General features: G+C 53.3%; 58 protein-coding genes and 2 pseudogenes (2 of these 60 cut by a window edge). 26 read left to right on the top strand and 34 right to left on the bottom strand.

The genetic code is table 11. The features are described 5' to 3' along the window. The 7 genes from ACSV5M_RS10965 to ACSV5M_RS10935 all read right to left on the bottom strand — a co-directional run. On the bottom strand, positions 1-352 hold the 5' portion of the coding sequence (locus tag ACSV5M_RS10965) for a glutathione S-transferase N-terminal domain-containing protein (RefSeq protein ID WP_439176234.1). 287 nt of this gene lie to the left of the window's left edge; the window shows 352 of its 639 coding nt (coding positions 1-352); the start codon lies at positions 350-352; its stop codon lies beyond the left edge, outside the window. 84 nt (positions 353-436) lie between these two features. Next, positions 437-2,488: a ubiquinol-cytochrome c reductase gene (locus ACSV5M_RS10960; protein ID WP_439176233.1), complete on the bottom strand. Its 2,052-nt coding sequence runs from the start codon at positions 2,486-2,488 to the stop codon at positions 437-439. A gap of 2 nt (positions 2,489-2,490) precedes the next feature. Next, a complete protein-coding gene (gene petA / locus ACSV5M_RS10955) occupies positions 2,491-3,084 on the bottom strand; it encodes a ubiquinol-cytochrome c reductase iron-sulfur subunit (RefSeq protein WP_439176232.1) in 594 nt (197 codons plus the stop codon). Positions 3,085-3,322: 238 nt separating this feature from the next. Then, complete coding sequence (gene rpsI, locus ACSV5M_RS10950; protein WP_439176231.1) at positions 3,323-3,715, bottom strand: 30S ribosomal protein S9; 393 nt, start codon at positions 3,713-3,715, stop codon at positions 3,323-3,325. 10 nt (positions 3,716-3,725) lie between these two features. Next, positions 3,726-4,154 (bottom strand): 50S ribosomal protein L13, encoded by a 429-nt coding sequence (gene rplM, locus ACSV5M_RS10945; protein WP_439176230.1) that lies wholly within the window; start codon positions 4,152-4,154, stop codon positions 3,726-3,728. Between the two features lie 120 nt (positions 4,155-4,274). Then, entirely contained in the window at positions 4,275-5,390 is a 1,116-nt protein-coding gene (gene zapE, locus ACSV5M_RS10940) for a cell division protein ZapE (RefSeq protein ID WP_439176229.1), read from the bottom strand. Positions 5,391-5,469: 79 nt separating this feature from the next. After that, on the bottom strand, positions 5,470-6,129 hold the full coding sequence (locus ACSV5M_RS10935; protein WP_439176228.1) for an alpha/beta hydrolase: 660 nt from the start codon (positions 6,127-6,129) through the stop codon (positions 5,470-5,472). Positions 6,130-6,305: 176 nt separating this feature from the next. Here ACSV5M_RS10935 and ACSV5M_RS10930 point away from each other — a divergent pair, with 176 nt between their 5' ends. Then, complete coding sequence (locus ACSV5M_RS10930; protein ID WP_439176227.1) at positions 6,306-6,806, top strand: YhcB family protein; 501 nt, start codon at positions 6,306-6,308, stop codon at positions 6,804-6,806. Positions 6,807-6,886: 80 nt separating this feature from the next. After that, positions 6,887-8,026 (top strand): S1C family serine protease, encoded by a 1,140-nt coding sequence (locus tag ACSV5M_RS10925; protein WP_439176226.1) that lies wholly within the window; start codon positions 6,887-6,889, stop codon positions 8,024-8,026. A 38-nt stretch (positions 8,027-8,064) separates the two neighbouring features. Here the strand turns inward: ACSV5M_RS10925 and hisD are convergent, their stop codons facing one another. The 5 genes from hisD to ACSV5M_RS10900 form a co-directional block, all read right to left on the bottom strand. After that, positions 8,065-9,372 carry a histidinol dehydrogenase gene (gene hisD / locus ACSV5M_RS10920; protein ID WP_439176225.1) on the bottom strand — a complete coding sequence of 436 codons (1,308 nt, stop codon included), beginning with the start codon at positions 9,370-9,372 and terminating at the stop codon, positions 8,065-8,067. Between the two features lie 34 nt (positions 9,373-9,406). Beyond that, positions 9,407-10,039, bottom strand: a complete 633-nt coding sequence (gene hisG, locus ACSV5M_RS10915; RefSeq protein WP_439176224.1) for an ATP phosphoribosyltransferase — start codon at positions 10,037-10,039, stop codon at positions 9,407-9,409. 18 nt (positions 10,040-10,057) lie between these two features. Continuing rightward, positions 10,058-11,323: a UDP-N-acetylglucosamine 1-carboxyvinyltransferase gene (gene murA, locus ACSV5M_RS10910; protein WP_439176223.1), complete on the bottom strand. Its 1,266-nt coding sequence runs from the start codon at positions 11,321-11,323 to the stop codon at positions 10,058-10,060. A 43-nt stretch (positions 11,324-11,366) separates the two neighbouring features. Beyond that, a complete protein-coding gene (locus ACSV5M_RS10905) occupies positions 11,367-11,615 on the bottom strand; it encodes a BolA family protein (RefSeq protein WP_439176222.1) in 249 nt (82 codons plus the stop codon). A gap of 143 nt (positions 11,616-11,758) precedes the next feature. Then, positions 11,759-12,388, bottom strand: coding sequence for an MlaC/ttg2D family ABC transporter substrate-binding protein (locus ACSV5M_RS10900; RefSeq protein WP_439176221.1), 630 nt, complete (start codon positions 12,386-12,388; stop codon positions 11,759-11,761). Between the two features lie 269 nt (positions 12,389-12,657). Between ACSV5M_RS10900 and ACSV5M_RS10895 the strand changes: the two genes are divergently transcribed. From ACSV5M_RS10895 to yjgA, 11 genes are all read left to right on the top strand, one after another. Continuing rightward, complete coding sequence (locus ACSV5M_RS10895) at positions 12,658-13,629, top strand: KpsF/GutQ family sugar-phosphate isomerase (RefSeq protein WP_439176220.1); 972 nt, start codon at positions 12,658-12,660, stop codon at positions 13,627-13,629. A gap of 54 nt (positions 13,630-13,683) precedes the next feature. Continuing rightward, positions 13,684-14,217: a KdsC family phosphatase gene (locus ACSV5M_RS10890; protein WP_439176219.1), complete on the top strand. Its 534-nt coding sequence runs from the start codon at positions 13,684-13,686 to the stop codon at positions 14,215-14,217. A gap of 11 nt (positions 14,218-14,228) precedes the next feature. After that, on the top strand, positions 14,229-14,813 hold the full coding sequence (lptC, locus tag ACSV5M_RS10885) for an LPS export ABC transporter periplasmic protein LptC (RefSeq protein WP_439176218.1): 585 nt from the start codon (positions 14,229-14,231) through the stop codon (positions 14,811-14,813). Then, the gene (lptA, locus tag ACSV5M_RS10880) at positions 14,800-15,360 is read left to right on the top strand and encodes a lipopolysaccharide transport periplasmic protein LptA (protein WP_439176217.1); all 561 of its coding nucleotides are present in this window, start codon (positions 14,800-14,802) and stop codon (positions 15,358-15,360) included. The genes lptC and lptA overlap by 14 nt, the downstream gene beginning before the upstream one ends. A 7-nt stretch (positions 15,361-15,367) precedes the next feature. Next, the gene (gene lptB / locus ACSV5M_RS10875; protein WP_439176334.1) at positions 15,368-16,093 is read left to right on the top strand and encodes an LPS export ABC transporter ATP-binding protein; all 726 of its coding nucleotides are present in this window, start codon (positions 15,368-15,370) and stop codon (positions 16,091-16,093) included. A gap of 148 nt (positions 16,094-16,241) precedes the next feature. Continuing rightward, positions 16,242-17,852 (top strand): RNA polymerase factor sigma-54, encoded by a 1,611-nt coding sequence (locus ACSV5M_RS10870; RefSeq protein ID WP_439176216.1) that lies wholly within the window; start codon positions 16,242-16,244, stop codon positions 17,850-17,852. A 127-nt stretch (positions 17,853-17,979) separates the two neighbouring features. After that, positions 17,980-18,270, top strand: coding sequence for a ribosome hibernation-promoting factor, HPF/YfiA family (gene hpf, locus ACSV5M_RS10865; RefSeq protein WP_439176215.1), 291 nt, complete (start codon positions 17,980-17,982; stop codon positions 18,268-18,270). Positions 18,271-18,276: 6 nt separating this feature from the next. Further along, positions 18,277-18,729, top strand: a complete 453-nt coding sequence (gene ptsN / locus ACSV5M_RS10860) for a PTS IIA-like nitrogen regulatory protein PtsN (protein ID WP_439176214.1) — start codon at positions 18,277-18,279, stop codon at positions 18,727-18,729. 73 nt (positions 18,730-18,802) lie between these two features. Beyond that, positions 18,803-19,672 (top strand): RNase adapter RapZ, encoded by an 870-nt coding sequence (gene rapZ, locus ACSV5M_RS10855; protein ID WP_439176213.1) that lies wholly within the window; start codon positions 18,803-18,805, stop codon positions 19,670-19,672. A gap of 9 nt (positions 19,673-19,681) precedes the next feature. Continuing rightward, the gene (locus tag ACSV5M_RS10850; RefSeq protein ID WP_439176212.1) at positions 19,682-19,966 is read left to right on the top strand and encodes an HPr family phosphocarrier protein; all 285 of its coding nucleotides are present in this window, start codon (positions 19,682-19,684) and stop codon (positions 19,964-19,966) included. A gap of 81 nt (positions 19,967-20,047) precedes the next feature. Next, positions 20,048-20,569, top strand: coding sequence for a ribosome biogenesis factor YjgA (yjgA, locus tag ACSV5M_RS10845; RefSeq protein ID WP_439176211.1), 522 nt, complete (start codon positions 20,048-20,050; stop codon positions 20,567-20,569). Positions 20,570-20,599: 30 nt separating this feature from the next. Here the strand turns inward: yjgA and ACSV5M_RS10840 are convergent, their stop codons facing one another. The 7 genes from ACSV5M_RS10840 to ACSV5M_RS10810 form a co-directional block, all read right to left on the bottom strand. Beyond that, on the bottom strand, positions 20,600-21,103 hold the full coding sequence (locus ACSV5M_RS10840; protein WP_439176210.1) for a GNAT family N-acetyltransferase: 504 nt from the start codon (positions 21,101-21,103) through the stop codon (positions 20,600-20,602). Positions 21,104-21,162: 59 nt separating this feature from the next. Further along, positions 21,163-25,461, bottom strand: coding sequence for a YhdP family phospholipid transporter (locus tag ACSV5M_RS10835; protein ID WP_439176209.1), 4,299 nt, complete (start codon positions 25,459-25,461; stop codon positions 21,163-21,165). Between the two features lie 101 nt (positions 25,462-25,562). Next, entirely contained in the window at positions 25,563-27,032 is a 1,470-nt protein-coding gene (gene rng, locus ACSV5M_RS10830; RefSeq protein WP_439176208.1) for a ribonuclease G, read from the bottom strand. Beyond that, complete coding sequence (locus tag ACSV5M_RS10825; RefSeq protein WP_439176207.1) at positions 27,025-27,645, bottom strand: Maf family protein; 621 nt, start codon at positions 27,643-27,645, stop codon at positions 27,025-27,027. Before ACSV5M_RS10825 ends, rng begins: the two co-directional genes overlap by 8 nt. A gap of 94 nt (positions 27,646-27,739) precedes the next feature. Then, the gene (gene mreD / locus ACSV5M_RS10820; RefSeq protein ID WP_439176206.1) at positions 27,740-28,228 is read right to left on the bottom strand and encodes a rod shape-determining protein MreD; all 489 of its coding nucleotides are present in this window, start codon (positions 28,226-28,228) and stop codon (positions 27,740-27,742) included. Beyond that, positions 28,228-29,052 carry a rod shape-determining protein MreC gene (gene mreC, locus ACSV5M_RS10815; RefSeq protein ID WP_439176333.1) on the bottom strand — a complete coding sequence of 275 codons (825 nt, stop codon included), beginning with the start codon at positions 29,050-29,052 and terminating at the stop codon, positions 28,228-28,230. Before mreC ends, mreD begins: the two co-directional genes overlap by 1 nt. Before the next feature lie 133 nt (positions 29,053-29,185). After that, complete coding sequence (locus ACSV5M_RS10810; RefSeq protein WP_087468540.1) at positions 29,186-30,217, bottom strand: rod shape-determining protein; 1,032 nt, start codon at positions 30,215-30,217, stop codon at positions 29,186-29,188. A gap of 423 nt (positions 30,218-30,640) precedes the next feature. On the opposite strand from ACSV5M_RS10810, the pseudogene gatC reads away from it, so the two are divergent. The 7 genes and pseudogenes from gatC to cysZ all read left to right on the top strand — a co-directional run. Next, positions 30,641-30,913, top strand: a pseudogene (gene gatC, locus ACSV5M_RS10805) (Asp-tRNA(Asn)/Glu-tRNA(Gln) amidotransferase subunit GatC); the annotation flags it as partial. After that, positions 30,877-30,972, top strand: a pseudogene (locus tag ACSV5M_RS10800) (hypothetical protein); the annotation flags it as partial. The pseudogenes gatC and ACSV5M_RS10800, both read left to right, overlap by 37 nt. Before the next feature lie 19 nt (positions 30,973-30,991). Next, on the top strand, positions 30,992-32,446 hold the full coding sequence (gatA, locus tag ACSV5M_RS10795) for an Asp-tRNA(Asn)/Glu-tRNA(Gln) amidotransferase subunit GatA (RefSeq protein ID WP_439176205.1): 1,455 nt from the start codon (positions 30,992-30,994) through the stop codon (positions 32,444-32,446). Between the two features lie 57 nt (positions 32,447-32,503). Beyond that, positions 32,504-33,949 carry an Asp-tRNA(Asn)/Glu-tRNA(Gln) amidotransferase subunit GatB gene (gene gatB, locus ACSV5M_RS10790; RefSeq protein WP_439176204.1) on the top strand — a complete coding sequence of 482 codons (1,446 nt, stop codon included), beginning with the start codon at positions 32,504-32,506 and terminating at the stop codon, positions 33,947-33,949. 140 nt (positions 33,950-34,089) lie between these two features. Next, entirely contained in the window at positions 34,090-34,386 is a 297-nt protein-coding gene (locus ACSV5M_RS10785) for a PA4642 family protein (RefSeq protein ID WP_439176203.1), read from the top strand. A gap of 59 nt (positions 34,387-34,445) precedes the next feature. Next, positions 34,446-35,045 (top strand): rhombosortase, encoded by a 600-nt coding sequence (rrtA, locus tag ACSV5M_RS10780; RefSeq protein WP_439176202.1) that lies wholly within the window; start codon positions 34,446-34,448, stop codon positions 35,043-35,045. Between the two features lie 15 nt (positions 35,046-35,060). Further along, the gene (gene cysZ / locus ACSV5M_RS10775; RefSeq protein WP_439176201.1) at positions 35,061-35,819 is read left to right on the top strand and encodes a sulfate transporter CysZ; all 759 of its coding nucleotides are present in this window, start codon (positions 35,061-35,063) and stop codon (positions 35,817-35,819) included. On the opposite strand, the gene ACSV5M_RS10770 is transcribed toward cysZ, so the two are convergent. The 3 genes from ACSV5M_RS10770 to rhlB form a co-directional block, all read right to left on the bottom strand. Further along, positions 35,816-37,078, bottom strand: a complete 1,263-nt coding sequence (locus tag ACSV5M_RS10770; protein ID WP_439176200.1) for a response regulator — start codon at positions 37,076-37,078, stop codon at positions 35,816-35,818. The genes cysZ and ACSV5M_RS10770 overlap by 4 nt on opposite strands. A 59-nt stretch (positions 37,079-37,137) precedes the next feature. Next, on the bottom strand, positions 37,138-38,010 hold the full coding sequence (locus ACSV5M_RS10765; RefSeq protein ID WP_439176199.1) for a DMT family transporter: 873 nt from the start codon (positions 38,008-38,010) through the stop codon (positions 37,138-37,140). A gap of 151 nt (positions 38,011-38,161) precedes the next feature. After that, on the bottom strand, positions 38,162-39,754 hold the full coding sequence (gene rhlB, locus ACSV5M_RS10760; protein WP_439176198.1) for an ATP-dependent RNA helicase RhlB: 1,593 nt from the start codon (positions 39,752-39,754) through the stop codon (positions 38,162-38,164). 122 nt (positions 39,755-39,876) lie between these two features. Here rhlB and ACSV5M_RS10755 point away from each other — a divergent pair, with 122 nt between their 5' ends. Then, positions 39,877-40,563, top strand: coding sequence for a type 1 glutamine amidotransferase (locus tag ACSV5M_RS10755; protein ID WP_439176197.1), 687 nt, complete (start codon positions 39,877-39,879; stop codon positions 40,561-40,563). Here the strand turns inward: ACSV5M_RS10755 and ACSV5M_RS10750 are convergent, their stop codons facing one another. From ACSV5M_RS10750 to ACSV5M_RS10730, 5 genes are all read right to left on the bottom strand, one after another. Then, on the bottom strand, positions 40,564-41,250 hold the full coding sequence (locus tag ACSV5M_RS10750; RefSeq protein WP_439176196.1) for a VIT1/CCC1 transporter family protein: 687 nt from the start codon (positions 41,248-41,250) through the stop codon (positions 40,564-40,566). Positions 41,251-41,507: 257 nt separating this feature from the next. Further along, positions 41,508-42,071 carry a CBS domain-containing protein gene (locus tag ACSV5M_RS10745; protein ID WP_439176195.1) on the bottom strand — a complete coding sequence of 188 codons (564 nt, stop codon included), beginning with the start codon at positions 42,069-42,071 and terminating at the stop codon, positions 41,508-41,510. A gap of 156 nt (positions 42,072-42,227) precedes the next feature. After that, a complete protein-coding gene (locus ACSV5M_RS10740) occupies positions 42,228-42,530 on the bottom strand; it encodes a hypothetical protein (protein WP_439176194.1) in 303 nt (100 codons plus the stop codon). 251 nt (positions 42,531-42,781) lie between these two features. Continuing rightward, positions 42,782-42,916, bottom strand: a complete 135-nt coding sequence (locus ACSV5M_RS10735; protein WP_439176192.1) for a hypothetical protein — start codon at positions 42,914-42,916, stop codon at positions 42,782-42,784. 65 nt (positions 42,917-42,981) lie between these two features. After that, positions 42,982-43,905, bottom strand: coding sequence for a DUF4382 domain-containing protein (locus tag ACSV5M_RS10730; RefSeq protein WP_439176190.1), 924 nt, complete (start codon positions 43,903-43,905; stop codon positions 42,982-42,984). 147 nt (positions 43,906-44,052) lie between these two features. Between ACSV5M_RS10730 and ACSV5M_RS10725 the strand changes: the two genes are divergently transcribed. Then, complete coding sequence (locus ACSV5M_RS10725; RefSeq protein WP_439176188.1) at positions 44,053-44,892, top strand: DUF6502 family protein; 840 nt, start codon at positions 44,053-44,055, stop codon at positions 44,890-44,892. Next, the gene (locus ACSV5M_RS10720) at positions 44,889-46,337 is read left to right on the top strand and encodes a DUF5666 domain-containing protein (RefSeq protein WP_439176186.1); all 1,449 of its coding nucleotides are present in this window, start codon (positions 44,889-44,891) and stop codon (positions 46,335-46,337) included. The genes ACSV5M_RS10725 and ACSV5M_RS10720 overlap by 4 nt, the downstream gene beginning before the upstream one ends. Positions 46,338-46,373: 36 nt before the next feature. Here the strand turns inward: ACSV5M_RS10720 and ACSV5M_RS10715 are convergent, their stop codons facing one another. Both ACSV5M_RS10715 and fmdA read right to left on the bottom strand, forming a co-directional pair. Then, entirely contained in the window at positions 46,374-46,742 is a 369-nt protein-coding gene (locus ACSV5M_RS10715; RefSeq protein WP_087468525.1) for an FmdB family zinc ribbon protein, read from the bottom strand. Positions 46,743-46,935: 193 nt separating this feature from the next. After that, positions 46,936-48,165: a formamidase gene (gene fmdA / locus ACSV5M_RS10710; RefSeq protein WP_439176184.1), complete on the bottom strand. Its 1,230-nt coding sequence runs from the start codon at positions 48,163-48,165 to the stop codon at positions 46,936-46,938. Between the two features lie 276 nt (positions 48,166-48,441). On the opposite strand from fmdA, the gene ACSV5M_RS10705 reads away from it, so the two are divergent. After that, a complete protein-coding gene (locus ACSV5M_RS10705) occupies positions 48,442-48,666 on the top strand; it encodes a DksA/TraR family C4-type zinc finger protein (RefSeq protein WP_439176182.1) in 225 nt (74 codons plus the stop codon). Positions 48,667-48,735: 69 nt separating this feature from the next. Next, positions 48,736-48,975, top strand: coding sequence for a DUF2195 family protein (locus ACSV5M_RS10700; protein ID WP_439176180.1), 240 nt, complete (start codon positions 48,736-48,738; stop codon positions 48,973-48,975). Between the two features lie 146 nt (positions 48,976-49,121). On the opposite strand, the gene pbpG is transcribed toward ACSV5M_RS10700, so the two are convergent. Beyond that, on the bottom strand, positions 49,122-50,033 hold the full coding sequence (gene pbpG / locus ACSV5M_RS10695; RefSeq protein WP_439176178.1) for a D-alanyl-D-alanine endopeptidase: 912 nt from the start codon (positions 50,031-50,033) through the stop codon (positions 49,122-49,124). Positions 50,034-50,134: 101 nt separating this feature from the next. On the opposite strand from pbpG, the gene ACSV5M_RS10690 reads away from it, so the two are divergent. Continuing rightward, positions 50,135-53,260, top strand: coding sequence for a transglycosylase domain-containing protein (locus tag ACSV5M_RS10690; RefSeq protein WP_439176176.1), 3,126 nt, complete (start codon positions 50,135-50,137; stop codon positions 53,258-53,260). Between the two features lie 117 nt (positions 53,261-53,377). Here ACSV5M_RS10690 and fusA read toward each other — a convergent pair whose 3' ends face one another. From fusA to urtC, 4 genes are all read right to left on the bottom strand, one after another. Continuing rightward, on the bottom strand, positions 53,378-55,468 hold the full coding sequence (fusA, locus tag ACSV5M_RS10685; RefSeq protein WP_439176174.1) for an elongation factor G: 2,091 nt from the start codon (positions 55,466-55,468) through the stop codon (positions 53,378-53,380). Positions 55,469-55,631: 163 nt separating this feature from the next. Further along, entirely contained in the window at positions 55,632-56,321 is a 690-nt protein-coding gene (gene urtE, locus ACSV5M_RS10680) for an urea ABC transporter ATP-binding subunit UrtE (protein WP_439176172.1), read from the bottom strand. Between the two features lie 12 nt (positions 56,322-56,333). Then, a complete protein-coding gene (gene urtD, locus ACSV5M_RS10675; protein WP_439176170.1) occupies positions 56,334-57,083 on the bottom strand; it encodes an urea ABC transporter ATP-binding protein UrtD in 750 nt (249 codons plus the stop codon). Further along, positions 57,070-57,425 carry the final stretch of an urea ABC transporter permease subunit UrtC gene (urtC, locus tag ACSV5M_RS10670; RefSeq protein ID WP_439176168.1) on the bottom strand. It continues 808 nt past the right edge of the window, so the window shows 356 of its 1,164 coding nt (coding positions 809-1,164); the start codon falls outside the window, past its right edge; its stop codon occupies positions 57,070-57,072. The genes urtD and urtC overlap by 14 nt, the downstream gene beginning before the upstream one ends.

Genomic DNA, 57,425 nt, shown 5'->3' with positions numbered 1-57,425 from the left:
GAATGGTATCAACCAAAGGCGACCAGTCACGCTCCAAACGGTACATCCACAGACGACTTTTTGCTCGCGCTACGGGGTAAACCGGTAGCAACGGGGGATGGGGAAAACGCTCATCAATGTATTCCATGATCACTTTGGATTCATAGAGCGATAAATCATCCCGATCAACCAATGTTGGCAAGGTATTATAGGGATTTAGATCAGCCAACTCCTCGGGCTTGTGTTTTGGATCAACATCCACCACTTCTACAGTGACGCCTTTTTCCGCCAATACGATCCGTACGCGATGACTGTAATGATCCCGCGCATCGGAAAACAACGTCATGACTGAGCGTTTACTGACCACTCCCATGGATTGCACCTCAATAACCTCAACCTTAAAACGAAAACGGGCGGTAAGAGTACCGCCCGCAGCAACGCGCTACCTGACCAAACCTTAGTGAATACCTTTCCAGTACTCACGATTCAGTAAGTAGGTGAAGACAAACAGAACGGCCAGGAACAAGAGTACGAACACGCCCATACGTTCACGCTGCATGGCAGCCGGCTCACCCAGATACTCCAGGAAATTCACCAGATCGTAGGTGGCGCGATCAAACTCCTCTCCCGTCATAGTACCTTTTATCAAACCTTCTGTAAGCGCTCCGCAATGCTCATCCATTTCAGGATTGCCAAGATTATCACGCAACACACCACCACCGGCTGCTAATTTGGGGCCCGGGCCACATTCAAGTAAACCTTGAGCACCGATCATCACATGCGGCATACCCACGTTAGGGAACACGCGGTTATTTACGCCCCAGGGACGGGTATCGTCTTTATAGAAGTTACGGAGGTAGGTGTATAGCCATTCGGGTGAGCGGGCACGGGCAACCAGAGAAAGGTCTGGCGGCACAACACCAAACCAGGTTTTAGCCTGAGCCGGACGCATAGCGATATTCATTAATTCGCCGATGCGTTGATCGGTAAAAATCATGTTATCCACCATAAGCTCATGGGGGATACCCAGATCATCCGCTACTCGTTCGTAGCGGGAGAATTTGGCCGCATGGCACCCCATGCAATAGTTTACGAAATACTTCGCACCACGTTGCAGGGACTCTTTATTGGATAAATCCGGCTCCATCACATCACATTCGATGGTGCCGCATTTGAATTCACTCTCTGCTCCCACCGCCTTGATCGGCACAATCACCAACACAACAAAAAGCGCTAAACCACCCAAGACCATAGACAGCGGCAAGCCTTTGCTTTGCACGCGGGTCGGCTCGGGCAAGGTTTTCTCGCGCCGGGTCCAGAATGGCATACCGATAAAATAGGCAAAGTAGAGAATGGTACAAACCTGCGCCAGGAAGGTACGACCGGGCGTCGGCGACTTCACACCCAAGTAACCCAGGATCACGAAAGAAGCAGCAAAGACCAGGAGAGCAATGCGGCTAAAAGTTCCTTTATAGCGAATGGACTTGACCGGGCTCTTATCCAACCAGGGCAGCACAAACAGGATGGCAATCGCCGCACCCATCGCCACAAGTCCGAGGAACTTGGAATCCAGCGGGCCAATGTCAAAGGTCACGGCGCGCAGGATGGCGTAGAAGGGGGTGAAATACCAGACCGGTGCAATGTGTGGAGGCGTCTTGAGATTGTTAGCTTCTTCAAAGTTGGCGTACTCCAGGAAGAACCCGCCCATCTCTGGCATAAAGAAGAGAACAAAACAGAAAACAAACAGGAAAACCGTGATACCAACCAGGTCGTGAACTGTATAGAACGGGTGGAAGGGAACACCATCGCGCGGAATACCGTTCTCATCTTTGTTTTTCTTGATTTCAACCCCGTCAGGGTTGTTGGAACCCACTTCGTGAAGTGCCAGCAAGTGCAACACCACCAAGGCAAGCAATACGATCGGCATGGCGACAACGTGAAGCGCGAAGAAACGGTTCAGCGTAATACCGGAAATCAGATAATCACCGCGAATCCACTCCACCAGGTCATTACCCACTACAGGAATCGCGCCGAATAAGGAGACGATTACCTGGGCACCCCAATAAGACATTTGCCCCCAAGGCAAGACGTAACCCATGAAAGCTTCAGCCATGAGCACCAGATAGATGGTCATACCGAAGATCCATACCAGCTCACGTGGCGCCTTATAGGAGCCGTACATCAAGCCGCGGAACATGTGCAGATAAACCACAACGAAGAAAGCCGACGCGCCGGTGGAATGCATGTAGCGCAGTAGCCAGCCGTAATCGACATCGCGCATGATGTATTCAACAGAAGCAAAAGCACCTTCAGCGGTAGGGGTATAACTCATGGTGAGCCAGATGCCGGTCACCAACTGATTGACCAATACCAACAGCGACAATACGCCAAAGAAATACCAGAAATTAAAGTTTTTAGGGGCATAGTATTTGCCCATGTGGGTGTCCCATGCACGCTGCACAGGTAAGCGCTTATCAACCCACTGCCACAATCCAGTCAACCAATTCATTCTTATGCCTCCTGATCCACACCGATGACGACCACGTTATCGCTCTCATACGAGTGCGGAGGTATTTCCAGGTTAATCGGCGCGGGGACGCCTTGGTACACACGACCCGCCAGATCAAATTTGGAACCATGGCATGGACAGAAGAAGCCACCCTGCCATTCATCACCGCCAAGATCCTGCGCGCCGACGTCCGGACGGTACATAGGGGCACAACCCAGGTGCGTACATAAACCTAATAGAATTAAATATTCTTCTTTAATAGAGCGGTGATGGTTTTTAGCGTACTCCGGCTGTTGCGGTGTCTCAGAGTTTGGATCACGCACCAGATCATCAGTCTTTTCCAGTCCTGCAAGCGCTTCAGGTGTTCGACGCACGATATAAATTGGCTTACCACGCCATTCAACCGTGATCATCTGACCGGGCTCAATCTTGCCGATATTGGCTTTAACTGGAGCACCGGCAGCCCTTGCCTTGGCACTGGGATTCCAGGAGCCTACGAAAGGAACAGCTACACCTATCACACCTACCGCACCCACAACGGATGTAGCGGCAGTGAGAACGCGGCGACGCGTTTTATTTACTACGTCATTGGTCATGACGAATTCTCCCCTAACAGCTTCCAACGGCCTGTAAATCACTAAAATTCAATGATTTAGAATTATTTTTGAGATACGCAAAAAATGGCCAATCTTAATGAAATTAAGCGCCGCTTACAAGAATAACCACATGAAAGCAGCGGATTATAAACAGAAGGCATAAAAAAACGCCCAAGCCGCTGACGGCCTGGGCGTTTGCGAAGAACTGTCGCTCGCCGGAAAGACCAGCCAGCAAAAATTAACGCTTGGAGTATTGTGGTCTCTTACGCGCTTTGCGCAGACCCACTTTCTTACGCTCCACTTCACGCGAGTCGCGGGTAACAAACCCGGCTTTACGTAAGGTTGAACGCAGTGACTCGTCGTACTCCATCAGTGCGCGGGTCAAACCGTGACGGATAGCACCTGCCTGACCAAAGCTGCCGCCACCGCTAACGGTGACGTTTACATCAAATTTTTCTGTCAGACCCACATTTTCCAGTGGTTGACGAACGATCATGCGCGATACCGGACGACCGAAGTACTCATCCAGAGGGCGATCATTCACAGTGATAGTACCGCTGCCAGCGGTGATAAATACACGAGCGGTAGACGTCTTGCGACGACCTGTACCGTAATATTGAGTTGCAGCCATGTCAGCCCCCTTAGATATTCAGTTCTTGAGGTTGCTGAGCAGCATGCGGATGCTCATTACCTGCGTACACTTTCAACTTCTTGAACATTGCACGACCCAGCGGACCTTTCGGCAACATGCCTTTAACCGCGATCTGGATAGTGCGCTCAGGAGCCTTTTCGATCAACTTTTCGAAGCTGATAGCCTTGATACCGCCGATGTGGTTGGTGTGATGATAATAAATTTTATCAGTCAACTTTTTACCGGTAACACGCACTTTTTCAGCGTTGATTACGACAATGTAATCACCGGTATCCACGTGGGGAGTGTATTCAGGTTTGTGCTTGCCACGCAGACGCGAGGCAATTTCCGCCGCCATACGACCGAGGGTTTTCCCCGCCGCATCGACGATGAACCAGTCGCGAACGACGGATTCTGCTTTGGCACTATATGTCTTCATGTTATTCCTGCCTGTTAATGTGGTGTGACCCACCCAAAAAGAGCGCGAATACTACACAACTGAATTCGCCTTTTCAAGGGGATTTTCCACCTGCGGGTGGCCCCGGCCGGTGGATGCAGCTCAGGGACGGTGCGGCTTGGCGAGATAATCGCGGCTCTGCATCTCCAGCAAGCGACTCACTGTTCGCTGAAATTCGAAACTCAGTTTACCCTCCCCATACAGCTCAACCAGGGGCCGGGCTGCGGAGATGACCAATTTCACGTGGCGATCATAAAACTCGTCGACCAAATTGATGAACCGGCGCGCCTGATCATCATTATCACGCCCCATACCCGGTACGTTACTAATAACCACTGAATGGTATTCACGAGCCAACTCGATATAGTCGTTCTGCGAGCGAGGCCCCTCACAAATTGCACCAAAATCAAACCACACCACATCTTCTGCCACATAACGCACGGCAATCGAACGGCCTTCTATCTCAATTTGAAGATCGGATTCAATCTCGTCATTACAAGGTACGAGTGCTTTGAAACACCCCATCAAATTCTGTTCTGCTGCCTCACCTAAAGGTGAGTAATAGAGTTCAGCCTGCTCCAGTGCACGCAATCGATAATCCACGCCACCATCTATATTGACCACTTGGGTGTGCGCTTTAAGCAGGGCAATAGCGGGCAAAAAACGGGCGCGCTGCAAGCCATCCTTATATAAGCCATCCGGCTCAATGTTGGAGGTCGCCACCAGCGTCACACCTCGCTTGAACAAGGCCTCCATTAACGTCCCGAGAATCATGGCATCGGTGATGTCAGAGACAAAAAATTCATCAAAACAAATTACCCGCACCTCCGCACTGATGGTCTCCGCCACTTTTTGCAGCGGGTCTTTATGGCCGCTGAGCTGTTTCAGCTCTCCGTGCACGCGCCGCATAAATCGGTGAAAATGCACGCGCATCTTTTGCTCGAATGGCAGGCTTTCATAGAAATTGTCCATCAGGTAGGTCTTGCCCCGACCGACGCCACCCCAGAAGTACAATCCCTTAATAGGTTCTGACTCCTGCTTTGCAAAATATTGACTTAACCGGGACAGTAATCCGCGCGACTCTTGCTTCGCATGATGTGCAATCAAGGTTTCATACAGTTTTTGCAGCAAGTCTACTGCCATGGCTTGGGCTGGGTCGCGATGAAAGTCCGGTCGCTCCAGATCGCGCTGATAACGTTCGAGGGGGGAAGGATTCATAGGCTACTGGTTAACTCAATAACAGCAATTCGGCGAGCGCCACTCTAACCGCGTTGATCAAGGGAGGCAATCAGAGCTATCAGCTCAATTGTCGGAAAAGTAACGGCGATAAATCCTGTTTAAGGCGAGTCAGGTAGCCGTGAAAAAAATGGCCAGCTTCGTCGTAGCGGATCAATTCTGCCGGAGATGTTAATCCCTCCATCCATGCGTAGACCCCAGCTGCGTTGACACGCTCGTCGCGATCCCCCTGGATGACAATAACCGGACAAGGGAAACGCTTATCCTGGTCATAGGGATATCGCTCAACGGGTGGCGCCACCAGGAGTAGATGACGAATACCTGTCACGCGATAACCAGCTTGGGCAGCAATAGATGAGCCGAATGAAAACCCGGCCAACAACAAGCCAGCGTTCGGATATTCATGTTTGACCCACTCGATGACCGCCAGCAGATCATCCACCTCGCCCACCGCATGATCAAAAGTACCCTCACTCTTCCCCACTCCACGGAAGTTAAAGCTCACTGCGGTCACGCCGAGATCCCGATAGGTTCTCACCAAGGTCGTTACCACCTTGTTATCCATGGTTCCACCATGGACCGGGTGAGGATGGCAAATCACTACCACCAGTTGCCGGGGCGCTAACGAGCCCTGCTCATCCGGCGCCGTCAGCCGCGCTTCAATGACGCCCGATGGGCCGGGCAATAAAAGTTGAGAATCATTCGGTCCTGAGACAGTCATAAACACCCGCTTCGTTAGGAGATCCAACCAACATTGGTTGGGTGACTACAAATAATGGCGATTCAATCCACACTAAAGACCGTATAATACATTCGTGTATATAATGTGCACGCCTGACCCCTGCCCGGCCGCTACCCGCCATGGGCAGATATTTTATGCAGTTTAAGGAGAGTTTTGTGTTTTCACTCAGTACCCTTGTCTTGACCAGCCTGATCAGTCTGCTCGCAGGCGCCGGGCTCGGTGCGTTTTTGCTCTACCTGTTTCGTGCCCAGGTTTATAGTCGCGAGTTGGAGCAGCGCCTGCATGAGGCGGAAAACACCCTACAGAGTTATCAGCGCGATGTGGCCGAGCATTTTGCCCAAACCTCCCAACTGGTTAACAACCTGACTCAATCCTATCGCGATGTACATGAGCATTTGGCCAACAGCGCATTGAAGCTGGCAACACCAGCCATCAGCCGCCAAATCCTGGAAGCGGCAAACGCCAATTTATTGAGTACTGAGAAAACCTACATCAGCGAACAGAATTTTGAACCGCCTCGCGACTGGGCTCCCAAGGCAACCGGTTCCAAAGGCGCGTTGAGTGAAGATTTTGGACTCCACGAAGACCACGACCACAAGACGCCCACTGAGTCAGCCGATGATTATGACTTCGATGACACACCTAAAAAGCATTAAGGAAGTCAGTCACCAGCCACAGGATTTCATCGACCTTGTACTGGCCCCCACCACCGACATGACGATGATCGGAGCCTAGCATGCCAGTCCAGCGTTTATTCAGCTTCCTCGGATGGCCCGTCACAGCGGGCTTGTTGGTTGCGGTGCTATTGCTATTGCTGTTCCCCGGCCTGCGCCAGAACAGCGATAGCGCGCCATCCTCACCCGCTCCCGCAGCTTCAGGCAACTGGGGGCCGGTGTCCTATTCGGACGCAGTAAACAAGGCGGCACCCTCGGTCGTTAACATCTACACCACCAAATTGGTCAAGCGCCGCTATCGCTACTCTGACCATCCGCTTTATCGCCACTTATTCAATAACGCCAACACGCCACAGCAAGTCCGCATGCAATCCACACTCGGCTCCGGGGTTATCGTCAGCAAGGATGGCCACATCCTGACCAATAACCACGTTATCAGCGGTGCCGACGAAATTATTGTTCTGCTGCACGACGGACGGGAAACGGCCGCGACCTTGGTCGGTACCGACCCGGATAATGATATTGCGGTGCTCAAGATTGAGTTGGAAAACTTAACCGCGATTACAATGGGGGAACCGGTCAAGGCACAGGTTGGCGATGTTGTCCTTGCTATTGGCAATCCATTCGGCGTCGGCCAAAGTGTAAGCCTGGGCATTATCAGTGCTACCGGTCGCTATGGTTTGCGCACCAATAATGAATACGAAAACTACATCCAGACCGACGCCGCTATAAATCCCGGCAACTCGGGAGGTGCCTTAATAGACGCGCGCGGCAATTTACTGGGTATCAGCACCGCCGTATTGGACGAGACTGATTCGTCTGCCGGCATCAGCTTCGCTATACCGGCAGATTCCGCCATGAAATCCCTTGAGCAAATTGTGCAGCACGGTAGTGTCGTGCGTGGCTGGCTGGGGCTGGATGCTAACCAACTCTCCCCCGAGGGCATGAAACGCTATGGGACGGCAGGTATCATTGTGATGGCCGTTCTCGAGGGCAGCCCTGCTGATCGGGCGAATCTGAAACCCGGCGATATCATCACCCACATCAATAATCAATCGGTTGCGGATGCGCGTCAGGGCCTTTTCCTGGTGGCCGATATCACACCCGGCAGCGAAGTGAACCTGCGGGTTGTGCGCGAAGGAGAGACACTGGAATTGGTGGCGATTGCGGGGGTAAGACCCAGTGCGCGCACCCGAACATAAAAAAGCCGGCTTCCGCCGGCTTTTTTACACGCTTATCGTTAATCAGTGATGCGGTATTCTGCCGAACGTGCATGAGCCTCAAGATCCTCGCTTCGCGCTAATACTGAAGCTGTGCGCGACAATGTTGAAGCACCCCTGGCGGAGCACATGATGATCGAACTGCGCTTCTGGAAATCATAGACCCCCAAAGGCGAAGAAAAACGTGCAGTCCCCGAGGTCGGCAGAACGTGATTCGGACCAGCACAATAATCCCCCAAGGCTTCCGGCGTGTAACGCCCCATAAAAATGGCACCGGCGTGGCGAATCTGCGGCAACAGCGCTTCGGGATCCTCTACTGACAACTCCAGATGCTCTGGCGCAATCCGATTACTCACCTCGAGCGCCTGGGCGATATCGCGCACTTTTATCAAAGCACCCCGCGTACGAACAGAGACACCGGCAATCGCACTACGCGACAAGGTCGGCAGCAACTTTTGCATGGCTGCCTCAACCTTCTCAAGATAAGCGGCATCAGGGCACAAGAGAATCGACTGAGCTTGTTCGTCATGCTCCGCCTGACTAAACAGATCCATTGCGATCCAATCCGGATCTGTCTTGCCATCACAGATCACCAAAATTTCAGAAGGGCCAGCAATCATGTCGATAGCGACCTGGCCAAACACTGCGCGCTTGGCCGTTGCCACATAGATGTTGCCCGGCCCGACTATTTTATCGACCTTGGCAATCGTCTCTGTGCCATACGCGAGCGCCGCTACTGCCTGGGCGCCGCCAATGGTAACAACCTGGTCAACACCGGCGATGGCCGCTGCCGCCAGCACCATCGGATTAAGCACGCCCTCCGGAGCCGGCACCACCATAATCAACTGTGCGACACCTGCCACCTTGGCTGGGATGGCATTCATCAATACAGAAGATGGATAAGAGGCTTTACCACCGGGGACATACAGCCCCACTCGCTCCATTGCCGTAATTTGCTGTCCGAGGACGGTGCCATCGGCTTCGGTATAACGCCAGGATTCCTGGCGTTGATGTTCGTGATACTGACGAATACGAGTTGCAGCCAATTCCAGCGCCTGACGCTGTTCCGGGCTAATCATTTCCAGCGCAGCGTGCAATTGCGTGCTGGAAACCAGCAACTCAGACATCGCCGTCGCGCTACGGCGATCAAACCGATTGGTATATTCAATCACTGCAGCATCGCCGCGCGCACGAACCTGTTGCAGGATGTCATCCACCACGGCAGCGACTCGCGCATCGGATACCGATTCCCACGCAAGCAACCTACCCAGTGCCTCGGCAAAATCCGCTTGTTCAGCATCCAGACGATTAATAAAGGGTTCAGACATGATGTTGCTCTAGCAGATAAACATTAATAAAAAATCACTTGGCCACAGCTTTGGCGATGTCATCAATAACCCGCTGAATCTTGATGTGCTTCATCTTCATGGATGCTTTATTGACGATCAGGCGCGAGCTGATATCGGCGATAAAATCGCGCGGCTCAAGGCCGTTAGCACGCAAGGTGTTACCCGTATCCACAATATCCACAATTTCATCAGCCAATTGCATAATGGGGGCAAGCTCCATGGCGCCGTACAACTTGATGATGTCCACCTGGCGGCCTTGAGATGCGTAATATTGCTTGGCGATATTGACATATTTGGTCGCGACGCGAATACGACCGGGCCGGGTAGGTACATCTTTAATAGCCGCCGTCATTAATTTGCAGCGGGCGATATTGAGATCCAGCGGCTCATAGAGCCCATCCGCACCATTTTCCATCAGGGTATCCTTGCCGGATACACCCATATCTGCTGCGCCGAACTGCACGTAGGTGGGCACATCCGCACCCCGCAGCACCAGCAGACGCACGTTGTCCTGGTTCGTATCAAAAACCAGTTTGCGACTCCTGGCAATATCTTCCAGAGGTTCTATACCCGCCGCCGCCAGCAGCGGTAAAGTCTCATCCATAATGCGCCCTTTGGTCAGGGCGATGGTTAATGTCTGGTTCATAGCAGTCCAACAATAAATTTAACGGCCCGGCACCCGGCGAATATTGGCACCCAGCGCCTGGAGCTTTTCCTCGATACATTCATAACCACGATCAATATGGTAAATCCGATCCACGAGCGTCGTCCCTTCCGCTACTAAACCGGCAATCACCAGGCTCGCGGAAGCGCGTAGATCGCTGGCCATTACCGGCGCACCCTTCAGGCGCTCCACACCTTTGACGATTGCCGTGTTGCCCTCGAGGGTAATGTTGGCCCCCATGCGATTCAATTCGTGGACTTGAATCAAGCGATTTTCAAAGATCGTCTCGGTAACTGTGCCTGTTCCTTCCGCCACGGCGTTCATGGCGGTGAATTGGGACTGCATATCGGTCGGGAATGCCGGATAAGGCGCGGTACGCAGATTCACCGACCTGGGGCGATTGCCTTTCATATCCAGCTCAATCCAGTCCTTGCCGGTGCTGATATGGGCCCCAGCCTCCTCAAGCTTCAATAACACCCCTTCGAGAATCGCTTCACTGGTGTCCTTGACTTTGATACGCCCGCGGGTAGTAGCGGCCGCAACCAGGTAGGTTCCGGTCTCAATACGATCCGGCATCACCGAATAGTGACAACCCTGCAAACGGTTTACGCCGTGCACCACCAATGTCGCCGTGCCTATACCTTCAATCTGTGCCCCCATGGCGACCAGCAAATTGGCAAGATCCACAATCTCCGGCTCGCGGGCTGCGTTTTCCAGAACAGTGGTCCCTTCGGCCAGCGCTGCGGCCATCAACAGGTTCTCGGTCCCGCCTACAGTGACCACATCCATCAGAATATGCGCACCCTTGAGGCGCCCGTTACTTTTAGCGCGGATATAACCTTCATCGATATCAATAATCGCACCCATGGCTTCGAGGCCGCGCAGGTGGATGTCGACAGGGCGGCTACCAATGGCACAGCCGCCTGGAAAAGACACGTTGGCCACACCGAACCGGGCCAACATGGGCCCCAGCACCAGGATAGAGGCGCGCATCGTTTTGACAAGTTCGTAGGGCGCCGTGAAATCATTGATGCTGGTGGGGTCGATCTCCACGCCCATACGTTCATCAATCGTCACCCCCACCCCCATACAACGCAACAGGGCGAGCATGGTGGTGATGTCATTCAGGTGGGGCATGTTGCGCAGCAATATCGGGCTGTCTGCCAATAAGGTGGCGGCGAGAATCGGCAGAGCGGCATTCTTTGAGCCGGAGATGCGAATCTCGCCGCTGAGCGGACCACCGCTCTTGATCATTAATTTATCCATTGGATACCTGGGCTAGGAGATAGGGCGTCGAATCGCTGGGCGATTATTGTTGCTGTTGCTGCTGCCATTCTTCCGGCGTAAATGTTTTCATATAATCCACTGCATGAACGCGGCCATCAGCAAACAATCCTGCCAAAGCGGCATAGACCAGTTGTTGCTTTTTAACGGTAGAAAGGCCAGTGAAGGCCGAACTGATAACAACCAGATTGATGTGATCTCCTTGTACACCAACCTGGACCTGACTGTCAGGGATACTGGCTTCGATCAGCGCTTTGATGTCTTCAGACTGCATAAATATATTTCTCAGGGCTCCTGGCCCGGTGACGTGAATCAAGGATAAGCAAGGGAGGGAATCTTACCGGAATGCGCCGGGCGGCGCATCCCGCATGTGCGAAGCCGGTCGCAATGACCGGCGAGACGCGAATTAAAACAGGATCAGGCTTCAGATAACCAATTGCTGATCACTTTATCGATGTCACCATCTTGCTTGGCGATAGCCTGGCTGAACTGGCTACGGAAAGATTGACCCAGGTTAACACCATTGAGCGTTACGTTGATCAACTTCCATTCATTGGTCTTCTTGTTCAGGCGCATGCTGTAAGCCAAATGATGGACATTACCTTTGTCCGTTACCTCTTGCTTGACAGTGACTGCCGTGGGCCTGTTTGGATTGACGCTGACCGGCAGGATCTTGATATTACTGTCCGCATAGGCTGCGATACCTTTGGCATAAGATCTAACCAAGCCACTCTTAAACACTTCCGCAAATTGTTGCTTTTGTTCCTCAGTGGCTTTCTTGCCACTCTCACCCATCACGACGTAAGCGATAAAAGGAAAATCCACTACGCGCTCAAGAATGGCTTCCACCTCATTGAAATACGCTTCCGAGCTGGCTTTTTCGCCCGGGTTGGCCTTGGCTACGGCAAATAATTCTTGCGCGACTTCTTCAACCAATTCACGAGGATCTTTGACCTCCTTCTCTGCAGCGACCGCCTGGAAACTCAATACGAAACAGGCAGCAATTAACAACAAAGCGCCGGTTACCTTGTGCGATAAATAAGTCATCTGAATTCCTAACCTCATGTTGTCATACGGGAAATTGCCGGTAGGTAAGACTGCCATCAGCGCGATAAGTGCCCTGCACCTGTCGTCAGGATGAACAACGTTAATCCCCCGGCTGAAAATCTGGCCACGCACTATACCACTGGCCTCAGTAGGCGAAAACTCCGCCGCGCGGGAGCGCAAACGCCTACGGAGGGTGGCGGCAATCATTTACGCCGTTATAATGCCCGCTTGATTCACCCAGACCATCCAGCAGCGAGATCTCGCCCCGCATGACTCAATTCGACTTTATCAGCTCCGGGCTGCGCACCATCGATATCGAAGCAGGCGCCGTATCGGCCTTGCGGGAGCGACTGGACCAGGAGTTTATCAAGGCGTGCGAGATGATCCTGAGTTGCCGCGGACGCACTGTTGTCACAGGCATCGGTAAATCCGGTCACATTGCCCGTAAGATCGCCGCCACCTTGGCGAGCACCGGCTCACCGGCATTTTTTGTTCATCCCGGCGAGGCCAGCCATGGCGACCTGGGTATGATCACTAAAGACGATGTGGTGATCGCCATTTCTTATTCTGGCAATTCCAGTGAGATAGTCACTTTACTACCGCTGTTAAAACGCCTGGGGATTCCGATCATCAGCATGACCGGCAACCGTTTTTCCGTGCTGGGCGAAATAGCTGAGGCACACCTGGACATCAGCGTCGCCAGCGAAGCCTGTCCCCTGGCACTGGCACCCACCTCCAGCACAACAGCCACCCTGGTGATGGGCGATGCCCTGGCCATAGCGCTGCTGGAAGCACGCGGATTCACTGCTGAGGATTTTGCTTTTTCCCATCCCGGCGGAGCCCTGGGCCGCAAGCTATTATTGCGCGTCGCGGATATCATGCACGCCGGCGACAAGATTCCCCGCGTGGACGCTGACGCACCGTTATCCCAGGCGCTACTGGTGATGACAGAAAAAGGTTTTGGCATGACCACGGTGGTCGATAGTCAAAACACCTTACTGGGCATCTTTACTGACGGCGACTTGCGTCGCAGCATCGACCAGGGCGTCGATATCGGCAAAGCCATGATGCGCAACCTGATGAACCGCCACCCCAAAACCGTGCGCGATACGACACTCGCCGCAGAAGCACTGAAGATTATGGAAGACCGCAAAATTACCGCCCTGATTGTCGGCGACGAACAAAATCGCCCCATCGGAGTCGTACACATGCATGATATTTTACGTGCCGGCGTGATTTAACCCACCCCCGCTGCGCAAACTCATCAACCCGATTTATTTGCCCGAGAGCCCTGAATGACCCCGGATTTATTGGAACGCGCCCGCCGTATTAAATTATTGATACTCGATGTCGACGGTGTCCTCACCGATGGCAAACTCTACTTCAGCAATACTGGCGATGAACTGAAAACCTTCTGTACCCTGGACGGCCACGGCATCAAACTCTTACAGGGCAGCGGTGTGAAAGTAGCCATTATTACCGGGCGTACCAGCGCCCTGGTCGCCAAACGCGCCAAGGACCTGGGGATCGAATTGCTAATCCAGGGGCGGGAAGATAAATGGGTCGCCTTGCAGGAGAATCTGGACAACAGCATTTCCCTGGAAGAAGTTGCGTTCATGGGCGATGACTGGCCAGACCTCAGCGTGATGAGTCGCGTCGGCCTGGCACTGACAGTACCCAACGCCCATATAAGCGTGCTTGATCGCGCCCACTGGCAAAGTCAGTTTCATGGCGGCCAGGGTGCTGTACGCGAAGCTTGTGACCTGATCATGCAAGCGCAGGGCACCTTTGATGCAGCGCTTGCACATTACTTGCCAACACATCATTAACGGAGTGTCTCATGTCGCGCATTCCGCTGCCCTGGGTTGTTATTTCGCTGCTGGTGATCGGGCTGGTGGCTTTTTGGGATAAGTCGCCCACCGAACTTTTGGGCGAAGATATTGTGAGAAGTGCCAATTTCCCCCAAGCCTATATGACCGATATCGAGCTGCGCGAATATGATGCGGACGGCAACCTGCGCAATATCCTGACCACAGATACTGCCGAGCACTTCCAGATCAATCCAAACCTCCCGGGTCCAAATGATTACACCATGCTGACCCAACCGCGCATGTTGTTTAGTGAAAGTGCCGCTATTGCGCCCTGGCATCTCACGGCCAATGAGGGAAAAATTGATCAGAACGGCCAGTTGGTAACCCTGTTTAACGACGTGCGCGTTTATCAGCAATCATCGGAAGAAGGGCTCCTGGAATTACTGACCAGTGAATTGCGTATCAAGGCCAGCCAGCAATACGCCGAAACCGATAAAGCTGTTAAGATGCGCGCCCAACAAGGCCACCTCGACACGCTGGGCATGAAAGCTTACTTGGGTGAAGACCGCATCGAGTTACTTTCCAGGGTCCGAGGGACATATGAACCTCAATAACAATGTCAGATTTTCTATGATGGCGTGCAAACCGCTTGTATCAATATTCACTCCGTTACTCTGCGCCCTGTGGCTGTCGACACCGGCTCATGCACTGCCCAGCGACAAAGAACAACCCATCCATATCTCTGCTAACAGCGCTCAACTGGATCGCAAGCAACGGACCGCCACATACAGCGGCGACGTGAAACTGAAACAAGGCACACTGGAGATCAGTGCGGACCGGATCACTATCCATACCAACAACAAAGATGAAGTTGAAAAGATGGAAGCCCGCGGTACACCAGCGCGCTATCAACAAAAACCGGCCGAAAACCAGGCGACAATCACCGCCCAGGCCAACAGCATCCGCTACACCCTGACCGATGAGCATTTGTTACTGCTGGAAGATGCATTTCTGGAGCAGGAAAACGGCGCATCTATCAGTGGCAACCGCATTGATTACGATATTCGCAAAGAAATTATGAAAGCGGCGGGAAAAAACGATGCGCAGCAACCGCAGCGCATTGAGATCATCATCCCACCCCAAACCATCAATCAAGATTGAGTCGACCATGCCGACGCTGCAAGCCCAACACCTCGCCAAGAGCTACAAGAGCCGTAAAGTGGTTATTGATGTATCACTCGCCGTCACCAGCGGTACGATTGTCGGGTTGTTGGGCCCCAACGGCGCGGGCAAAACCACCTGTTTCTATATGATTGCCGGTCTGGTCAGTGCCGATGAAGGTCGCATCGTGCTGGACGGGAAAGACCTGACCCATCTGCCGATCCACGGCCGCGCGCGCGCCGGTATCGGCTACCTGCCGCAAGAAGCCTCGGTATTTCGCAAACTGACGGTGGCCGACAACATCATGGCCATCCTTGAAACCCGCAAAGACCTCAATCGCAAGCAGCGGCACGCGAAACTCGATTCCCTGCTCCAGGAATTCCATATCACCCATATCCGCGATAGCCTTGGCATGTCCCTATCGGGCGGTGAGCGGCGGCGGGTGGAAATTGCCCGGGCACTGGCGACCGAACCACAATTCATCCTGCTCGACGAACCCTTTGCGGGGGTTGATCCCATCTCCGTCAATGACATCAAACAGATTGTGCGCCACCTCAAAGATCGCGGCATTGGTGTGTTAATTACCGATCACAACGTACGCGAAACATTGGATATTTGCGAAACCGCCTATATCGTCAGTGAAGGTCACATCATCGCCGAAGGCGATGCAGAAACGGTCCTGAGTAATCACAAGGTCCGCGAAGTTTATCTGGGCGAAAATTTCCGCTTGTAACTTCAGGTGTATTCTGACAAATCACTTGACAAGCCATTAAATTTGTATAACAGGCACAAAGATTGCTAGGTGTTATTGCCTGCAAGACAAAGGCTGTCTAAACTCCACCTGAACAACATCATTTTTTTGGGGTTTAGTTCTACTTACGATGAAGCAGTCTCTACAGCTAAAACTCGGCCAACAACTGACCATGACGCCCCAATTGCAGCAGGCAATCCGCCTGTTGCAATTGTCGACCCTTGATCTGCAGCAGGAAATTCAGGAGGCCCTGGATTCCAACCCCATGCTGGAAATTGAAGAGGCTTATGACAGCCACACTCCCGCCGAGGCCGGTGACGGAGAAGACAGTGATTACCCTCGCCAACAGGAAGTGGCCGCAGAAGCCAACGCAGATCTTGATTCAGGTTTTAACGATAAAGATACCTTTGCCGACAAGGACAGCTACGCAGAAACGAGCTACAACGACACGGAAAGCTTTTCAGACAACGAAAGTTTTTCGGATAACGACAGCTACGTCGATAATGAGCCCCACACCGACTGGAATGAATCCATCCCCAATGAATTGCCGGTAGATACCAGTTGGGACGATGTGTATCAGTCCTCCCATACCAGCAACGCATCCTCCTACGATGGCGAAGATAACGACTTTGAAAGCCGGCGCGCCGTTACCGACTCCCTTTACGATCACCTGATGTGGCAGCTCAATCTGACCCCCATGTCAGATCAGGACCGCGTTATCGCCATGGCAATCATCGATGCGGTCGATCCCAGCGGTATGCTCTCTGTCAGCCTTACCGATATCTATGAAGGTTTGATCACTGAACTGGATGAGCTGGAACTGGACGAGGTGGTTGCGGTACAACATCGCCTGCAACAATTTGACCCCTGCGGGGTGTGCAGTCAGAACCTGTCTGAATGCCTGTTGGTACAACTACAACAATTCGCCCCGACTACGCCTTTTCTCGAACCGGCCAAGCTGATCGTCAAGCAATACCTGCCGCTGCTGGGCAGTCGCGATTACCGCCAATTGATGCGGCGCACCAAACTCAAGGAAAGCGAACTGGGCCAGGCGGTGGCGCTGATCCAGGGATTGAATCCGCGCCCGGGCGATATGATTGCGTCCGGCGACACCGAGTATGTGGTACCGGATGTCTTCGTGGAAAAGCGGGATGGCCGCTGGGTTGTCGAATTAAATCCGGATATTGCGCCCCGTCTGCGGATCAATACCGATTACGCCTCCATGGTAAAACGGGCAGACTCCAGTAGCGACAACACCTTTCTGAAAGACAACCTGCAAGAAGCACGCTGGTTTCTCAAAAGCTTGCAAAGCCGTAATGAAACCCTGCTTAAAGTTGCAAGTTGCATCGTGGAAAAACAACGCGGCTTCCTTGAGTACGGTGCCGAAGCAATGAAGCCGCTGGTACTCCACGATATCGCTGAAATTGTCGATATGCATGAATCCACTATTTCGCGGGTTACGACCCAGAAGTACATGCATACACCCCAGGGAATTTTTGAACTTAAATATTTCTTTTCCAGTCATGTGAGTACAGACAGCGGCGGCGAATGCTCTTCTACGGCGATTCGTGCCATCATCAAAAAACTGGTGAGCGCGGAAAATCCAAAAAAGCCTCTGAGCGACAGCAAGATCACCGAGCTCTTATCCGAGCAGGGAATCCAGGTGGCGCGACGCACCATCGCCAAGTATCGGGAATCATTGAATATCCCGCCGTCCAATGAGCGTAAAAGTTTACTATGACATCCTTTTTCTCCACTGCTAGGCTGATCAACATCGGGTATGCAGAAAGTGTTTTAGCACTATGCAGGAATCAATAATCGTGTCGCAAGGCAAGATTAAGCAACTGTCATAACGAAGAGGAAGTACTATGCAAATTACTATCAGCGGTCACCATCTGGAAGTTACCGAATCCCTCAAGGACTACGTCAACAATAAACTTGAGCGTCTCAATAATCATCACGACCGCATCACCAATACCCATGTGATTCTCTCGGTAGATAAATTGGAACAAAAAGCGGAAGCCACCGTGCATGTAAGCGGCAAGGATTTATTCGCCGATGCGACATCAGAAGATCTCTATGCCGCTATTGACCTGCTGACCGATAAGCTCGATCGGCAATTGATTAAACACAAAGAAAAAATGCGCAGCCATCGTTAATACATTATGCAAATACAATCTCTTCTCACCCCGGGCCGCACCTTGTGCGACATCGAGGGTGTCAGTAAAAAGCGTGTGCTGGAAATCCTTGCCAACACCATCGCCCAGGACATTCCCGCTATTGACGCCGACGATTTATTTCGTCGGCTGATTGCGCGGGAGCGACTCGGCTCCACGGGTATTGGCCACGGCATTGCCATTCCACACTGTCGGGTGGAAAACTATGACGGCGTCATCGGGGCCTTGATTACCCTCAACCAGCCCATCGACTTTGATTCCATTGACTCTGAGCCAGTGGATATTTTATTTGCCATGTTGGTGCCCGAAAATGCCCATGGCGAACATCTGCAAAACCTGGCGGCCCTCGCGGGCGCGCTCAATGACAGCGAATTTCGCGAGCGTTTGCGCGGTGCTGACAGCGACGCAGCCTTGTACGAGATAGCCATCAGCAAGGATTAATCAGCGGCATTGTAAACAAACAATGTCCGGCAGCCTCGGCGGATTGATGAATAAGTCACAGGAACCTACGCCCATGCATTTAGTGATAGTGAGTGGATTATCCGGTTCGGGTAAAAGTACCGCACTGCATGTTCTGGAGGATGTCGGCTTTAATTGCATCGACAATCTGCCGGTGAGCCTGTTGCCGGCGCTGGTTGCACAAATCCAGATTCACAAGGATGACACGCAGAAATTTGCCATTGGTATCGATGTGCGCAACGCCTGGCAGGATCTCAACATTTTTCCGATGATGATTGAGACACTGAAGGAAGCCCATGTACCGTTTCGCGTGCTATTCCTTGACGCACAACCTTCGGTGTTGATCCAGCGTTTCAGTGAAACGCGGCGCAAGCATCCCTTGAGCGATACCAACACCAACCTGGAAGAAGCCATTACCGAAGAACAAAACCTGCTGGAACCGATTCGTGATGCCGCCGATCTGGTGCTGGATACCAGCCATTTGAATCTGCATGAATTACGTGATTTGGTGAAAGAACGCGTGGTTGGCCGTAATGAATCCAATATGGCCATCCTGTTTGAATCTTTCGGTTTCAAACACGGCATTCCGGTGAATGCGGATCTGGTTTTTGATGCGCGTTGTTTGCCTAACCCCCATTGGAAACACAACCTGCGCCCTCTGACCGGCAAGGATCAGGACGTCATCGATTTTCTTGAGGAGCAGGATTCCGTTGAGGAAATGTACGAGGATATCGAGCGCTATCTCACCCGCTGGCTACCGCGCTACCAGGCCAATAATCGCAGCTATATTACGATTGCCATCGGCTGCACCGGTGGACAACATCGCTCGGTCTACCTGAGTGAACGGTTACAAAAACATTTCAACCGATTTTATAACGATGTACAGGTCCGGCACCGAGACATCAATAAACACAAGAAAGCGTGATGTCCTTTTATGCTCATCGAACAAGTGACTATCATCAACAAACGCGGCCTGCATGCCCGCGCGGCCGCCAAGCTGGTAACCACAGCAATGCCGTTTGAGGCGCGCATCCAGGTGCGTGTTGCTTCAAGCACATGTGAGAACCACTGGGTTGATGCCAAGAGTGTTATGTCATTGATGCTCCTGGCAGCCACCCAGGGTACGGATATCGAGGTCCAGGCCGACGGTCACGACGAAGCCTGTGCGATGGAAGCGATCCTGAAGCTCATCACCGAGCGCTTTGAAGAAGACGAATAACCACCGATTCCTGTTGTTATTTGCCCGGCTTTTACCTAACCTAGCTGCCCTTTTTAATACCCACCGCAGATTGACAAGACCATGGTTTATTCATACGACGACATCAATCCCGACGACTACATCCGCAGCAAGTCGCAAGCCAAGCGCGAGATGACCGCGCTGCAGGAGCTGGGTGAAAAGCTGGTGGAGTTAAACGATAACCAGTTGGCCCAAATCCCCATCGAACCCAAATTGATGGAAGCCATCCTCGAAACCCGCAAGATGGTTCACCGCGAAGCCCGGCGGCGCCATTTACAGTACATCGGTAAATTGATGCGCACGACAGATCATGGGGCGATTCAGCAGGCTTATGATCAACTACAAACCAAAAGTGACCGTTATATTCATCGCCAGCATCAGGTGGAACGCTATCGGGATCTGTTGATTGGTGGTGATAATCAGGCGTTACAGGAATTTATTCAATTACATCCCGGCGTGGACGTCCAACACCTGCGCCAATTAATTCGTGTTGCGCAAAAAGAAGCAGCGGAAAATAAACCGCCCGCCAGCGCACGCAAATTATTTCGTTATATCCGCGAACAAATGGAAGCCCACGATCACTGATTAGCGCACCGGCTTTCGCCAGAATCTGTTCTACTCCTGCACAAAAAAAGCCGGATGGTAAGTGACGTACCCTTGCGGGGTTGGCTGGCAAAACGCCAGGGCGAGGAAATATTCCGGCGGCACATCCTGATAGACCAATTCCGGCAAATGCCGAAAGCCAAAATACTGGTAGTAATCCGGATCGCCCATGACCACGCACCCCTTCGCGCCGGCAGATTGCAGTGTGTGCAATCCCTGTTGGATGAGCGCCCTACCGATACCACGCCGCTGATACGCCGGCATTACCGAAACCGGCCCCAGTCCGTACCAGTGTTGACCGCCGTCAGATATCTCAACCGGCGAAAAGGCCACATGGCCCACCACCAGTTCATCATCCCATTGTGCAACCAGCGATAAGGTCATGGCGTTAGCGGCGCGCAGGGCATTAACGATGAGCTGTTCCTTGTGGTCACTGAAAGGATGATCTTCAAACGCTGCCTGGGTTAAACGAAAGATGGTGTCGATATCTGCGTGTCGTTCCTGACGAATCAACATGGCTTATCCTCCAACGCTGCGAGCCATTTCATTATGCCAACATGACGATTTATCACGCACTAACGGGACTTCGGGGTGTTATCCGGTGCGGAAACATCCTCTTGCCCTCCCTCACCCTGCGGAGAGTCCGTCAATGTATCGCCATTTTCAGTTACGCTATTGCGCAGGCTGGTTTCACTTTCAAACAAACGGTCAAATTTCATCTCTGGCTCATCCCAACTGCCGCGAATGCGGTAACTGATACTGGTCGCCTGGTCCACCTGCTTTTTAAAGATCTTGCTGATCACGTATACACCAGCCGCAGCCGGCAGCCCGGTTGCCAAGGCGGCGAGAAAAGTCAGGTTACCGGCCACAGGTAAGGTGGCCACCAAACGGGAATCGATTGTCTCGTTCACCAGGTCAATACTGCCAGCCATTTGCAACCGGCTGGAGGGGCTGCTCATTTGCAGGGGCTCGGTGAAGATGAGTTTTCCGGCATCGAAGGTAACGCTGCCGCGCAGCTCGTCATAGGCAAGACCGCTTTTATACAGATCCGAGAAGTCCATGCGCAGACGACGCGCCAGGGTATCAAAATTAACCAGTGCCACCAGTCGCAAAAACCCATCGCTGCCGACGCTGGGATTGCGTTTAAAGCGCCCATCTTCCATCAATAGATTTACCCGCCCATTCAGACTCTTTAACGCCACCTGGTGCGGCGAACCCGGCCAGGATAAATCCACTTCATACCGGGCCGTGGTACTTTCGAGGATGTCCGGTTTTTCCCATTGGCGCATTACGTCGGCGATATCACCCGCACTCAGGAGCCCGACAAAACGCGTGCGCGCTCCATTTGCACCCTTGTGCCAAAACAATTGTGCGCCTGCCGGGTTATCGCCTTCCGCCGTGGATACTCCACTGACGGTAATCCCCCGGATATTGCCGCGAATATTATTGAATACCGCCCCCTGCGCATTGGGACGCAGTTGCACCGACCAATTCCCGTAGTTGCTGTTTTCGTAATGCAGCTCCGCAATACTGATATCGGCGCTGGGTAGGTCGCGCGGGTCGAACTCTGCCTCAATGCTGTCCAGGTCATCCGCCGACTCACCGAGCATGGCGCGTCCCAGATGCAGGTATTGCAACTCGACGGTGATGGGCAAACGCTGATTCTGCGGCAAGCGCACCTGACCCGCCAGCATCGGGTTGCTGAACGCCAGGTGCCAGGCATCTGCACGCGGTTGAATCTGCAAGGCCAGGTTTTCCAAAGACAAGGGGCCGAGTTCATGTTTGCCCAGGGTAATATCAGCCAGGAAGGGTAAACCGGCCACTAAAGTCGGGTCAGGCTTTTGCAGCGGTGGTGAGGGTGTTGATGGAGGCGGCGTTGCGACTGGGCCGCTATGCTCGAACACCTCTTCCATCGGTACTATTCTGGTCGCAGCAGACACCTTGGGCACGATCTGGTCGGTGTAGCGCAGGTAGCGTTCCTGTACGCTTTGCCATTGCGCCAGGTTAAATTCAGGCAAATATCCGTTGAGCAAAAAACGTCTTTCGCGAGGCAGCACAGCCGGGCGCGCGAGAGCAACATTAGCGTTGAGCAAATGGCTGCCCTCGCGCTCCAGTTTGAATAAAGCTTGGACGGCATGATCCGGAAGTGCCAAGGTCTCTTTGGCAAGTCCTTCAGATACCGTCGCCGCTGCACCGTCCGGCATAGCGTAATTCACATCAATCAGCGATGTGCGCTGGTGAATATGAAGGTTCACCCCCAATGCGCGCTGCTGCTCGGGCGGCTTTCCATAGGGCGCTGGCAAATCGACAGCCACACCCTCGAGGTTGCTCCGGACCTGAATACTGGCCAGTCGCCGGTCAGGCGCAGCCTTTATGGTGAGCTGCTCGTTAGCTGTTTCTCCAGGCGCGGCTACATCTCCAGATGCATCTGGTTTATCGGGCCGGACAGCGGGACGATGGATAATTTCGATGCGTGCATCGTAAGGAATCTTGCCGTCCAGGAAGAGTAACTCGGGGCGCTTGCTCCACTCCGCCAGACGCTGGTGCTTGACGCTGCCTTTGACGTCGATAAGCGTCTTTCTGTCGGTGTCGCTGTCGATGTTATCGAGCTCGACGCGTACGGATTCTTCAAATAACCGCCCGGTCAGGTTGCGGCTGCTTAACCCGCTCCGGCTCGAATAGGTGATACGCCCCTGCACAGTCTCTATCGCCAGGTCGTAATCCTGCAAGGTAAAGGTCGGCACATCCAGATCGACATCAACGCGCTGATAGGCCCCCTCGCCCGATCCGCCCAGGGGAACGGCGATATCCAGGTGTGCCAGCATGTCTCCAGTGACGTCCCAGCGATCCATATTGTCACCAACATACTGACGCAACCGGCCTTCGCGCAACGCCCGTAACCCATCGCTGGCCATGCCACTGATGGCGCCTTTTACCCGTAAAATGGAGCCTTGCCCGTTGGGAAGGGGACGGGATTGCACATGGGTCTGCTGCAGGTGACTGCTGTAGATCTTGCCTTCACTCACAGTAGCATCGACATAGTTATCGTTGACCAGCAAACGTCCGCGCAAATCGCGCAGGGGTGGCCAGCCGTCCTGGTAATTCAACTCCGCGTTGTGGATGTCGAGATACAACTGATGGCTGCGGGCCATGGTGTTTTTGGTATTCAGCGTGCCGCGATAGACAAAGCCAACCTCATTGACCATGCCGTTGTTATGCTCGCCAATACTCTGCTTTAACCAGGACAACAGGGTCTGCGGTAAGACGGCCGGGGTATATTTGGGGTAATGTCCCGCGGCAATCTGGCGCGCGCCGATTTGCAGGTATAGATCAATGTCACCGCTGTTGCGCTGCCAGGGGATAGCGAGCCACATATGCCCGTTAACCTGCTCTTCGCCGTTGCGAAAGCTGAGCTCACCGCTGTTGACATAGATCTGGTTATTCTCCGGCTGCAATGACCAGGCCACCTGCCCCTGCGCCGTCTCAAACGCCATGGGCGCCGCGTAGGTGGGGATGTAATGCATGCTGAATCCCTGCCGGCTATCGAGATTGATAAAACCACCCCGTTGATCCGCCTGTACAAAACCATCCACCTGCCGCAAGGCCGGCACGCCCCGCCATGCGTCCACCCCCACCTGATGAACATTGGCTTGCAACTGCCAGGCCTTTGGCGCATCCAGCGGTACACTTACCTGAAGGTTGCGCAGTTCGCCCTGAGGGTTGAGGGTGAGCAATATGTCCTGCAAATTGCCGTCGCCGAATGCGCCAGCGTCATCCAGAATTCGCGTCCAGCGCTGTAAATCCAGGGCATCACTCTGCAATAACACCGGTCCTTCCATGCTCGGGGCCGAGGCCGAGATGTTTAATGCGTCAATGCGGGTTTCGTTAACGTCAGCGCGAATATTTTGCAGGGCCAATTGCCACCCGCCCTGGCGTAACCAGTGACCGTTCACCTGGGTGGTAAAGCTGGCTAATTCCAAACGACGATCCAGCACCGGCAAAGACAAGGTTTGTAAACCGAGGCTGCCGCTCAGGTTAAAGCCTTCGCTGTTCTCTCGGGTGCTGAACCACAAGCGGGCATCCAGAGAGCCATCACTGCGCCATTGCCAGTCATCAATGCCGGGTAACAGCAAGGCGCCGGCAGCGGCCAACGGCTCACTGGTGGGAAACTCATCCAACTGCAAATAACCGCGTGCCCTGAACCGATTTTGATTGCGAGGATCTCCTTGCGCCTCCATAACGAGGGTGACAGCGTTCATGTGCTCTTCCACATCAACCTGGAGCGAGAGGCGATGAAAGTTGCCTTTGTTTTCCAGCCTTACGGAAGGCGAATCCAGGGCGATTTTGTGACCATCGAGAAACGTGAAATCAAGGTGGGTTTGATGGAGTTCAATATGGGTGGAGAGCAACAGCATATCGAACAGGGCATCCAGTTGGGCCGCCTCCTGGTCCTCCCGGGCCTGAAAACGCAGCCCCGGCAGTTGCCAAAAACCCTCAGGCGTCTGCTCAAATGCCAGCGCTGCCTGGTGGACGTTGATACCGCCCCACACCAGGCGGAAATTCAATAGCGAACTGATCAGGTCCAGCCGCATACGCGCTTTTTGCAAGGTCAGGATGGGCTCCTGCGCCTGGCTGGCAATGCGGATGTCACTCGCATCCACCACCGGTTTAAGCCCTTCCCAGTTAGCGCTGATCGCCCCGATATGAACGTCGGCATTCAGGCGCTGGGACAGGTAGTCGCTCAGCTCCTGCGGATATTCGCTCAACAGGTGCGAAAAGCTCCGCCCACACTGCACCAACACCGCCAGACTGATCAGGACGATGGCGCACAGCGTGTAAAACTTTTTCACCAGATAGCGAAGCACGCGGGTCATTCGACAGTATTCAATTCCAGGTATTAACAGGTTTGCACACAAGCCGCCGGGCGTTATGCGTGCACGTAAAAACTACCCCCTCAGTCCAGCGCAACGTGCACCTAGACCAACACAATGTCGTATTGCTCCTGGGTAAACAGAGTCTCTACCTGAAACTCGATGGTGCGCCCGATAAAGGCTTCAAGGTCCGCCACATAAGCGGCTTCCTCATCCAGCAGGCGATCCACCACCACAGCAGATGCCAGCACCAAAAACTTTTCGTTGTTATAGGTCCGCGCCTCACGCAGGATTTCGCGAAAGATCTCATAGCAGACTGTCTCCGCCGATTTGACCTGTCCTCGTCCATGGCATACCGGGCAGGGTTCGCACATCATCTGCCCGAGGGATTCGCGGGTTCGCTTGCGCGCCATCTCGATCAGCCCCAGCTCCGACACACCGGTAATGCGGGTTTTGGCGTGATCTTTCTCCAGGGCTTTCTCGAGCGTGCGCAACACCTGCCGCTGATGCTCCGGGTCCTGCATATCGATAAAGTCCAACACGATGATGCCACCCAGATTGCGCAGACGCAGTTGACGGGCGATAGCGCTGGCGGCTTCCAGGTTGGTCTTGAAGATGGTTTCTTCCAGGTTGCGATGGCCGACAAACGCCCCGGTATTCACATCCACCGTGGTCATGGCCTCGGTCTGCTCGATAATCAGGTAACCGTTGGATTTGAGCGGTACGCGGGTGTCCAGTGCGCGGCGGATTTCCTCCTCCACACCGTAGAGATCCAGCAGTGGCCGCCCATCGGTATAGCACTCAATCAGTTCCACCAACTGCGGATAATAATTGGCGGCAAAGTCGCGCATCTGCTTCCAGCTGAGGCGCGAATCGACCCGAATTTTTTCCAGCGGCGCCCGCGCCAGATCACGCAACGCGCGCAGGTACAGCGGCATGTCTTCATGGATCACCGCCGGGGCATCGACCGTTGGCTGTTTGGCACTCAAGTCTGCCCAAAGTTTCTGCAAGAAAGGGATGTCCGCCACGATGGATTCAATATCCACCCCTTCCGCCACCGTGCGCACAATAAACCCGCCACTGACGCCAGAGGCTTGGGCGGCAGCTTCCACGCCCTGCCGCAGCCGCTCCCGCTCCTGCTCGTCATCAATACGTGTCGACACGCCGATGTGCAGACTATTAGGCATATACACCAGATAGCGTGACGACAACGTCAGGTGTGTTGTCAGGCGTGCACCTTTGGTACCGATGGGGTCTTTAGCGACCTGGACCAACAAGGTTTGCCCGTCGCGCACCAGGGTGCGGATATCCGGCAGGTCGTGGCGACGCGACTCCCCTTCCGGTGGTTCGGGAATCATGTCGGCTACATGGATAAAACCCGTGCGGCCCAGGCCTATGTCCACAAATGCCGCCTGCATACCCGGCAGCACACGTACTACCTTGCCTTTATAGATGTTGCCGACGTAGCCCTTGCCATGGCTGCGCTCGATGTACAGTTCCTGTACCACACCGTTTTCCACCAGCGCTACCCGTGTTTCCACCGGAGAGACGTTGATCAGTATCTCTTCACTCATCAAGTTGATCCTTAACCGGCTGCCACCAGGGCACACCAAAGATTTGCATTAATTCCACGGTCGCCTCAATGGGTAAACCCACCACGCCGCTGTAGCTGCCCCGCAAACTACTGACAAAGACGGCACCCAAGCCCTGGATTGCATATGCACCGGCCTTATCGCAAGGCTCCCCGGAAACCCAATAATCATTAATTTCATCATCGCTCAATGGACGAAATTCAACCTCTGTCACCGATAGCCTGCTGTGCGACGCCTCACGGTTCGTGAGCGCCACCGCCGTCATCACCTGGTGTGTGCGACCCGATAGCTGCTTTAACATCTCACGGGCATGGGCTTTATCCTGCGGCTTTTCCAGTATCGCCCCGTCACAGACCACAATGGTGTCAGCGCCCAGCACCGGCAACTCGGGCAAGCCTAATGCCTGCATAACCGTCACACCCGCAAGGGATTTTTCCTGTGCCAAACGCTGGACGTACTCCTCAGGCCGTTCTCCTGCGAGCGGCATTTCCGGCACATCAACTTGCAGCACACTGTGGTTAACACCGATCTGGTTAAGCAGCTCCCGCCGCCGGGGCGAGCGTGACGCCAGGTAGAGATGAGATGTAGCAGCCATCAACTGAACAACCCCTGAATGGTGAGAAAGTGAAGCAAAAGCCTGTGGTTATTTATCATCGTAATCCCAAGCCGCCAGCGGTTATTGGACCGCCTCAGGCGATGCGATAGCGTCGGCGCACCGCCTCCAACCAAAGGTAGCAGATAGGCCAGAAGCACGCGCTGGCAAACGCCGGGTACAAAAACATAATGCCACTCAATGGCCTGCCGCTCATGGCCTGCACCCAGTTGTCCGTCAATTGGGCAATACCCACTAATACAAACACCCAGCAAGATTGTTTCCAGAGGGAGTAATTGCGTACCCGTTGATAAGACAGAAGACAGATATAGGCCACAATAACCAGTGCCAGACCATGCTGGCCAAAGGGCACACCTTCCAGTAAATCCTGGAATAAACCGAGCAATATCAGGAGTATCAGGCTGGTGCGCAGCGGCAAGGTAAAAATCCAGTAAATGGCGACCATGACCACAAACTCGGGGCGCCACCAGCGCCATGACAACGGCAGAGGGTAGACAGCAAGTAACAGCGCCAACACAAAGGTTGCGGCAATAACGACCTGGGCATGGTATCTGGCCGGCAACATCAGGGGGTATTGTCCCGAGAATCAAAGACCAGCAGAACATGACGGCTGCGATCCAGACGGGCCATCGGACGGGCAATTACCGTGGCGAATGCCTGGCCGGGATCGCGCACAACGCTTTCGACTTCCGCGACCGGGTAGCCCACTGGAAAGCGCTTGCCCAGGCCAGAGCTGACCAGCAAGTCGCCTTCCCGAATATCAGTGGTATTGGAGACGTGCCGCAGACGCAGACGGTTAAGATCACCCGTGCCTTCCGCTATGGCGCGCACACCGTTGCGGTTCACTTGCACGGGTAAGGCGTGGGTGGCATCCGAGATCAACAGCACCCGACTGCTGTGTTCACTGACCTCAATAACCTGCCCCATCAGGCCAAAAGCATCCAACAACGGTTGACCCTCAAAGACACCTTCGCTGGCGCCACGATTGATCACCACCGTGTGGCTCAAGGGATTGGGAGACACACCGATCAACTCGGCCACCAGCACACTGTCCTGCAAGATATCGGTGGCGTTCATCAGTTGGCGCAGGCGCACGTTTTCAGCAGCCAGGGCGGCCATCTGCTGGAGTTTGCGCTGATGGATAAGCAATTCGGTTTTGAGGGTTTCGTTTTCAAGCGCCAGGTCGCGCCGGGAAACAAAGGTGTTCTGGCGCCAAACATCAAGGCGATGCGGTATGTCGGTAAGTTTGTAGAAAGGCACGGCCAGGACACTGAGTTGCTGACGCACCGGCGTCAACCAATTGGTGTAGATGCTGATAAAGATCAGGGCGATCATCAGCACAATAAATATTAATGCCCGCGACGTCCCCGCAGAACCTTTTGTGAACAGAGGTTTAATGGCAAGTTCTCCCGTTTAGCGAGGGAGCGGTAATCCGGCACCGCCCCAAGACAACAGGTTATAGGAATTGGAGGCCGACAATCGTACATACACCTGAGACATGATCATCGGTGAGCATTATTGATCAGGACGACAAGAGGTCGATACGCTTGTCATTCATCTCCATCGCCATACCGCCGCCACGGGCGACGCAGGTCAGTGGGTCATCGGCAATGATAAAGGGGAGCCCGGTTTCGTTGGATAACAAGCGGTCAATATCGCGCAGCAACGCGCCACCGCCAGTCAATACCACACCACTTTCCGCGATATCAGAGGCCAATTCCGGCGGTGATTGCTCCAGAGCACTCTTCACCGCCTGGACAATACCGGCCAGTGGATCTTGCAAGGCTTCCAATACTTCGTCACTGTTCAGGGTAAAGCTGCGCGGTACACCTTCCGCCAGGTTGCGGCCGCGCACATCAATCTCGCGCATCTCGCTACCGGCAAAGGCACAACCGATTTCCTGTTTGATACGTTCCGCCGTGGCATCACCGATAACACTGCCGTAATTGCGACGAACATAATTGACGATGGCTTCGTCAAAACGGTCACCACCGATACGCACAGAATCAGAATAAACCACACCATTCAGGGAGATAACCGCAATTTCTGTGGTGCCACCGCCGATATCCACCACCATGGAACCACTGGCTTCTGCCACTTTCAAACCGGCACCGATAGCGGCTGCCATGGGTTCTTCAATCAGGCGCACTTCACGGGCACCGGCACCCATGGCCGATTCGCGAATCGCACGTTTTTCAACTTCGGTAGAGAGACAGGGAACACTGATCAGGACGCGGGGACTGGGGCTGAACCAACTGTTTTCGTGAACTTTGCGGATAAAGTGTTGCAACATTTTCTCGGTGACCTGAAAGTCGGCAATCACCCCGTCTTTCAGCGGACGAATAGCGGTGATGTTGCCGGGGGTACGACCGAGCATGCGTTTGGCTTCTGCACCGACGGCTTCCACAATCTTGTGACCGTTATGATGGCGGATGGCAACCACCGAGGGCTCGTTGAGTACGATGCCGCGTCCGCGAACGTAAATCAGGGTATTGGCAGTGCCGAGGTCAATGGAGAGATCGTTGGAAAAAGCTCCGCGCAGGTGTTTTAACATGAGTTGACGAGACCTTAATATTCTGTATCTGCAACCTCTGCCGGGCGCACCTCAATTATGTAAACTGATCTTGCGCCTGCCGATAGTCAATGCAGTTATCTAATAAAAATCGTTGGGTAAAAAATCCGGGGCCAGTCGGTTAACTGACGTTCATCCAGAACTTGAATTTGACCGAACCAGCCTGAATAAATTCGCCGAGGGAGCAGCAATTATTTTTGTCCGCCGCCCATTATTTTTCCGGTTGACAAACAAAATCTGCGAAGTGCTCACAGGTGCTGGCACTCTATCAACGAGAGGGATTTAGGGCAAGGCGCAAATGTGATAAGTTTAGCGCCCATTTTGACAAGATGCGTTTTTTTCTCACGTTATTCGACCTTTTTAACGAATAGTTAGCGGTCGACGTTCTCTGGAGTGAACCTGACAATGGCTGTAGACCGTTCCGATATCGCAAAACTGGCTGAGCTGGCGCGCATCGCTATCTCTGAAAATACCGCTGACCAGGTGGCCAACAGCATCTCTGATGTCCTCGCTCTGGTTGACCAATTGCAAGCCGTCAATACGGATGGTGTTGTCCCCATGGCTCATCCGCTGGACGCAATCCAACGCCTGCGCGCCGATGAAGTGACCGAGTCCAACCAACGCGAACGCTTTCAGGCCATTGCCCCGGCAACCCAGGATGGCCTTTACCTGGTCCCCCAGGTGATCGAATAAACCCTTACAGACCCAGCCTGCTGGCAAGCTTTGCCAGTCCATGAACGACCAGGAATTTTTGCAATGCACCAATTCACCATTGCCGAGTTGACCCAGGGCCTGCGCCGCAAGGACTTCTCCAGTACCGAACTTACCCAACATTATCTCGACCGTATCGCGCGGCTGGATAACACCTACAACAGCTACATTACCGTTACCCCGGAGTTGGCGCTGGCACAAGCTGCCGCCGCCGATAAACGTCTGGCGGCCGGTGATGCGCCGGCATTATGCGGTATCCCTATCGCGCATAAAGATATCTTCTGTACCACCGGCGTGCGCACCAGTTGCGCGTCGAAGATGCTCGACAATTTTATCGCGCCCTACAACGCCACCATCGTGGAAAATTACCTGGCGGCCGGCGTGGTGATGTTGGGTAAAACCAACATGGATGAATTCGCCATGGGTTCATCCAATGAAACCAGTTACTACGGTCCGGTGAAAAACCCTTGGGCAACAGATTGTGTTCCCGGTGGTTCATCGGGTGGTTCCGCCGCTGCCGTGGCCGCACACCTTGCGCCGGGCGCAACCGCCTCCGATACCGGTGGCTCCATTCGCCAACCCGCAGCCCTGTGTGGCCTCACCGGTATCAAGCCGACCTATGGCCGGGTGTCGCGCTGGGGCATGATTGCGTTTGCCTCGAGCCTTGATCAGGCCGGCACCCTGACCCGCACTGCCGAAGATGCGGCCTTGATGATGAATGACCTGGCCAGCTTCGATCCGAAAGATTCCACCTGCGTTGAACGCGATGTACCGGATTACACTGCTGACCTGAACAATCCCCTGACTGGTCTCAAGATTGGTGTACCCAAAGAATATTTTGGTGAAGGGTTGAATCCGCAAACTGCCGCGCATGTAGAAGCCGCCATCAAGGTGTACGAAAAGTTGGGCGCGACGATTCACAGTATCAGCCTGCCCCACACGCATCTCGCGGTACCGGCTTATTACGTAATTGCGCCAGCGGAGTGTTCAGCCAATCTGTCGCGCTTTGACGGTGTACGTTACGGCTATCGCTGTGAAAACCCGAAAGACCTCGCCGATCTGTACAAGCGCTCGCGGGCGGAAGGTTTCGGCGATGAAGTGAAGCGCCGCATTTTAGTAGGCAGCTATGCCTTGTCTGCCGGTTATTACGATGCCTACTACAGCAAGGCACAAAAAGTCCGCCGCCTGATCAAGCAGGATTTCGTGGACGCTTTCACCCAGGTGGACGTGATCCTCGGCCCGACCTCGCCTTCGCCCGCCTTTGCTTTTGGTTCCAAGACCAAAGATCCGGTGGCCATGTATCTGGAAGATATCTATACCATCGCCACCAACCTGGCGGGGCTGCCCGGGTTGTCGATTCCCTGCGGCATGGTGGACAACAAGCCGGTGGGCCTGCAGTTGATTGGCGATTATTTTGCTGAAGCCCGCTTGCTGAATGTGGCACACCAGTTCCAGCAATCCACTGACTTCCATCAACAGACCGCACCGGGTATTGAGTAACACGGCGAAAGCCTTACGCGGAATCGAACGAGCAGAACCGAACAAGAGAGCATCAAGATGCAATGGGAAACTGTTATTGGCCTGGAAGTGCATGTGCAACTGGCCACCAAAACCAAAATTTTTTCCGGCGCCAGTACGGCGTTCGGCGCTGAGCCAAACACCCAGGCCTGCGCGATCGACCTGGCAATGCCTGGCACCTTGCCGGTAGCGAATGCCGAAGCCTTTCGTTTTGCCACCATGTTTGGCCTGGCCGTGAATGCGGAGATCGGCAAGCGGTCGATATTCGAGCGCAAAAATTATTTCTATCCCGACCTGCCCAAGGGCTATCAAACCACACAGCTGGCTGAGCCTATCGTTGGCCCCGGTTATGTGGATCTGGAGTTGGAAGGCGGGCGAACCAAACGCGTGCGTATTCACCACGCGCACCTGGAAGAGGATGCGGGTAAATCCTTGCACGAAGATTTTGCTGGCATGAGCGGTATCGATTTGAACCGTGCGGGTACGCCCTTGATTGAGGTGGTTACCGAGCCGGACATGCGCAGTGCGGAAGAAGCGGTGGCTTTCGCGAAGAAACTGCATTCCATTGTGACCTCGCTGGAAATCTGTGACGGTGAAATGTCACAAGGTTCCATGCGCTTTGACGTTAACATCTCCATCCGCCCCAAGGGATCGGACAAACTCGGCACACGCACCGAAACCAAAAACCTCAATTCATTTAAATTTATGGAAGAGGCTATTGAACTGGAAGTCGAGCGGCAGATTGATGTGCTGGAAGACGGCGGCAAGATCACTCAGGAAACGCGCCTGTATAACGGCGACACCAAAAAAGCGCGCTCCATGCGCAGCAAGGAAGACAGCAATGATTACCGCTACTTCCCCTGCCCGGATTTGTTGCCGGTGATTCTCGATGATGAATATATCGAGAATGTACGCAAACAAATGCCGGAATTACCGGAAGCCAAGCGTGCACGTTTTGTAGAACAGTATGGTTTGGGTGATTACGATGCGGGCCAGTTGACGGCGGATAAATTTACCGCGGCATTCTTTGAGGCTTCAGTAAAAGTGTCCGGTGAGCCGAAACTGACAGCGAACTGGATCATGGCGGATCTGGGTGCTTACCTGAATCGTACCGAGCAGCGTATTGATAAGTCGCCGGTCACGCCGGCGCTGTTGGCGGGATTAGTCGTGCGCGTTAAGGATGGCACCTTGTCGAGCAAGATTGCGAAGCAGGTATTCGAGGCGATGGCTAACGGTGAGGGTGAGGCGGATAAGATTATCGAAACCAGGGGTTTGAAGCAGGTTTCGGATACGGGTGCGCTGGAGAAGATGATTGATGAGGTGTTGGCGGGTAATGCGGCGCAGGTGGAGGGTTATCGTGCTGCGGATGAGGCCAAGCGTGGCAAGATGCTGGGGTTCTTTGTTGGCCAGGTGATGAAGGCGAGCAAGGGGCAGGCGAATCCGCAGGCGTTGAATGAATTGTTGGTTAAAAAATTGAATAGTTAGTGTGCGCGGTCAGTGGGTGCAGGGGTTCACGACACGCCGTGAACCCTTCCCTGGGGGCTCAGCGCCAACATCCATGTTGGCGATGGTCGTGAACCCCTGCACCCACCGCCCGTAGCAACTTTTTACCACTGGAAGACATCATGAGCTTACGCAAAGACAAAGAAAAAGTACTGGGTGAAATCTTCGACGAAGCCCGTATCAGAACCTTTCTGGATTACACCGCTCCGGCGGGCGTTAATGCGGATTATCATTTATTGGAAAAAGCTTATCGCGGTATGCGCGGTGAAAACTTTGAGACGTTTGTAAAACTGTTTGTTGAAGCCGGTAAAGACCTGAATGCGGTCGGCCCGGAAGGCAAAACGTTTTTGCAAGTGATCAAGCCCCATCGCAACAGCGAGGAATATGTCACCGCACTTGAAAAAGCCGGCGCTCATTAATCGTAGGTCGGATTAGCGCAGCGTAATCCGACACATCACTCTCCCAAAATAAAAACACAATGAACCCTCCCCGCCCAACACCTGCATTTTGGCTGACGCTTTCACTGGCGTGTGCTCTCTTGGTGTTGGGTATATTTTCTTCACCCGATAATAATCCTTTGGAGTTGGATCGCTTGCGTGTTGTGCAGGGCGAGTGGTGGCGGTTGTTGTCGGGGAATCTGGTGCATTATGGGTTGTATCATCTGCTGATGAATCTCGCTGCGCTGTTGGTGTGTGGGTATGTGTTTTTCATGCGTTGTAGCCTGTGGCTTTACAGCGGTTTATTGTTGTTCAGCGGGCTGTGTGTGGGGCTGGGGGTTTATTGGGGGAATCCGGAGTTTGCGGTTTACCGGGGGCTATCGGGTGTGCTGCATGGATTGATTGTGTTTGGTTTCTTGTTGAGTTTTCGCCAAACGCCGTGGATTAACGGGGCTGGGTTGCTGTTGGTGATTGGTAAGTTGATCCATGAACAAAGCGCTGCGTATCAGGCGACAGATCTCCAGCAACTCTTGCCGGTTCCGGTGGTCGTAGATGCGCATTTGTATGGTGCTGTCAGCGGTGTGGTGTTTGCATTGGGCTATGCTGCTGTGCATATTTTTCGCCACCGCTCCACTCACTGATCAGGGATACGCTTTATGCTTAACGGAAATCCTGCTAACGCTTTGCATTATCTGACGCGCGGTGCCGGTTTGTTGGTGCGTCCCGGTTTAAAGCGTTTCGTGCTGGTACCCTTGCTCGTGAACCTGGTGTTATTTGTTGTAGCAACTATCGCGCTGATTCATGTGTATCGCGATTTGTTGACTCAACTGGTGGAGTGGATGCCGGAGTGGCTGGCGTTTGTGGCGTGGATTTTATGGTTGCTGTTCGCTTTTTTATTATTGGTGGTGTACGGCTATACCTTCAACATTATTACCAATCTGGTGGCAGCGCCTTTTTACGGTATCCTCGCCGAAAAAATCGAGCAGGAACTGACAGGCAAGGAGCCTAAGCCGGAGAGCTTGTCCGCATTAATTCCGCGCACCCTGGCCAGGGAATTAACCAAACTCTGGTATTTTGTGAGCCGCGGTTTTCTCGTACTACTGGTGTTGGTTGTCTTGTGGTTTATTCCGGTGGTGAATCTTGCTTCGGCGTTGATCAGTGTATTGTGGGCCGCCTGGTGTATGTCGGTGCAATACATCGATTACCCGGCCGATAACCATCAATTGGAATTCCGCGAGATGCGCCGCCGATTAAATACCGAGTCACTCACCAGCTATACCTTTGGTGGCCTGGTGATGGCCGGCAGCATGATACCTTTGGTCAATATTTTTATGATGCCAATTGCTGTTGCCGGCGCGACAATTTATTGGGTGGAAGAGTTATCCATCAAAGAGCTATCCACCAAAAAAACCTAGTCAGTAACTTCTTCATCATCACCGACCACCATGCCACCGCTGGACTCTTTGGCCAATTGCAGAAATTTGACCGCCTGATTCAGTTGCTCGTCCATACTGGCACATACCAGGTTGGTTACGCCCGCGCTGAAGTTACAGCAAAAAGATTCCCCCTGCACCACCACCGGGGCGGCAGCAACCAGCTGGCGAACCCTGCTGATCAGTGATACCGCTTTTTCATTATCCAGCCCCGGCAAGAGAACAAAAAATTCATCGCCACTGGCGCGACACAATAAGAACCGATCCAGCATTTGCTGCAATAATGTGGCGACGTGCTGCAATACCAGATCTCCCCCCTGATTGCCGAAACGTTGGTTAATCAAGGCAAAATCGTCGAGGTTCATTACAGCGAAGGCTAAGGGCGTTGATTTCTCGCGCGCCTGGCTTTCCAGGTCCTGGGCATGACGAAAGAAATAACTGCGGTGATATAACCCCGTCAGGGGATCGCGGTCGGCGTAATAATCCAGCAGTTCAACCTGTTCCAGCAACTCCAGGTTATGGATAACCCGACAATAAAATTCTTCCGGATGGAAAGGCTTGCGTAAAAAATCATTGGCACCGTGTTTGATAAATTTTGCCGACAGCGCCTCATTGCTTTCGCCGGAGACGCCGATCATGATCAGGCCCGTCTTGTCGTATTTGTAGCGCAGGTTTTTGACCAGTTCAAAACCATCCATGCGCGGCATGTTGTAGTCGGTGATCAGTAATTTAATATCGGGATGTTCAAGCAGGACTTTTATCGCCTCCATTCCGTCCGCTGCTTCCAACACCTGAAATAAGTGGCGCTTGAACAGGTTGGCCACATACTTGCGCGACATATCCGAGTCATCAACAACCAGCACCTTGATCTGCTGGTTTTTTTCCAGCCGCTCAAACATACCCACAGCTTTGCTGTAGGCATAACGACCTTCTTTGGTGACATAGTCCACAATGCCTTTATTGAACAATTGCTCGCGACGCTGCTCGTCGTAACTGCCGGTCAATACAATAGTGGGAATTTTTTTGCTGAGGGTAAAATCCACCACTTCGCCGTCCGGCGCATCTGGCAAATTCAAATCGACCAGGGCCGCAAAAAACTCATCTCCCTGCGCTTCGCACAAGGCTTTGGCCTCAGCCAGGCTGGCTGCATAAAACGCCTCGTAAGGCAGGGTGTTTTGTATCAGGTGACGCAGCACTCGCATTACCATCTCGCTGTCTTCAACAATCAAAATTCGTTTCATTTTCGTCTACTCTCTCACGCTATCTGTAGAGTGTAGACGAGCTTTGGTGAATGCTCGAATTATGCAGCAGCGGTGGCTTTGTGGTGTTCGCGCACGGATTCGTAGATGGCCGCCGCTACAATGATGGCACCACCAAACAACGTGGTCAGATCGGGGTAGGATTGCAGGATCAGAATTTCATAAATCACCGCGTAAACCGGTTGCAGGCAAGCGACCAGGCCCACGGTTTTGGCTTTGAGGTAGCGCAGGGCCGAGCCAAGCAAGGTATGCGTATACGCTGTAAAGACAATACCCAAACCGATCAACAACCACCAATCGCGCGGTGTCGGTTCGTGATCGGAAAACACCATCACCGGCGTCATCAGCAAGGCGACGATCAACACTTGATAGCTCATGGAACGGGTCGCGGATTGGCCGCGAAACCAGTGACCGAGCAGCAAATTGCGTAGCGCAAAAACCAATGCAGACAACACGCCCCACAGCACGCCCTGGGTGGTGGTATTGGTCAGGTCAAATTCCGGTACCAGCAAATAAATACCCACTAATACCAGCACACCGCTGATGACATCGCGCCAATCCAGGCGTATGCGTTTGATCCAGGGTTCAAGAAAAACCGTCATCACGGGATAGGCGTAGAGCGAAATCATGCCTACCGCCACCGAAGACACCTGCATGGAGTGAAAAAACGTAATCCAGTGTACGCACAACAACGCGCCGAGGAAAAACATGCGCAGGTAATCGCGCGTGGAGCCGAGCCTGATGCTGCGCTCACGCCAGATAAGCCAGGCAAACAACACCACCGAGGCGATAGCGGTGCGATAACCGGTGATATCCCAGGCAGGCAACTTGATCAATTGTGAGAATAAACCCGTGGCTCCCATCAATAACACCGAAAAATGCAGCGTCATCATGGCGGATTTGGTTTGCGACATCGAGCGGGCCTTGAGTTAAGCGTTGGAGATGTGTACTAGAAGACAACATGTCAGTTGCATAGAGCAACTATAGCCTTTTGTAAGACAAATTGGCAAAGTTTGATTTACAGCTGACACCCCGGAATTGAGGGTCAGCTGCAACAGCGGGCTATCAGGCCCGGGAGGAACGACCGCGATTACCGGAACTGCGCGAACGAGAACGCTGACCATCAGGCCGTGGACGGCGGGGTGCCGGCGGCAGCTCCGGCGTTGGCAACAGCAGCTGTGCCGGCGGTTGCTCGTATTTGATTTCCTTGCCTAACAGCGCTTGCAGCGGTTCAAGGCGGAAGGCGTCATCCTCGCAGGCAAAACTGATGGAGGTACCGGTTTTACCGGCGCGGCCAGTGCGGCCTATACGGTGCACATAGTCTTCCGGCTCTTCCGGCAAGGTGAAATTCACCACGTGGCTGATGCCGCTGATATGGATACCCCGTCCGGCTACGTCGGTAGCGACCAATACCTTGATGGTGCCTTTTTTAAACGCATCCAGGGTTGATACCCGCTTGTTCTGCGCGATCTCACCGGACAACAAACCTGCCTTGATGCCATGGCGTTGCAATTTGTCTTGCAAATCACGGCACTCGTCGCGGCGGTTGGCAAACACGATCATGCTCTCCACGTCATCCTGCTGGATCAGGTTGTAGAGCAAGGTGTATTTTTCTTCGGTCGAGGAGAGATAGACATGCTGGGTGACCGTATCCGTCGCCACACTTTCCGGCTGAATCTCCACGGTAACCGGTTTGAAGGTCCACTGCTCAACCAGGTGGCGAACCTCATCGGTAAAGGTTGCCGAGAAAAACAGGGTCTGGCGATCCTCACGACGCGGTGCCTGACGCACGATCTGACGCACTTGCGGGATAAAACCCATGTCCAGCATCCGGTCGGCTTCATCAATCACCAGTACTTCCAGTTGATCGAGATACACGTCTTTGTTGCCGCAGAAATCCAGCAGACGCCCTGGCGTTGCCACCAGGATATCCACCAGCTCATCATGTAAGTGGCGCTGCTGGCGGGTGTAGTCCATGCCGCCCACCAGGGTATGAATCTTCAGGTCGGTGTGCTTGCATAAGGCCTTGGCATCGTCGGCAATCTGGATAACCAGCTCCCGTGTCGGTGCAATTACCAGCGCCCGCGCTTCGCCCGCGTAACGTTTTTCGGCGATGGGATTCTTCAGCAGGTCATCGATGATGACGGTCAGAAAGGCCGCGGTTTTTCCGGTACCCGTTTGCGCCTTGCCGACCACATCCGACCCTTTGAGCGCATGCGGTAACGATTGCGCCTGAATCGGAGAGCAGTATTGAAAGCCGAGATCTGCAATACCGTGCATCAACTCCGGCGCCAGATCAAAATCATGGAAACGGGTCTTACCCTCCACGGGCGGCACGTTAAACTGGCTGATATCCCAAGGCTCCGCCGGTGTGGCGGGTGCGGCGCGCTTACGGGAATGCTGGCGCTGCCCCTGGTTTTCCACCGCCGTGTTGGCGGCACTCTGCTCTTGTTCGGGCTTACGGCCCTGCCCGCCCTTGCGGCGACGTGAGCGAGAACGATTATTTGAATCCGGGGCACCGGGCTGTCTATCGGCTTTATCCCCACGCGAGTTACGCGAATGTTGGCCAGCACCACCGGCTGACGCTTTGACGGGTTTAGCTGAGCTTGGAGGTTGCTCGCCAGTCCCTATCAGTTTCTTAAACAATTTACCAATCAAAACTATCACCTGTTGTACAAAATGTGGCCGGGAGTATACACGATAAGGCCGACGATTCCTCTACCAGTTCCACCCGTGGCATACTCGCGCGAACTGATATAGCGGGTTAAAGGAGCTTTTTCATGCGTATTCATGCCTTGCAACATGTGCCTTTTGAAGACATCGGGAGTATGGCACAAGACTTCCATCAAGCAGGTTACAGCGTGGATAGCACGCATTGGTATCGCGGTGATCGCACGCCTTCCCTTGAAAGTTTCGATGCACTGATCGTGATGGGCGGCCCGATGGGGGTTTATGACGAGGATGCATTTCCCTGGTTGCGCGATGAAAAAGCCTTAATTAAAGCCGCTATTGAAGCGGGAAAAACGGTTATGGGTATATGCCTGGGGGCGCAACTGATCGCTTGCGCCTGTGGGGCGCAAGTCAAACCCAACGCACACAAGGAAATTGGCTGGTTTCCCCTCACTGCGCAAGCACCGGATGAGCCCCTTGCCCGACTGCTCGACGGGCAGAATGTCTTCCATTGGCACGGTGATACCTTCGATTTACCGGAAGGCGCAGTGTGGTTGGCCAGCAGCGAGGCCTGTTCGAATCAGGCATTTCGCCTGGGCCATAACGTATTCGGCTTCCAATTTCACCTGGAAACCACACCGGCGTCTGCCGCCGCCCTGATCAAACACTGCGCAAGCGACCTGGACGGTTCACGCTATGTACAGGACGCCGCCCGGATGGAAAAAAATAGCGCCGATTTCACGCGCATCAATGCCGTGATGTCAGCCGTATTGCACGAGATTCTGCCGACAGCCTGACTACAACATGACGCCAAATAAGCGCCCTATCACCGCCGTCACCCCCATCGCCAGTGCACCCCAAAAGGTAACGCGGAAGGCCGCGTGCATCACCTTGCCGCCGCCGACGCGCGCGGCAAGCCCGCCCAGGGTTGCCAGACACAGTAGCGATACGACGGCGACCACTGGAATCAGATAGCGCCCCTCGGTAAACACCGCTACCACTAACGGCGTCAAAGCGCCCATCGAAAAAGCCAGCGCTGATGACATAGCCGCAAGCAACGGCCGCGCCCGGGTCATATCGGAAATGCCCAACTCATCGCGAGCATGAGCGCCGAGCGCATCGTGCTGCATTAACTGCTCGGCAACCTGCCGCGCCAGTGATGCCTCCAGACCGCGCTCGATATAAATCTCGGTAAGCTCTTTATGTTCAGCAAGCTGATTCGTTTCCAACTCCCGTTTTTCCCGGGCCAGGTCTGCGGCCTCCGCATCTGCCTGTGAACTGACCGAGACATACTCACCCGCCGCCATGGACATGGCCCCGGCAACCAGCGCAGCCACACCGGCAATGACAATATCATTCTGACTCGCCTGTGCAGAGGCAACCCCCACCAATAAACTGGCAGTAGACACGATACCGTCGTTGGCGCCGAGCACGGCTGCGCGCAACCAACCATTGCGATGGATTCGATGATGTTCTCGGTGCATAAGGCATCCTGATTAACTAGCCACAAGGGATCAGGCCGCCAGTTTCCAACAGGCAAAAAAAACCCGCAACCGAAACATCGTGGTGCGGGTGGGTTTAATACAACACACTGCGTTTAAGACGCCACGCAAGCAGCGTCATAAATTCCGGGCCAGGGAGGGGGCAATTCTCTGACCGGGCTTCACTTCATCATTGAACCACCGGCATGCAAGCGGCACAGTGATGAATTGAAGTGAGAAGAACATTCATCAATAAGTCATCAACCTCGTGCGATGGAAAGAATATCCGCCACACTGGGCTGGCGCTCTACATAAATGGGCGCATGCAAACGGCGGGAAATTTCTGTTGAGGACACCACACCGCGAATATGATGCTGATCGCGATCCACCACGATGTAGTACTGCTGGCCGTGGCGTTGTAACGTGTAAATAATGTCCGCCACACTGGAGCGTTTGAACTCGTCGTAATTAATTGCGCGAACGTCATCGCGATGATGCATCAAATCGGCAACCAGTACTTCATCGCGACTCATTCCGTTAGCCACCTGAGTCAACAAAATGCTTTGGTCGGCCAAGTCTTCAACACTGATCAAACCAATAAATTCATTGTGCCGATCGATCACCAATTTAAAATTGACGTTCTCCTGCTGCATCAACTCCGCAGCCTCAACCGCCGGAATATGCGCTTCCACCACATGTGGACGATGATTTTTAAAATCCGTGAGAATAGTCAACGCCGAAGACTCTGGGGTGACATCATCAAACTCATCGGGCTGTACCAGATGGTCAATGGCATCAACTGCATAAACCGTTAAATTTTTCATAAACACCTCTCCATGCATCAATGAGATACAGATATTCGATGCAAAAATTGAATAACCAAAACCCGAGAGTAAAAATCCAGTTCAGGTAATGGGAACCAGCACCGGAGGCAACAGGAGAAATTATCGAGTCACCATTAAACCAGTGGTAAAAACGGTTCAAGCGAGGGTGTTTACCGGGGGAGCTCTGGCGAAGTGACTATTATCAATGCGGTTACCCAGCACCAACAATTGCCAATGCGTAACAGGAGAAGATTGAATAACGACAAGGGGTAATTCGAGATCCGTGACAACCGCTTTATCATCTTCGGTTGTGTTTTGCTGACCAAAACTGATGTTGGCATCGAATGTGGATAAGGCAAGCAGGTTGTGGCCACCGGATTTGGACGCATGGCTGCTACTGGTGCCGACAAACGTCGCCAGTAACAAAACAACCTTGATAAAGAGAAGAGCCTTACGCATTACACTGAATCTCGCAGGAGGATCGCATCGCATAACATCTACAACGGATGCTTGGGCTAATACTAGTCAAAGCTACTTGTGGCGTCTACCACTATTACACTTTTAAACGAAAACTTTTACGCCGTTTTTACAGCGCCCGATGATTAAACCGTGCCTTCACCAAAAAAAGCGGTCCTTAAAAAGGACCGCAAAGAAAACGCACAGTACGTGGTCGTTTTTCAGTAAAGCAGAAAGCTTGATCGGTGTTCGTCTTACCGGTTCCTATCAATAGCCAACATCAATGTCATCACGGCAAATGTCAAAAGCGTTACCGATGAAACCACCGCGAGTACAACCCCCAAGGCAATTAATATGCTCATTTTTTTAGCCTTAGCATCAATTAACATAAAGATGTTATTCCTTCAGAAATTTCAAAGCCGGCAAATGAAATATGCCGGTTTGCACGTAAGACTTACTCAGTCAGTACAAAATCCTGCACGGTTTGCTGATCGGCAACCACTGTCACATCCACGGCACCGACAAACATTAATTCATCAACCTGTTCGGGGTCATCGTCAAGCGAGCCGCAGGTGTAGGCCAAAGTGTAATCACCTTCCACCAGGAAACCGATCTCGTAACGGTACTCTGCCGCCTCGCCGTAATTCACCAGCGCAGAGGTTACCGGGTCATTCTCATTACCACTCATGTCTGTCGGCACCACCCCGGAGCCGGCATACACATACACGGCGCCCGCACTGACGCCTGCATCGGCACATTGTTGGGCAATCAGGTTGGCATCGACACGGCCGGCGATGCTGCCAACCTCAAGGTTGTCAATCAGTCGCAAGGCAGGTTTGAGCAACGCGCCGGGTAAGCCCGGCGGATTGGTAACGGATTTACGCAAGTCGAAATCAATGGTGAAATCTGCGTGGCCATCTGCCGCCAGGGTAAAGCCGCGCACCAGTTTCAAACCGGTCTGGCTACCGCTCGGCACCCGCAACTCCAGTTGTGAGCCATCGCCCAGCTCTATAAAGGAATCGAGGATATTGTCGTGCTCGGCATTCACGTGCAGACGAATCCATTCGTATTCACCCGCGGGCACTGTCTCATCGGTAATGATTGCCGCCGAGGCGTTGCCTTGCAGCTGCAACAGGTCGATCTGACGCGGCTCTTCAAACATAAATTCGATGGCCTCGCCATTGGCGGGCTTGATTGAAACGCCCGTAAATTCCACTACCACCTGGTTGGCGCTATCGACCGGGCCGTCGGTCAGGGCGAGCGAGAAACTCCCGGTTTGTTCGGCGGTAGCCGTACCGTCACTGCTGCCGCCGCAGGCATAAAGGCCCGACAGCGCGGTGAGGATAAGATATTGAGCCCAGAATTTTTTAGATGTCATATGTACCTCCCAATCATCTTTTGCCACTTCTCGATCAGTTTTTGATGTTTCTTAATCATTTTTTGACACTATAGTCCCAAAAACAGAAAACAAATAGTGAACTAAGTCACACTTTAAAAAATGAATTTGACGCTATAATCCCAAACCATGAGCGATAAAACCCAACAAGTCTTGTTTAAAGCCCTTTACCGGCTGCTGAGACCGATGGTGCGTCTATTGATGCGTCACGGGGTCTCGTATCGTTTGTTTGCCGACGTGGCCCGCCACGTCTATGTGGATGTCGCTGAACAGGATTTTGCCCTGCCCGGTCGCAAGCCCAGCAACGCCCGGGTAGCCGTACTAACTGGTATCAACCGCAAAGACATCGCCAAACTTAAAGACCGCCCCCACCCATTGATTGACGGCACTCTCGATAATCCCACCCCCTGTTCGCGTATCATTACCGCCTGGCTCAACCAGAGCCGCTTTCACAATTCGCTGGGGCAACCACTGGAACTGCCGATTGATGACACGCCGGCCGAACCGAATTTCACAGAACTGGTACGTGACTACAGCAGTGACGTACCGGTACGCGCGCTACTGGATGAACTGGAGCGGATGGGTGCGGTGGTCAAACAGGGAGAACGGGTACAGTTGGTGGTTCATGCCTATGTGCCCCAGGCAGACCTGGCGGAGAATATCCGTATCTTCGGCACAGCGGCGGCGGATTTAATGGGCACGATGGACCACAACATTGCCAGGCTGGGTAGCACATTTATCCAGCGTACCGTGTCTTACGACGATATCCCGGTGGAATTGCTTGAACGCATCCGCCAGCGCAGCCGTACCGAAGGTGAAGCATTTTCGCTACAGGTTAATGATTGGCTGGCCGCCTGTGATCGCGAACAAACACCGAGCCTGGTCGGTTCGGGCCGCGCCCGCGCCGGTATCGGTATTTACTATTTTGAACAACTGGCTGATCCGGAGCGCCAGGAGGAAAAAAAATGAAGCAGTATTTCACCTTGCCTTTGATAGCTGTGCTGGCGTGGTTGCTGGGCAGTTGCGGTGGGAGCGACTCTACGGCAGGTATTGAAGGTACCGGCAGTCCGGTTATTGCTACCGGAGCCGTCACCAGCTTCGGCAGTATTTATGTCAACGGCGAACGCTTTGTGACGCGCAATGCCAGCGTCACCCTGAATGGTGTTGCCGCGTCTGAGGACGATATCCAGGCAGGCATGGTCGTTGAAATTCATGGGACTACTGATCCGGACTCGGGCGACATACTGGCTGAAAAAGTGATCTATGAACGCAGCCTGCTCGGCAGGATCACCGCTATCGAAAGATTTGAAACAGACGCGTTACTGATTACCTTGCTGGGACAAAGCGTGTATGTGGCCAGTGACAGTGTTCTCGATACTGAATCGGATGCGCTGGCCGTGGGCGACGTTGTGGAAATCAGCGGATTCCTGAACAACGAAGGCTTGTTTGAATCAACCCGCCTGGCATTGGCAAACTCATTAAGCCCGAACGAAGTGGTCGGCAAAGTGACGCAACTCGATGCGGCCAATCAGTCATTCCGCCTGCGCAATTTAACGGTGGATTACCGCACCGCCACCTTCAGCAATGGCACCCTTGCCGATTTGCAAAATACTACGCAAGTCAAAGTCCAGGGCTCGCTGAACAATGCAAATATTCTCTCCGCCACGCGCATCAGCTTCCAGGCACCTCCAGTTCGCGAAGGAACGATGCGCATCCTGCTGGAAGGCATTATTGACAGCTACACCAACCTCAGCCGTTTTACCTTGAATAATTACACCGTGGATGCGTCCAGCGCGACCTTGCGCGGCGGAAAAGCCAACCAGCTGCAAACCGGTGTTCGCGTAACTATCAACGGGACAGTTGATGCAAACAACAACCTGCGCGCCGAAAGCCTGCGTGTACATGTAAACAGCCGGGATAAAGTGCGCGGCACCATTGAAGATATTGATGTTGAAAACCAGACGCTGACGGTACTCGGCACTACCTTCACTCTGGATGAACTTACCGCGTTTGAAGACCGGAGTATCCAGGGCAACCGCTTTATCAACCTCGCCGAATTGGCCGTGGGCGATTATGTGGAAGTATTTGGTCGCAACCTCGACGGTGAATTGCTGGCAGTGCGCATAAAGCGCCTCAACAGCAGTGGCCTGGTCACCATCAACGGGCCGATAAGCCGGGTGGAAAGCAACAGCTTATTTTTTGTGAGGAATGTGCAAGTCAATGGCGGCGACGCTGAGGGGGCTGAACTGATCAGCAGCTTTACGCCCGGCACCCGCGTGCAAGTGGAAGGGACACAAACGGGCAGTAATGCCATTCAGGCTACACGCATTCAACGCTTGAGCGAGTGTAAGAAATTACCGGGCCGCCATGATTGCGAAGAACCGGATGAGGATGAGGATGAGGATGAGGATTAATGATGAGAAAAAATGCCGGGAAAGCCCGGCATTTTTTTAATGGCTGATCATCCACGGCCGCATGGATGGAAACATCTTTTTACCATCAGCGGTGTAGAGCAAATTGGATTTGCGAATCGGCTTGTCTCCGCAACCACAACCTTTACCATGTTTGTGCTCCCGCCGCGCCTGCTGTTCCTGACGATACTCCACCGTCGAAAACACCGGCGCATGGGCGCTCTGCTCATTGCGCTTATGCGCTTCGCGGTTTTCCTGTTTCATGCTGAGGATATCCGGCGATAGCATAATCACCCGCGCCGATAAAGCACCGCATTGCGGGCAAGCGCAAGGTTTGGCGGAATCAGCAACAGTGGCCAGTTCGTAAAACAAACCATGTTGGCCGCATTTGTAATCGTAGAGAGGCATTGAGTGTCTCCTGGAAAACGAGTGATAGATATCGAAATAGTGGCGGTATTTGAATTGGCAGGTGTGTCGGATTACGCTGCGCTAATCCGACCTACGGAATCTGATCGTTGTTGTAGGTCGAGTTAGCCGCGCCACGCGCGGCGTAATCCGACGCCGATCTATTTATACTCACCAATTCCCTTCTTTCACACAATTATTTATCCGGCGACAAGGGCACATCCATACCCCCGCTAACCTTCTTCGTTGGTCCCTCTGCACTCGGGTTCACATCAAAATCAAAGATATCCGTCGGCAACCACAAGGTCGCACACGCATTGGGAATATCCACCACACCGCTGATATGCCCCTGCACCGGCGCGCAACCGAGAATCGCATAAGCCTGCGCTTTGCTGTAACCAAATTTTGTCAGATATTCGATGGCATTGAGGCACGCCTGACGATACGCCACATGCACATCAAGGTAATGTTGTTCTCCATATTCGTCGACCGAAATACCTTCAAAGATCAGGTAATCGTCATACTTCGGCGCAATCGGGCTGGGTTTGAAGATTGGATTTTTTATGCCGTATTTTGCCATGCCGTCTTTAATCAAACTGACGCGCAGATGAATCCAGCCAGCCATCTCAATCGCACCGCAGAACGTGATCTCGCCGTCACCCTGGCTGAAGTGCAAATCCCCGACAGACAAACCACCGCCTTTTACATACACCGGAAAATAAATCTTGGAACCACGCGATAAATCTTTAATGTCGCAGTTACCACCGTGCTCGCGGGGTGGCACCGTACGCGCGCCCTCCGCCGCCGCAACCTTGGCCGCATCGGGAGCCATCTTGCCCATGTGCGCGGTATCCGCATAAGGCAAGGTCGCCAACGCCGGCACACGATCCGGCTCGGTGTCATAAAGCGCTTTCTCGCGTTTATTCCACTCCGCCAACATCTCTTTGGACGGCAAACAGCCGATCAACCCCGGATGCACCAGTCCCGCAAATTCCACGTTAGGTACATGGCGGGATTTGGTGAACATGCCGTTGATATCCCAAATGGATTTTTGTGCCTCCGGAAAGTGTTCCGTTAAAAAGCCGCCGCCATTTTGTTTGGAAAAGAAACCGTTAAAACCCCACAGGCTTTCCTGGAATGCGCCGATATCCAGAATATCCACCACCAACAGATCGCCCGGCTCCGCGCCTTCAACGCCGACGGGACCGGAAAGAAAATGCACCTGCGACAAATCCACATCGCGCACGTCATCCGCGCTGTCGTTGTTAGCAATTTGTCCGCCGGTCCAGTCATAACATTCAATAATAAAGTCATCCCCCGGCTTCACTGTCGCCACCATCGGGATATCAGGATGCCAGCGGTTATGAATCATCTCGTTTTCATAGGGTGATTTTTTCAAGTCGATCTTGATGATGGTTTCGGTCATTGTGGTGGCTCCTGAAGGAAACAAATAAACGGATTATTGTTGGACGACGACACACCCGCCCTTGCCACCAGTATCAGTTTCCACCCACCGCCAAACAATACGACAAATGACCACGCACCTACGTCATTTAACGTATAGCCCCCAAGCCCAATTGCCTACAATGCCTATAACCTAGGTCGGATTAGCCGAAGGCGTAATCCGACGCTTACCGGAAACTTCCCCTCACCCCAAACATCTAATACGCTAATCGCCCACCCAATTTTCAGGAGGCCCATCATGGCCGGAGGCTGGACCAACGACGACGCCGTGCAAGAACAAATCGAGGCAAGTATCGACGACGCTATCCAGGAAGCTCGCAGCCGCCTGCCCCACGGCAAAAGCCTCACCCATTGCGAAGAATGCGGCGCACCTATACCCGAAGCCCGCCAAAAAGCCATGCCCGGCGTTCGGTTATGTGTGGCTTGTCAGACCGAAAAGGATGAAGAGCTGACAGGCTTTTAAAGCATGTACAAGGAGATTAAAAGGAATGGCTCAGAGATTTAGTTTGTTGATGACTGTTTTAATAAGCGCATGCGCCCAATCAGCACCGCCTCAATAAGACCTGCGCGAGATGGTCAGGATTGCCCCTGCAAATCAGCATTAATACAATACGCGGCATATCAAGAAATCGAAGAAGATGTCTTCAAGTTAATCTCTGGAAATTTTTCGATTCTTAATAGAGAAAAATTGATGTTCCCTGTTGCAGTTCAAAGTAACCTTATTTTTGCCGATCACCCAGTGACACTCTCGATCTCCTGCTCCAACCCCTAATCTAATACAGCGGCCAGACTTCTTATTAGTCATTCCCTGTCAAAAATATTCGAAAGTCCCAAGCTATAGAGCAATAGGCTGGTTCCGCGAATTTAGCAACCTTGGCGAATTCCTATATCAGTCACCATTTTTCTTTTGTTCCGCTGTCACAACGCCGTCCCACTTGCCAATAAAATTTTCTGCCGGCGTTGCATATATTCCAGGGCGCTGGGGTGCACAGCACCACCATCGCCAGTTTCCAGCCAGCGCCGGATCCGAGCAGCATCGCCGATATGGGAGCGTTTGCCAAAGGAATCCAGCAGCACGATAGCCAGGTGCCGTTTCTGGATTTCCGCCTGTAGTACCAAACAACGGCCAGCCTGATTGAGGTAGCCAGTTTTACTTGCCTCAATGCGCCAGTTATCACCTCGAACCAGCGGGTTAGTGTTATAGAACGCTCGCACATGATTCGGAGCGCGGAAATGGATGTCCTTTTTAGGGGTGATGCTGAGCTCGGCGAGCAGCGGATTCCTGGCAGAGGTTTGAATAAGAAGGGCGAGATCCCGTGGTGTGGAAACATTGTCCGAGGACAGACCGGTAGGTTCAACAAATCGGCTATTGCTCATCCCCAAGGTTTTTGCTTTGCTGTTCATGGCTGCAATAAAGGCCGCATAACCGCCACTGTAGTGATATGCCAGCGTTGCGGCGGCGCGGTTTTCTGACGCCATCAGTGCCAGTAGCAGCATGTCGCGGCGTTGCAATTGGCTGCCGATTCGTACATGGGAAAATACATTTTTCATTTCTTCTGTTTGCGCTACGTTTACTGCGATCCATTCATCCAGTGGCGCGTCTTCCAGATCGTCAAGGACTACCATCGCAGTCATCAATTTCGTTAGCGAGGCAATGGGTACTATGGCATCCGGGTTGCGTGCGTAAAGGATTTCACTGGTGTCCAAATCCATAACCAATGCATGGACTGATGCCAACTGTAGCGCGGCGGGATCCGGTAAGGGGAGCTGAGCCTGGGCCAACCCTGGCAACGACAGTAACATTACGATCAGGAAGCAAAATTTCGGCATAAAAAACTCGTAAAATAATTGAACAGCACTAAGTGCTTGACTACTTTTGGTATAACCATTCTAGTGCGCTTAATGTGAAGCGGTATAAAAGCTGTATAAATATGAGATCTGATGTGCAATATCGCTATGCCGAAACAGTCATTCGCAAGCCGCCATTTGTATACCCATACCATCCGAAGCCTGCCGAACCACCTGTGTCACGGGGAACCGGGCGCCGTCGCTGGCGTTGGTTGTTAATCCCTATTGTATTCTGCCTGGGGCTGGCAGGACTCGCCTGGTACGAGGCGCGCACATCCTGGTTGCAAGCCCGCTGGCTGCCGGATTACGCTCGCTCATTGTCATTTGCTCTGGCAGAGGGGCCCAGCGATAGCATCCGCTTTCCGGTGGAAGGTCCTTTTGACCAGCGCTTGGGTTACGCAAATTTACCCGCCATGCTCGACAATTTGCAGGCCAATGGATTTTACATTGATCGCCAGGTACGTTTCTCGCCACCACTGCTCACCTACGTGGATTCGGGTTTTTACCCTCCCTATCGGGAGAAGAACCGAGCAGGCCTGACTGTACGCGATGCGAATCAACAGATCATGTTTAATTTCCGTTATCCACGGCACGTGTTCAAACGTTTCGAGGAAATTCCGCCGCTGATGATCGAATCCCTGTTATTCATTGAGGATCGTCGCCTGCTGTCTGAAAACCGACGGCATATGAATCCTACAGTGAACTGGGGGCGTTTTCTCAAAGCTGCTGTCTTCAAGATGGGCGAAGCTATCAATTTGGACACTCCCTCCATGGGTGGTAGTACCTTGGCAACCCAGATAGAAAAATTTCGTCACTCCAAAGAAGGTATTACCAGCTCGGTGGAGGAAAAACTGCGCCAGATGGTGTCGTCCAGCGTGCGGGTATACCAGCAAGGGGTAGATACCATGCCGGCGCGTCGGCAACTGGTGTTGGATTACCTGAACACCGTTCCCCTCGCAGCGGCGCCGGGTTATGGTGAAGTCAACGGCATCGGCGACGGATTTAATGTCTGGTTCGCAGCGGACCCCACCGAGGTTAATCGCTTGCTGGCGCTGAAGCAGCCCGAGGCTGAGGAGTTGCAACTTCAGGGCATGGCACTGCGCCAGTTACTGGCGCTGATGATCGCCCATCGACGGCCGTCTTATTACTTGTTACAGGATCGTAAGGCCTTGGGGGAACTGGTGGATGCGCACTTGCGCCTACTGCAAGCGGCGCACCGGATTAGCCCGGCGCTAGCCAAGGCCGGACTGGAACAGAGCCTTGAATTTCGTAACTTTCGTGAACAACCAGCGGTGGTGCCAGCGATAACCAATAAGGGAGTGAATGTTGTGCGCAACCGCTTGGTGAATCTGCTCGATGTGTCCCTTTATCAGTTGGATCGGATGGATCTGGAGGTGACTACTACCCTGGATCGGGATCTACAGGAACAGGTTACGTCTCATCTGCGCAGCCTGCGGGATCCAGCAGTGGCCGCGACTCAGGGATTGGTCGGCGAGTACCTGTTGCGTCCAGGGCAGGCGGAAAATCTGTACTACAGTTTCACCCTGTTCGAGCGTGGTGCATTAGGCAATGAGGTGCTGGTGCAGACCGATAACACCAATATCCCCTTCAATATCAATGAAGGTAGCAAACTGGAATTGGGTTCCACTGCCAAACTGCGGGTACTGGCTTCTTATCTGGAGATCATTGCCGAGCTGCACCAGCGCTATTCTTCCTCTTCCCCGGAGGCAGAAGTGCGACAGGATGATTCCGAACGGGATCCGCTCACCCGCTGGGTATTGACCCAACTCAGTAACCAACCAGACATGGCTCTGGAGCAGATGCTGGCAGAGGCTCTCAATCGTCGATATTCCGCCCACACCAACGAGTCGTTTTTTACCGGTGGTGGTAAACACACTTTCAGCAATTTCCGTCGCGAGGACAACAACCGGAATCCGACCGTGCGAGAAGCGCTGAACGAGTCTATCAATCTGCCTTTTGTGCGCATGCTGCGGGATGTCATCAGTTATATCACCCATCAACAGTGGCAAGATTTGCAGGCGGTTATGCGGAATGATGATGATCCCCGGCGGCGGGACGTGTTGGCTCGCTTTGCTGATCGGGAGGGCACTCAATTTCTGTCCCAATTCTGGAGCAAGTACGCTCATAAAGGACAAGAGGAGCGGGTCGATGCGTTTCTATCCGGGCTACAGCTGACGCCGGTACGTGCGGCGGTGATTCACCGCTATTTATACCCGACTGCCGATCTCGACAGTTTCAGCCATTTTATGACGACGCAGTTGCCGCAGCCGCTGACCGCCGAGACTTTGGCACGGTTGTATGACCGGTATACGTCCGACCTCCATAATTTGCAGGACCTGGGCTACCTGGCGCGCGTACATCCTTTGGAGCTATGGCTGGTGGGTTACCTGCTGCAACATGGTAATCCCGGTTTTTCCGAGGTGGTCAATGCCAGCGCCGATACGCGTCAAGAGGTGTACCGCTGGCTCAGTCGTACCCGCGCCAGTACTGCCCGCGATAGCCGAATACGCACCATGCTGGAAGTAGAAGCTTTTGCCGAGCTGCATGAGCGCTGGCGCCGGCTGGGATTCCCTTTCGACCATCTCGTGCCATCACTCGCCACCGCCCTGGGCAGTTCGGGAGATCGTCCGGCAGCTCTGGCGGAACTGATGGGCATCATCATGAACGATGGTGAACGCATTCCACCACGCCGTATCAGTCGTTTGGTGTTTGCAGCAGACACGCCTTACGAAACCAGACTGTCCCATCCACCGGCGCCTTCAGAAGAAGTCATGCGCCCGGAGGTGGCTCAGGCCATGAAGTTGGCTCTCGGTGACGTAGTCACCCAAGGTACCGGTAGGCGTTTGCGAGGCGCCTATGAACAGTTTGACGGTAGTGAGCTGAAAATGGGTGGCAAGACAGGTACCGGCGACAACCGTCTGGTGTCTACCGGCGGTGGCCAACGCATCACCGGACGAGCTTTGAGCCGCACCGCTACCCTGGTGTTCTATCTCGGAGAGAATCACTTCGGCACACTCACGGCATTCGTGATCGGCGACGAGGCTGGTCAATATCGCTTCACCTCAGCGTTACCAACTCAAGTGTTAAAAGGCATGGCGCCAATTATTGAACCCTACGTACAACGAGCTGCTCTTTTGGAAACGCCTTACCCATTCGAGTATCAATTGGACGCCACTGATCTCCTCTGAACAACGCTACCCAAACCAAATAGACGTAAGAACGACAGGGGCAGAAACACGCAATAACCATAAAAAAAAGCCCCGCTGGCTTCCACCAACGGGGCTTTTCTAAAACCAACTCGGCAATTATTTAGCCAAGGCAGCTTTCTTCTCTTTCTCTTTCGCGATAACCGTTTCAGCTACGTTAGCCGGGCATGGCGCGTAGTGAGAAAACTCCATCGAGAATTGGCCACGACCAGAGGTCATGGTACGCAGGGTGCTGATGTAGCCGAACATTTCGGACAGCGGTACGTCAGCTTTGATGCGCACACCTGTCACGTTTGGCTCCTGGCCGGAGATCATACCGCGACGACGGTTCAGGTCACCGATCACATCACCAACGTGATCTTCCGGGCTGTACACGTCAACTTTCATGATCGGCTCAAGCAGCTGCGGGCCGGCTTTTGGCATGGACTGACGGAAAGCGCCTTTTGCAGCGATTTCAAACGCAATCGCCGAGGAGTCCACAGCGTGGAAAGCACCATCAAACAGTTCAATCTCGACATCCAGCACAGGGAAGCCCGCCAAAGGACCCGTGTCCATCATCGACTTGAAGCCTTTCTCAATTGCCGGCCAAAATTCCTTGGGGACAGTACCGCCAACAACGGTGGAAACGAACTTGAAGCCGGTGTTTGGCTCACCCGGCTTGATGCGGTAGTCGATCTTACCGTACTGACCAGAACCACCCGATTGCTTCTTGTGGGTGTAGCTGTCTTCGATCTCGCGGGTAATGGTTTCGCGGTAGGCAACCTGTGGTTGACCAACGATCAACTCAACGCCGTAGGTACGCTTCAGAATGTCTACTTTAATATCGAGGTGCAATTCACCCATACCTTTCAGGATGGTTTCACCTGAGTCGACATCTGTTTCAACGCGGAAAGTCGGGTCTTCTGCAACCATCTTACCGATCGCAATACCCATCTTCTCAACACCGCCTTTATCTTTCGGCGTAACAGAGATAGAGATTACTGGCTCCGGGAAGATCATGGGTTCGAGGGTACAGGGGTTTTTCGGATCACACAGGGTGTGGCCGGTTTGTACGTTCTTCATACCAACGATGGCGATAATGTCGCCCGCTTGTGCACTGGTCAGGTCGGTACGCTCGTTCGCCTGCATCTCCACCATACGGCCAACGCGTTCGGTCTTGCCGGTGAAAGAGTTGAGGATGGTGTCACCCTTGTTCAGCACACCGGAGTAAATACGCACGAAGGTCAGGGCGCCAAAACGGTCGTCCATGATCTTGAACGCCAGGGCGCGGAAGGGTTCAGCGGCAGACACGATAGCGTATTGGCCGGTTTCGTTACCTTCTTCGTCGGTCAGCGGCTGCGGGTTAACTTCTGTCGGCGCTGGCAGGTAGTCCACTACCGCATCCAACAACAGTTGCATACCTTTGTTTTTGAAGGCAGAACCACAGTAGGTGGGGAAGAACACCAGGTCGCGCGTGCCTTTGCGGACACAACGCTTGATGTCTTCAATGGAGGGTTCTTCGCCTTCCATATAAGCCATCATCAGGTCGTCGTCTACTTCAACTGCGTTCTCAACCAATTGGTCGCGATACATTTCAACGTCATCAACCATGTCGGCTGGTACGTCGGTGATGGTGTAGTTTTCTGGCTGACCGGTTTCATCCCACACGTAGGCTTTACGGGTCAACAGGTCGACCACGCCCACGAAGGTGTCTTCGCGGCCGATGGGCAGGGTCATGATCAGCGGCTTGGCGCCCAGAACTTTTTTCACCTGGTCGGTTACGCGCAGGAAGTCGGCGCCGATGCGGTCAAGTTTGTTAACGAAGATCAGGCGCGATACTTCCGCGTCGTTCGCGTAGCGCCAGTTGGTTTCTGACTGGGGTTCAACACCGCCAGAACCACAGAATACGCCGATACCGCCATCCAGTACTTTCAGAGAGCGGTACACCTCTACGGTGAAGTCAACGTGTCCGGGGGTGTCAATAACGTTGAAGCGGTTCCCTTTCCAGAAACAGCTCACCGCTGCTGACTGAATGGTAATACCGCGCTCAGCTTCCTGCTCCATAAAGTCGGTGGTGGATTCACCTTCGTGAACCTCGCCGAGCTTGTGGATTCTACCGGTGAGCTTGAGGATACGCTCGGTAGTGGTGGTTTTACCGGCATCAACGTGGGCGAAGATACCAATGTTTCTGTAAAGGGATAAGTCAGTCATAGGACTCTCGTGTAAGCTGGGTTGGAAAATAGCGGCGTAATATACAGGAAGTTGTTTGAATTTGCCCCCGGAGAAAGGAATAAAATTTGCTCTAACGGGAAGATTGAAGTCGGATTACGCCTATGGCTAATCCGACCTACGGGGCAGATGGGCAGTTGGAGGGTTATACCGATAAATAAGAAGCGACTTTGGCTTCGTCGACGGTGGCGCGGAGTTCTTCGTGAACAATCTCGCCTTTTTCGATAACCAGAATCCGGTCGGCGATATCCAGCGCGAAGCTAAGTACTTGTTCTGAAACGACTATCGATAAACCGCGCTGGTCGCGGATCTGTTTCAGGGTGCGGCCCATTTCGCGGATGATTGAGGGCTGGATGCCTTCGGTGGGTTCATCCAAGAGTAACAATGTGGGGTCGCTGGCAAGCGCGCGGGCGATGGCGAGCTGTTGCTGTTGACCGCCGGAGAGGTTACCACCGCGGCGGTTGCGCATCTCCAGCAACACCGGGAACATGTCGTACAGGTCGCGGGGAACGGATTTTTTCTTCGCAGTCGTCAGCCCCGTTTCAATATTTTCCTTAACGGTCATGCTGGAGAAGATCATCCGCCCCTGGGGGACAAAACCGAAGCCGCTGGCAACCCGCTGATAGCTCTTGAGCGACGACATCTCCTTATCCTGCAATTTCACGCTGCCGCCCGCGCTGGGGATGACCCCCATCAGCGACTTCATCAGGGTGGTTTTGCCCATGCCGTTGCGACCGAGGATGGCCACAATCTCGTTGGGTGCGACGGAGAAATTCAAGCCGTGTAACACTTCACTCTGGCCATAACACACACGATAATCCGATACTGCAAGCATGATATTGCCCTCTTAATGGCCGAGATAGACTTCAATTACTTTCGGGTCCAGCTTCACTTTTTCGGCGGAGCCTTCGGCGAGGATTTTCCCCTGGTGTAACACGGTGACCTTGTCGGCGATCTGCGCGACGAATTGCATATCGTGCTCAATCACAATCACCGAACGGTTTTTAGTAATCTTGCGCAGCAGTTCAGCGGTTTGTTGCCGCTCGCCAACCGACATGCCTGCCACCGGTTCATCCAGCATCAATAATTCCGGGTCCTGAATTAATAACATGCCGATTTCCAGCCATTGCTTTTGGCCGTGACTGAGCAGTTCCGCTTGCATGTGTAGCTGATCGCTGAGAAAAATCATCTCCGCCACTTCATTAACTTTATTGATGACTTCCGCATCGCGCTTAAACGCCAGCGCACCGAACACTGAACGGCCGCGCGGAAAAGAAATCTCCAGGTTTTCAAACACGGTCAAGTCGCCATAGATCGACGGCGTTTGAAATTTACGCCCCACGCCGGCCTTAACGATGTCGTGCTCCTTCATCCGGGTCAGTTCACGGTTGCGAAACCGGATCGAACCTTCGGTGGCTTTGGTTCGACCGCAAATTAAATCCAGCACCGTCGTCTTGCCGGCGCCGTTGGGGCCGATGATTACGCGGATTTCGTTTTCGTCTACATAAAAGCTCAAATTGTTTACGGCTTTAAAACCATCGAAGGACACGGTGAGCCCTTCCACCGCAAGCACATAATCTGTATTACTGGGGATCATGAAGAGCTCCTTCGTTCAGGTTGGATGCAGGTGTTGGCGATGTAGATTTTTTGGTGGAAATTTTTTGCCACAGGGGCTTTAAACGCGGCGCTACATAGGTGTTGTAAAGTCCCGCGAGACCATTCGGAAATGCCATCACCACCGCGATAAATAATCCGCCCATGGCGAACAACCAGAGCTCAGGAAAACTTTCAGAGAAAGAGGTCTTGGCCCAGTTCACCAGCAGCGCGCCGTAGACTGCGCCGATAATCGATAAACGCCCACCCACCGCACAGAAGATCACCATTTCAATAGACGGTACAATGCCCACCAGCGTCGGTGACATAAATCCGACCTGCAAGG

This window comes from Cellvibrio sp. ARAG 10.3, from assembly GCF_051846955.1.
In the GTDB taxonomy this organism is placed as follows: Bacteria; Pseudomonadota; Gammaproteobacteria; order Pseudomonadales; family Cellvibrionaceae; genus Cellvibrio.
This window is presented reverse-complemented; position numbering and strand designations above follow the sequence as displayed.

Coding starts and splice junctions, on each gene's coding strand:
- ACSV5M_RS10960 (WP_439176233.1), bottom strand. CDS start 2,488: ATGAATTGGTTGACTGGATTGTGGCAGTGGGTTGATAAGCGCTTACCT.
- petA (WP_439176232.1), bottom strand. CDS start 3,084: ATGACCAATGACGTAGTAAATAAAACGCGTCGCCGCGTTCTCACTGCC.
- rpsI (WP_439176231.1), bottom strand. CDS start 3,715: ATGGCTGCAACTCAATATTACGGTACAGGTCGTCGCAAGACGTCTACC.
- rplM (WP_439176230.1), bottom strand. CDS start 4,154: ATGAAGACATATAGTGCCAAAGCAGAATCCGTCGTTCGCGACTGGTTC.
- zapE (WP_439176229.1), bottom strand. CDS start 5,390: ATGAATCCTTCCCCCCTCGAACGTTATCAGCGCGATCTGGAGCGACCG.
- ACSV5M_RS10935 (WP_439176228.1), bottom strand. CDS start 6,129: ATGACTGTCTCAGGACCGAATGATTCTCAACTTTTATTGCCCGGCCCA.
- ACSV5M_RS10925 (WP_439176226.1), top strand. CDS start 6,887: ATGCCAGTCCAGCGTTTATTCAGCTTCCTCGGATGGCCCGTCACAGCG.
- hisD (WP_439176225.1), bottom strand. CDS start 9,372: ATGTCTGAACCCTTTATTAATCGTCTGGATGCTGAACAAGCGGATTTT.
- hisG (WP_439176224.1), bottom strand. CDS start 10,039: ATGAACCAGACATTAACCATCGCCCTGACCAAAGGGCGCATTATGGAT.
- murA (WP_439176223.1), bottom strand. CDS start 11,323: ATGGATAAATTAATGATCAAGAGCGGTGGTCCGCTCAGCGGCGAGATT.
- ACSV5M_RS10905 (WP_439176222.1), bottom strand. CDS start 11,615: ATGCAGTCTGAAGACATCAAAGCGCTGATCGAAGCCAGTATCCCTGAC.
- ACSV5M_RS10900 (WP_439176221.1), bottom strand. CDS start 12,388: ATGACTTATTTATCGCACAAGGTAACCGGCGCTTTGTTGTTAATTGCT.
- ACSV5M_RS10895 (WP_439176220.1), top strand. CDS start 12,658: ATGACTCAATTCGACTTTATCAGCTCCGGGCTGCGCACCATCGATATC.
- ACSV5M_RS10890 (WP_439176219.1), top strand. CDS start 13,684: ATGACCCCGGATTTATTGGAACGCGCCCGCCGTATTAAATTATTGATA.
- lptC (WP_439176218.1), top strand. CDS start 14,229: ATGTCGCGCATTCCGCTGCCCTGGGTTGTTATTTCGCTGCTGGTGATC.
- lptA (WP_439176217.1), top strand. CDS start 14,800: ATGAACCTCAATAACAATGTCAGATTTTCTATGATGGCGTGCAAACCG.
- lptB (WP_439176334.1), top strand. CDS start 15,368: ATGCCGACGCTGCAAGCCCAACACCTCGCCAAGAGCTACAAGAGCCGT.
- ACSV5M_RS10870 (WP_439176216.1), top strand. CDS start 16,242: ATGAAGCAGTCTCTACAGCTAAAACTCGGCCAACAACTGACCATGACG.
- hpf (WP_439176215.1), top strand. CDS start 17,980: ATGCAAATTACTATCAGCGGTCACCATCTGGAAGTTACCGAATCCCTC.
- ptsN (WP_439176214.1), top strand. CDS start 18,277: ATGCAAATACAATCTCTTCTCACCCCGGGCCGCACCTTGTGCGACATC.
- rapZ (WP_439176213.1), top strand. CDS start 18,803: ATGCATTTAGTGATAGTGAGTGGATTATCCGGTTCGGGTAAAAGTACC.
- ACSV5M_RS10850 (WP_439176212.1), top strand. CDS start 19,682: ATGCTCATCGAACAAGTGACTATCATCAACAAACGCGGCCTGCATGCC.
- yjgA (WP_439176211.1), top strand. CDS start 20,048: ATGGTTTATTCATACGACGACATCAATCCCGACGACTACATCCGCAGC.
- ACSV5M_RS10840 (WP_439176210.1), bottom strand. CDS start 21,103: ATGTTGATTCGTCAGGAACGACACGCAGATATCGACACCATCTTTCGT.
- ACSV5M_RS10835 (WP_439176209.1), bottom strand. CDS start 25,461: ATGACCCGCGTGCTTCGCTATCTGGTGAAAAAGTTTTACACGCTGTGC.
- rng (WP_439176208.1), bottom strand. CDS start 27,032: ATGAGTGAAGAGATACTGATCAACGTCTCTCCGGTGGAAACACGGGTA.
- ACSV5M_RS10825 (WP_439176207.1), bottom strand. CDS start 27,645: ATGGCTGCTACATCTCATCTCTACCTGGCGTCACGCTCGCCCCGGCGG.
- mreD (WP_439176206.1), bottom strand. CDS start 28,228: ATGTTGCCGGCCAGATACCATGCCCAGGTCGTTATTGCCGCAACCTTT.
- ACSV5M_RS10810 (WP_087468540.1), bottom strand. CDS start 30,217: ATGTTAAAACACCTGCGCGGAGCTTTTTCCAACGATCTCTCCATTGAC.
- gatA (WP_439176205.1), top strand. CDS start 30,992: ATGCACCAATTCACCATTGCCGAGTTGACCCAGGGCCTGCGCCGCAAG.
- gatB (WP_439176204.1), top strand. CDS start 32,504: ATGCAATGGGAAACTGTTATTGGCCTGGAAGTGCATGTGCAACTGGCC.
- ACSV5M_RS10785 (WP_439176203.1), top strand. CDS start 34,090: ATGAGCTTACGCAAAGACAAAGAAAAAGTACTGGGTGAAATCTTCGAC.
- rrtA (WP_439176202.1), top strand. CDS start 34,446: ATGAACCCTCCCCGCCCAACACCTGCATTTTGGCTGACGCTTTCACTG.
- cysZ (WP_439176201.1), top strand. CDS start 35,061: ATGCTTAACGGAAATCCTGCTAACGCTTTGCATTATCTGACGCGCGGT.
- ACSV5M_RS10770 (WP_439176200.1), bottom strand. CDS start 37,078: ATGAAACGAATTTTGATTGTTGAAGACAGCGAGATGGTAATGCGAGTG.
- ACSV5M_RS10765 (WP_439176199.1), bottom strand. CDS start 38,010: ATGTCGCAAACCAAATCCGCCATGATGACGCTGCATTTTTCGGTGTTA.
- ACSV5M_RS10755 (WP_439176197.1), top strand. CDS start 39,877: ATGCGTATTCATGCCTTGCAACATGTGCCTTTTGAAGACATCGGGAGT.
- ACSV5M_RS10750 (WP_439176196.1), bottom strand. CDS start 41,250: ATGCACCGAGAACATCATCGAATCCATCGCAATGGTTGGTTGCGCGCA.
- ACSV5M_RS10745 (WP_439176195.1), bottom strand. CDS start 42,071: ATGAAAAATTTAACGGTTTATGCAGTTGATGCCATTGACCATCTGGTA.
- ACSV5M_RS10740 (WP_439176194.1), bottom strand. CDS start 42,530: ATGCGTAAGGCTCTTCTCTTTATCAAGGTTGTTTTGTTACTGGCGACG.
- ACSV5M_RS10735 (WP_439176192.1), bottom strand. CDS start 42,916: ATGTTAATTGATGCTAAGGCTAAAAAAATGAGCATATTAATTGCCTTG.
- ACSV5M_RS10730 (WP_439176190.1), bottom strand. CDS start 43,905: ATGACATCTAAAAAATTCTGGGCTCAATATCTTATCCTCACCGCGCTG.
- ACSV5M_RS10725 (WP_439176188.1), top strand. CDS start 44,053: ATGAGCGATAAAACCCAACAAGTCTTGTTTAAAGCCCTTTACCGGCTG.
- ACSV5M_RS10720 (WP_439176186.1), top strand. CDS start 44,889: ATGAAGCAGTATTTCACCTTGCCTTTGATAGCTGTGCTGGCGTGGTTG.
- ACSV5M_RS10715 (WP_087468525.1), bottom strand. CDS start 46,742: ATGCCTCTCTACGATTACAAATGCGGCCAACATGGTTTGTTTTACGAA.
- fmdA (WP_439176184.1), bottom strand. CDS start 48,165: ATGACCGAAACCATCATCAAGATCGACTTGAAAAAATCACCCTATGAA.
- ACSV5M_RS10705 (WP_439176182.1), top strand. CDS start 48,442: ATGGCCGGAGGCTGGACCAACGACGACGCCGTGCAAGAACAAATCGAG.
- ACSV5M_RS10700 (WP_439176180.1), top strand. CDS start 48,736: ATGCGCCCAATCAGCACCGCCTCAATAAGACCTGCGCGAGATGGTCAG.
- pbpG (WP_439176178.1), bottom strand. CDS start 50,033: ATGCCGAAATTTTGCTTCCTGATCGTAATGTTACTGTCGTTGCCAGGG.
- ACSV5M_RS10690 (WP_439176176.1), top strand. CDS start 50,135: ATGAGATCTGATGTGCAATATCGCTATGCCGAAACAGTCATTCGCAAG.
- fusA (WP_439176174.1), bottom strand. CDS start 55,468: ATGACTGACTTATCCCTTTACAGAAACATTGGTATCTTCGCCCACGTT.
- urtE (WP_439176172.1), bottom strand. CDS start 56,321: ATGCTTGCAGTATCGGATTATCGTGTGTGTTATGGCCAGAGTGAAGTG.
- urtD (WP_439176170.1), bottom strand. CDS start 57,083: ATGATCCCCAGTAATACAGATTATGTGCTTGCGGTGGAAGGGCTCACC.